The organism is Tessaracoccus terricola, from assembly GCF_054776555.1.
Map to the genome: position 1 here is coordinate 227,906 of NZ_BAAHBS010000004.1, position 56,109 is coordinate 284,014.

Here is a 56,109-nt window from a genome sequence, read left to right on the forward strand (position 1 = left end):
GCATCGCGCACCCGGAGAAGCGGATGGTCCCACCCGCCGGCTCGGACTTCCTCAACGACTTCGACTCCGTGTGCCTGTCCGACGAGGACTCGGTGAACTACATCCTCGCCTCCATGCGCCGCATCGCAGAACTGGGCTTCGACGGCTACACCCTCGAGGAGTCCGAGGAGGGGTTCTGGTTCTGCAACTGCGAACGCTGCACCGAGCGCTGGGGCAGGCACGCGTCGTCGCCCGGGGAGGCGAAGCACCAGGCCAACACCGAACTGCTGATGCGCATCCGCGAGGAGGTGCGCGCCGTCAACCCCGACGCCATCATCGGAATCCGCGCCTACCGCCAGCCGCCGCTGGAGAAGGACCCGGCCTGGCTGCAGGCCACCGCGGAGGCGCTGCCCGACGACGTCGTCCTGTTCTGGGCGCCGGCGCTCTACGTCCCGCCCACCGAGTTCGAGAAGTGGGTGGCCGCGTTCGGCAAGGAACGCATCTGGGGCCGGGACTCCGAGTCCAACTCCATCACCTCAACCATGGGCAGGCTCTACCGCACGTTCGAGTCCAACATGATCCGCTACGACGACGAGCCGAACGTGCAGGTGATCGAACGCGACATCGAACAGCACCTCACCAGCGTCGAGGCCGACGTGCACGGCATCAACGGCTACATCTTCGAATGGAACGGATTGTTCCTGCACCTGTTCGCCCACGGCAACTACGGCTGGGGCTCCCGGATGGAGCAGGACGAGTTTTTTCAACGAGTTTGCGCCATCACCTTCGGTGACGCGCTCGGGGGCCGGGTGCTGCGCGTGATGCGAGACATCCTCACCATCCACGAGTCCCAGATCCCGCTGTACAGCACGCCGTTCCCGTTCCAGTCCAACAGAATGACCGACGCCGACATCCCGCGCATCATGCAGGCGATCGAGGGCCACGACGCGCTCCTAGCCGAGATCCGTGACATCCGGGACGAACTCGACCAGCACCCGCGGTTCCGGGTCTGGTCCAAGCACTTCGACCGGCTCGAGAACGCCCAGCGGCGCAACCGCGTCATCTACGACCTCGTCCTGGCCGCCCTCGCCTACGAACGCGAGTCCGACCCGGTCCGCAGTGACGCCCTCCTCGACGAGGTGCTGCACCACAACGAACGTGACTTCGCCATCGCGAAGGAGATGTTCTTCGACGTCAACCCGGTGGGTTGGACGGGCGTGAGGAGCTGCATGATGCCCTACCACGAGCTGAAACGGCTCATCCACAACATCAGGCACCCGGAGTCCCCGGACGACGACATCATCTGCTCCGGCATCGAAGCCCTCGGCTGGCTGTGGCTGGCGGACAAGGAGTCCCGATGAGCATCGCCACCCCGGCCCGAGAAGAGGAGCGCAGCATGGCAACCGGAGACGACGCCGGAGCCACCCCGCTGGTGGAGGTGCGGGGCGCCATGATGGAGTTCCCCGGCGTCGTCGCGCTCGACGACGTCGCCTTCGACCTGCGCCCCGGCGAGTGCCACGCCCTGGTGGGGGAGAACGGCGCCGGCAAGTCGACGCTGGCCAAGGCCATCGCGGGGGAGAACACCCTCACCCGCGGCGAGATCCTGGTGGGCGGCAGGCCGATTCCCAAGGGGTACGACTCGCGGGCCTCGCAGCGGCTGGGCATCGCCGTCGTGCACCAGGAGTTCCAGCTCATGGACGAGCTCACCGCGCTCGAGAACATCTACATGGGCCACTACGAGAAGCGGGGACCGTTCATCGACCGTCGCGCCCAGCGGGCGCGGGCGCGGGAACTGCTCGACTACCTCGGCGTCGACATCCACCTCGACGTACCGGTCAAGTACCTGCGCACCGCCGAGAAGCAGCTGGTGCAGCTGGCACGGGCGCTCTCCCAGGACGCGCAGACCATCATCCTCGACGAGCTCACCGCGGTGCTGCCGGAGAACGACATCGAGAACATTTTCCGCATCGTCAACCTCCTGCGCGCCGACGGCAAGGGCATCATCTACGTCTCGCACCGGCTCGACGAGATCTTCCAGGTCTGCGACCGCTACACGGTCCTGCGTGACGGCCGCCACGTGAAGACCGGCGACGTCGCCACCCTGACCAAGCCCAAGCTGGTGGAGTACATCGCCGGCCGCGAACTGAGCCAGGTGTTCCCGGAGATCAGCGAGCCGCAGGACGAGGTCGTGCTGCAGGTGGAGGGACTAACCAGCGACGCCTTCACCGACGTCGACCTGACGGTCCGGCGCGGCGAGGTGGTGGGGATCGCGGGCCTCGTCGGCGCCGGCAAGACCGAACTGCTGCGCGCCATCTTCGGCGACTACAAGGTCACTTCGGGAACCATCAGCGTCAACGGCCGGGGCATCTCGATGTCCTCGCCGCGCAAGGCGATCGCCAACGGGCTCGGGTTCGTGCCCGACGAGCGCAAGCGGCTCGGCCTGAACAACGCCCTCGACGTCCGCAAGAACACCACGCTGCCGTCGATGCGCAAGTTCAAGAAGTGGGGCGTATTCATGGATGACCGCGCCGAGCTCGAGCAGGCCTACGAGACCCTCGACAAGCTGCACCTGCGCTACAACTCGCTGTGGCAGACCACCACCAAGCTCTCGGGCGGCAACCAGCAGAAGATCGTGATCGCCAAGTGGCTGATCGCGGACACCGACATCTTCCTGATGGACGAGCCCACCCGCGGCATCGACGTCGGGGCCAAGTCCGAGATCTACAAACTCATCACGGCGCTCACCGCGAGGGGCAAGTCCGTGGTCCTCGTTTCGCCGGAGATCGAGGAACTCCTCGGCCTGGCGAACCGAATCTACGTCCTCTACGAGGGCCGCATCCGCGACGAGTTCGCGGGTGATCGCAAGAACCAGTCCGAAATCATGACCAGCCTGTTGGGAGCCGAGAAGTGAGCACCGCAACCGCAACATCCAGCTACGCAGCCAAGGCCACGCGCTTCTCAGGCGGCTTCCGGGCCTTCGTGAACGAGTGGATGATCCTGTTCCTGTTCCTCGCCCTGTTCGCGATCTGCTCGATCACGATCGACCGCTTCCTGGACCTGGGCAACCTGATGAACATCGCCCGCCAGATCTCGTTCCTGGCGATCGTGGCACTCGGGCAGTTCTTCGTGATCCTCACCGCCGAACTGGACCTGTCCATCGGGTCCAGCATCGGCCTGCAGTCGGTGCTGCTGGCGGGATTCGTCGCCAACTCCGGATTCTCCATCTGGGCCTCGCTCGCGCTGGTCCTGGTGACCGCCGTCGTCATCGGGTTGGTGAACGGGCTGCTGGTGATCCACGGCAATGTGCCGTCGTTCATCGCCACCCTGGTCACCATGAACGTGCTCACGGGCATCGCGTTCCTGTACTCCCGAGGCCTGCCCATCAGCGGCCTGCCCAGCTGGCTGAACTACCTCGGGATGGGCTACTTCTACTCCATCCCCGTCCCCGTCTACCTGATGATCATCGTCACCGTGTTCTGCTACGTGTTCACCATGCACACGGAGCTGGGGCGCAGCTTCTTCGCCGTCGGCGGCAACAAGGAGGCCGCCCGGCTCTCCGGCATCAACGTGAAGTTCATCGGGGTGCTCGCCTTCGTGCTGTGCTCGCTGCTGGCCACCATCGGGTCCATCGGCCTGACCGCCCGCACCATGTCCGGCTCCGCCACGCTCGGCGACGCGATGCTGTTCGACGTGATGACCGTCGTCGTCCTGGGCGGCACGTCGCTGTTCGGGGGCAAGGGCAACGTGCTCGGCGTGGTGCTGGCGGCCTTCCTGACCGGTGTCATCTCCAACGCAATGGTGCTGATGGGCATCGACACGTACTTCCAGTGGATCGTCAAGGGCGCCATCCTGATCACGGTGGTCATCATCGACGTCAACTCGAAGCGGCGATGACCATGCGGTGTCGCTCACTCGCAGGGGAAGGGCCCTTGGCAGGCGGTACGGTCATTGCGTGGCCAGGGAGGTTGGATCCGTGACGACGCTGCGTGACATCGCCCAGGAACTGGGGATCGCGGAGTCGACGGTCTCTCGCGTCCTGAACAACAAGGGCCGCGTCGGCGAAGCCACCAAGAAGAAGGTCCTCGCCTACGCGGACAAGGTCCAGTACCACCCCAACCAGATGGCCAAGTCGTTGAAGATGCAGTCGGCCAATTCCCTGGGAGTGGTGGTCCCGGACATCAGCAACGAGTTCTACGCCCTGCTGTTCAAGGAGATCGACCGCCTCGTCAGCCTCGAGGGCTACACGCCGATCCTGTTCGACATAGGCGACGACGCCGAGCGCGAGGAGGCGTTCCTGTCCCAGCTGCGCTCCCACACGGTGGACGGTCTGGTGGTGGCGACTTCGGGAAGCGACGCCTACCGGGAGCTGCCGGAATCCACCATGCAGCGCATCGTGTTCGTCGACAACCTGCCCACCGGCAGCCCGGAGTGCAGCTACGTCGGCGCGGACAACGTGAAGTCATCCTACGAGCTGACCCAGCACCTGGTGGACCGCGGCCACACCCGGATCGCGACGGTGGTGGGGCCGGCGGGGGAGTCGTCGGCCCTGGAGCGGCTCGAGGGCATGGAACAGTGCCTCGCGGACAACGAGCTGTCACTGCCGCAGGACTGGATCGCGCGCACCAACTTCCAGTACGCCGATGGCTACGCGAAGGCCAAGGCGCTGCTCGAACGCGACGACCCGCCCACGGCGATCATCGCCCAGAACAACGTGCTCGCCTACGCCACCATCCGCGTGGCGAGGACCCGGGCGATGCGGGTGCCGCGGGACCTCGCCGTCGCCTGCTTCGACCACCTGGACACCTACGGCTTCATGCGGCCCGTGATCACCAGCATGGTGCAGCCGCTGGACCAGATCGCCGCCAAGGCGTGGGAGCTGCTGCAGGCCGGGATCGCAGGAGACTCACCCCACACGCTGCACCGCTTCGACGCCACCTTCCAACTCGGCGAAACCACCTGAGCCCACCCCGTTGGTTGAGCAGCGGGTGTCGAACCCCTTCCACCGTCGGTTGAGCAGCCCCGCGAGCGAAGCGAGCGGGGCGTGTCGAAACCACCCCCGAACATCAAGGAACACCAATGAACCAGAACCCGATCACAGTCATCATCGGCATCGACATGGAGACCGACGTCGGTAGCTTCACCCCGTACTACGAGGGCCTGCGCGGCGGCACCCCGCTGCTGCTGGACCTGTTCGACGAACTGGACGTGACCACCACGTTCCTGTTCACGGGCGAGGCGGCGCGGGACAACCCGGACGTGGCGAAGGAGTGCCTGGACCGGGGCCACGAGGTGGGCTCCCACTCGTACCAGCACGAGACCGTCGGCGACCCGCTGTTCGACCTGCCGGGCACCAAGCCGATCCTGCCGCACGAGGTGCTGCCCCGGATCGAATTGAACACGCAACTGGTGGAGCAGGCCACGGGAGTGCGGCCGGTCTCCTTCCGCTGCCCGCGGCTCTGGGGGTCCACCGAGGTGGTCAATGCGCTGGAGGAACTCGGCTACGTCGCGGACCTCACCTACCCCATGTACTACTACCGCGAGCAGTTCGGCCCCTACCACCCGGACCGGGAGGACTGGACCAAGCAGGGGGACTCCAAGGTGCTGGAGATCCCGAACTTCGCGGACATGGTGATGGAATCCAAGGACCCCGGTCTGGAGCGTGACCGGGACCAGTGGCCCCTGTTCCGTACCAAGGGCGGCCAGTACATGCTGGAGCGTTCCCTGGCGTTCCACGAGTTCTGTGGTGAGAAGGGCATCGACACATTCTTGTGCTTCTACATCCACCCGTGGGAGTTCTGGCCGATGGAGCCCAGCTACAACTTCGGCGAGGCCACGGTCATCCCTGAGGAGTTCATCACCAAGAACACCGGCCCCGCCGCCATCGACGAGATGCGCATCCTGATCCAGGGCCTCAAGGACGCCGGAGCGGTGTTCATGCAGTCGAAGGACGTGCCCGCCCTCCTCCAGGAGCGTGCGGCATGACCGGCAGCCCAGTTGCCCTGGGGTGTGAGCGGCAGCGAGCCTCGAAGGGCGCAAACTCATGACCGGCCGCAGGACGTGGTTCTTCCCCGACGCCGAACTCCCGCCCCCGGGCGACGGCGAACTCCAGGGCCACGAGTCAGTCATCATCCTCAACCCCAACCCCGAGCCGGCGACGGTGGAGGTCATCCTCTATTGGACCACCGGATCGCCGGACAGGTTCACCGTCGAGGTGGCTGCCGAGACCGTTCGCTGCCTGCGCACCAACGTGCTCTCGGACATGGGCGGGCACGAGATCCCGCTGGAGGTGCAGTACGCCATCGGGCTGTCCTCGGACGTGGGCGTCGTCGCGCAGTACGGTCGCCTCGACGTCCGCCAACCGAACATGGCGTTCTACTCGACCCCGGGCTACTGGGAGTAATCAGCGGCCAGGGGAGCCACGCGCGTCACGGCGTTGTCGCTCAGGTCGAGGACCGCCAGCTTGGAGAGTCCCGACAGTGGCGCCAGACGCGGGGTCACTCCAGTGCCAGCACCTGCTCGATCAGCTGCAGCCGGCGGGCGGCGTCCGCCTCGGACAGCAAGTCGATCTCGAAACTCATCTCGATGCTGCCCAGTCCGTCGATCTCGCGAACCATGCCGTCGCGCTCGGCGGCCAGGAATCCGCGGTGGTGGGCGGTGGAGGGCAGGCAGAAGCCGGCGGCCTGCTCGTCGCCGGTGTTGGAGACCCAGCGGATGGCATGGGTTAGGTGCTCCGTGTCGTAACTGACCGACGCGGCCCGACCGTCGGGGCGGACCTGCAGGAAGTGTGCCCAGCCGTCGTCGTCGGAGACGGGGGTCAGCACGGCGCAGTACTCGGGGACGATGGGTTGGGACTCGGACAAGACGTCGCCGGCGCCGAGGTCGGCGGCCATCCGGGCGGTGTACTCGGCGGTCTCGTCGTCCTGGTTCGGGTCGGGCGCCAGTTCGAAGTGCTCGGCGTCCAGGGGGACGGTCTGGGCCAGGCGTGCGCCGTCGAAGATGGGCCAGTTCACGTGGCACAGGTAGGAGTAGCGCAGAGGGTTGGTGCGCTGGTTGGTGATGCGGACGTCGAGGTCCAGCGCGGTGCCGCCCGGGCGGAGGGCGAGGAACGGCTTGAACACGACGTCGATGCCGTGGCTGACGCGGTGGCGGAAGCTGCCGGTGACGGCCACCCAGGTGCCATCGGGTCCCTCGCCGAGGAGGAGTTCGGCCTCATTGAACCGACCGTTCGGGAGCTCGCCGTGGTGCGCGTGGGTGTCCTCCGGGGACGGATGGCCGATGCCCGTCAGGCCGCAGTGGAGCAGGAACGCGCCGTAGGTCTCGCCGAAGGTGGTGGAGGCGGCCGGCTCCTCGAAGTGGGTGACCATGGTGAGGGGTTCGCCGTCGACGGTGTAGCGCCAGACCTGCTGTCCGCGGTACGGGAGCACCACCACCTCCGTCCGATCCGTCGTGATGCGCAGCGCCTCCACGCCCGACTCGTAGCGGAACGTGCTGACCAGGGTGTGGTCGGTGCTGACGAGCACGCGCTCGGCGTCGGAGAACATCGACGGGTGCAGGTGGACCGCAGAGGTAGGAACGTAGTCAGGGCGCATTTCGGGCTCCTTCGCCTCGGCCGGGATGACGGGGCCAATGCTACTGGTTGGCGGCCTGCTCGGGCCCGGGTTCAGCACCCCGGAATCTCGCCACCGCTCGGTCACTTTGCTTCCGCTGCAGCGGTGGCGAACTGACCCAGCGGTGGCAAACCGTACGCACCGGCCGGGTCAGGCCAGTGCCGCCAGCCACGGATGGCCCGGGTGCGCGACGGCGAGGGCGTCGGCCAGCCACGTCCGCCGTCGGGCATCGAGGTGGGGACGGTGGCGTCGAAGTCAGCCTGGTCCTTGGGGCGCAGGCCCTTGGCCTTGAGCAGCAGCTGCAACTCCGGCTGCAGGTACCGGATGCCGTCGCGCTCCCAGAGGGCGTCGTCGATGGGCATGCGGATGCTGGGGTCGCGTTTGTAGACCCACTCGGTGGTGGTGCTGGTGGACAGCAGGAGGTCGAACTCCCAGTCGTTCGAGGCATCCCGGCGCAACCACATCTGGCCGCAGCCGTCGGGGAGGACCGGCTCGTCGTCGGGCAGCAGCGGCTTGAGCGCGCCTGAGGAGGCCGTCCACATGTGGAACCGGCCCGCCAGGTGCGCCTGCAGGAGGGGGAGTTGTTCGCGCAGGGCTTCCGGGTCGATGTCGTCGTGGTGGCGCGAGATCCCGGTGAACGCCTCCAGCGCCCAGCCGCCCGCCACCCACCACAGTCCGTCGTAGCCGTCGAAGAGCCGGGCGACGTCGGCGGGGGTGCGCGGCGCCCAGCGTCCGTAGAGCGCCTGGAACTGGTCCTCGGAGAGATGGCTGATTCCCACGTGCCCAAGGTAGGGCTCTGGGTGTCCTTCGCCCTGTCTATGGCCGGTGAGTCTCCGGGCGTCTTCCCTGCGAATGGCGCAATGTGTGCCCATTGGGAGCGCTTGCAGGCACGACGACTGCGTCGAGTGCTCGGATATCAGGGCAGTGTGCCTGCTCGCCCCTCCCGGCGGGGATCCGTGGGCGGGCATGCGGTCGCTGCCGCCATCCGCGAACCTCTGCTGTCCTGTTGGGCAGTTTCGGTACGGGGCCCCGGCCGTGGTTACGGGAACACCGCAGTTCCCTGATATCAGAGCACTCGATGGGTTTGATCACCCAGAAACCGGTTCCAGCACGGGGACAGTGCGGCATATGCAGGGATTGGCCAGGTAGCCGCTGCTTGTCATGCCTCACCTGACCCTCGGTGCACGTACTGTTGAACCCTACGAGTCGAGAAGCTGGCTCACCCCTGCCGCGGTGCGCCCAAAGCCTCCACGGTCCGTCGGGACGCCAGCGCTGGTGTCCCCGTCCAGATGAGGTGACCATGCGTCGATTCGGCGTCGAAGAAGAATTCCTGGTGGTGGCTGCCGACAGTCTCGCCATCACCCCGCTCGGGGAGGAGATCGCGACGCGGCACCGTCGCCGCGGCCCCATCGACATCTCCGGGGCCGGCGTGGCCCGCGGCCTGCTTGACCGCTGGATGGCCCGCTCCCAGCACGAACTGGAGTCCGAACTCCACCAGGAGCAGCTCGAGGTGGCGGGGCCGCCAGTGCTGACATTCGAGCAGCAACTCGCCGCGATCCGGCAGGGTCGTGCGCTCGCGGACGCGGCGGCTCGTGAGCACGGGGCGAGGGTGGTGGCGCTGGGATCGTCGCTGTGGCCGGATGCGCCCCGCCTGACCCACGGCGACCGCGCCCGGGAGGTCGGCGCCGACTACGGCCTGCTCGCCGCCGAGCAGCTCAGCTGCGGCATGCACGTGCACGTGGAGGTGGACTCGCGGCAGGAGGGCGTGCAGGTGCTGGACCGGATCCGGCCGTGGCTGCACGTGCTGCTGGCGCTGAGCGCCAACTCGCCGTTCTGGTTCGGGCGCGACTCCGAGTTCGCCAGCTACCGGCACCTGTCCTGGAGCCGCTGGCCGACGGCGGGCCCCTCCGACGTGCTGGGCTCGGTGCTCGCCTACGACTGCCGCACCCGCGCCATGCTGCGCGCCGGCGCCGCCATCGACACGGGCATGCTCTACTTCGACGCCCGCCTCTCCGACCACTGCCCGACGGTGGAGGTCCGCATCGCCGACGTGTGCCTCGACGCGCAGCACGCCGCCGCCGTCGCGGCCCTGACCCGGGCGCTGGTCACGGCGGCTGCCCGGCAGTGGTCGATGGGGGAGTCACCGTCGCAGGCCAGCACCGCCCAGCTTCGGGCCTGGTCCTGGCACGCCGCCCGCCATGGCTTGGCGGAGACGCTCGGCACCCCGCACGGCGGCGCCCAGCTGCCGGCGCCCGAGGTGGTCGCGCAGCTCCTGGACTTCGTGACGCCCGAACTCGAGGAGGCCGGGGAGGCCGATCACGTGGCCACCGCCGTCGCCCGCATCGTCGACGGCGGCACCGGCAGCAGCACCCAGCGCGCGACATTCGCGCGGCGTGGCAGCCTGCACGACGTCGCCGCCGCCGCGGTCCGGCTCACCCACGGCGAGCAGCCGCCGGACACCCCGACTTCGTTGGGACGCCTGACCGCGTGACCGCTCAGGGGAGGCGACGCTCCAGCGGCAGCTGCCTGGTGGTGATGACCTCGTCGGCGATGTCCGAGATCCGCCGGTTGGCGGTCTGGCTGGCCAGCCGGAGCAGGGCGAAGGCGTCCTCCTTGTCGACGCCGTGGGCGCTCATCAGCACGCCCATGGCCATGGCGATCTCGCGGTTGGTGCGCAGCGCCTTCTCCAGTTGCTCGCTGCGGGCGCGGCTGACGGCGGTGGAGACGCCGAGCGCTGCGTAGGTGGCCAGCACCGTGGTCATCGGAGTGGTGGCCGAGTCGAACGCGCCCACCTCGTCGGAGTAGAGGTTCAGGCCGGCGGTGGAGCGGTCGTCGTCGAGCAGGTGCAGCGGGTGCGCGAACACGCTGCGCACACCCAGGTCCGCCGCCGGGCCCGAGTAGCCGGGCCAACGGTTGCCCGCGCGGAGGTCGTCGGCGACGATGACGCGCTCGGTGTCGATCGCCTCCAGACATGGGCCAGTGCCGGCGTCGTACTGGACGTGGTCGATGCGCAGCGCGTGCTCGTCCGAGGCCACCAGCGAGCGGTACCGGCCCTTCTCCCTGATGGTGATCGAGCACCACGTCGCGCCCGGGACCATCGCCATCGCCGCATCCGCGACGGCGTGGGCCATGGGCTTGTCACCCGCGGCCCGCAACCTGCCGGTGAGGACCTCCAGCTGGGCGGCGACGTCCTGGAGGCTGGGCTGGCTGGGGGAGTTGCTCTCAGTTGTGGTCATGGGCACTGACCTCTCATCCTGGGACGCTTGCACCACGCGATGCCGAGAAACTGATCCTACGCTGCCCGAGTTCGATGGTGCCATTCAGCACCCGCAGGCGGAGCCCAGCTCGCCAGCCAAGTGCGCACCCAAACAAGGTGGCGCATTGCGCAGCGGAGACGGAGCCAAGTGCGCCAGCCAGGTGGACCGCGGGGGTGGCGGACGTGGCCCGCGGGATAGGATTTGAAGATGCCCGGCAACCTCGGTGGTCTCCCGGCGGCCGCGCGCCGCTCACGAATGCGTTCTCTGGTGGACAAGCGCGGATTTGCGCTTGTCACCGACTTGGCCAAGCTCTTCGAGATCTCGGAGGTCACGGTCCGGGCGGACCTGGATGCCCTCGCGGAGGAGGAGTCTGTTCGCCGGGTCCATGGCGGTGCGATGAGCATCGGTTACGTCCACGGCCACCAGACCAGTTTCGACGAGGCCGCGCAGGAACGCGCACGGGAGAAGGAACTGATCGGGCATGCGGCCGCGGGGCTGGTGGAGAGCCACCAGGTGCTGGCCATCGACGCGGGCACGACCTCCATGGCGATCGCACGTGCGCTGGTCCAGAGGACCGAGCTGCGCGACATCACCGTCGTCACCAACGCCCTCAACATCGCGCTCGAACTGGAGGCAGCCATTCCGAGGGTCACCGTGATCGTGACCGGCGGGACCCTGCGCCCGGCGCTCCACTGCCTGGTCGACCCGCTCGCGGGTACGGTCCTGAACCGGATCCGCGCGGACATCGCGTTCGTCGGTTGCAACGGTGTGGACGTCACGGCGGGGGTCACGAACATCTCCCTGGGTGAGGCCGACGTCAAGCGCCAGATCATCCAGAACGCGACCCGTACCGTCCTGGTGGCCGACTCCTCGAAGCTGGGGCTGGTCCGGGCCAGCCGCATCTGCAAGCTGGACGAGGTCACGGTGCTGGTGACTGACAGCGCCGCCGATCCCGTGACGCTCCGTGCGGTGCGGGATGCCGGCGTGGAGGTCGTCCTCGCCTGAGATGGGACTGAGGGGCGGGGGCATGGCCCTTGCCGCCCGCCCCTCATCCTGCGGTGGGGGTCAACCCCTGCCGTTCTTCCCAATCGAGCCGAACTCACGCATCCGGAGCGCAACGATGGCCTGCATCGAGCGCATCGCCACCGCGATCGCCTCGCTAGGTTCCATCACGGCCGGCTCGTTGGCGAGGAACTCCCGGAGGGCGGCGGTCCAGGCGAGGTGGGAGTCCGTGCCCTGGTTGATCTTGCGGATCCCATGCGCGATCGCCGCCTGCTTCTGCGGGGCGGAAACCCCGTAGGAGTCGGGCAGCCGGCCCCCGTGGGCGTTGATCGTGCGAACGTGCTCCTCGGGGATCGACGAGCTGCCGTGGAGAACCAGGTACGTCTCGGGGAGCCGTTCCTTGATGGCCGAGATCAACGACATCCGCAGCGTCTGACCGCCCTCGGGAGTGGTGAACTTCACGGCCCCGTGGCTGGTGCCGACGGCCACCGCGAGAGCGTCCACCCCCGTGGCCTCGACGAAGTGGGCGGCCTCGTCTGGATCGGCGAAGACGATGTCCTCGGAACTGGCGCCCTGCCCCGCTTCGGCTCCGCCGACCGTTCCGAGTTCACCCTCGGTGCTGACCCCGTAGCGCTGGGCGATCTGGACCACTTCCGCTGTGCGCCGGATGTTGTCCTCGAGGGTGGCGGGTTCGTCGTCCTCGACGCGCCGGCTGGCGTCGATCATGACGCTGGTGAAGCCGGTGTCGATGGCCCTCCTGCAGTCTTCGAGGGTCCGACCATGGTCCAGGTGGAGTGCCACGGACACGTCCGGGTAGCTGTCGACCAAGGCCCTCAGCTGCTTCCACCACCGACTTTCGTCCTGATAGGGGTGCATGCCGGCGATTGCCTGCACGATCACGGGGGAGGACTCGGCTTGGGCAGCGTCGAGCACTGCGACGGCCTGGTTCAGGTCCGAGACGTTGAAGGCCCCGACGCCGTAGCCGCCGGTCTCCGCCTCGCCCAGAACCTGCCTGAGGGTCTTGGTCGTCATTGGTAGCTCCTCACAGGGCCGAGGTGATGCCCAGCTTGTCGTAGTCGAGGACGATGGGGTTGTCGGTGACCGATCGGGCGTAGAGCAGCACCTTCGCTGCGGACTCCACAGCCACGGAGGTCTTGAAGGCGTCACGAAGGTTGTCGCCGACGGTGAGCAGGCCGTGGTTGGCCCAGACCACCGCGTTCAGGTCACCCATGACGTCGCACATCGAGTCACCGAACTCGGTGTTGTTCGACAGCTCGAACGGCATGATCGGGACGGCGCCCTTGGTGTAGATGACCATGTTCACGAGCGTGCCCGTGATGGGTTCCCCGATGGAGCCCCAGACGTTGGCGAAGATCGGCTCGGTGTGGACGATGGCGTTGACGTCGGGGCGGCGACGGTAGACCGCCATGTGCACCGTGACCTCGGAGGACGGCTCGTGCTTGCCCTCGATGAGCTTGGAGTTCGAGTCGACGAGCACGATGTCGTCGGCCGTCATCCTGTCGTACTCCATGTCGGTGGGGGTGATGAGGAAGCGATCCTCCTGGTCGGGCACACGCATGCTGATGTTGCCCTGGGTGTTGAAGTTGAGTCCGTACTCCATGGAGCGCAGGCAGTAGTCGAGGATGTCCTGCTTGGCGGCATCGATGTCGAACGTGGTCATGGGGTTTCTCCTTGGTTGTGGTGTTGCGGGTGGGGTCAGAGGGAAAGGGGACGAACGGATGTGTAGAGGTCTTGGTAGGCGCGCCTGCGTTTCGTGAACCACTCCTGGTACTCGGGCGGACCCGTGTCGGGGCCGGTGACTGATGGCACTTCCTGCACTAGGCCGACGCCGATGCCTGCGAGCATCGCCGCCCCGCGCAGTGACGCATGCCCCGGATAGGGGGTGAGTGGCACCCCTGCCGCATTGGCCCGGGACCTCAGGGCGGAGACGTTGCCAGAGCCGCCACCGGTGGCGACGATGCGCCCGGTGGTCAGACCGCGCTCGTCCAGGGCGGACAGGATCTTGGCGAGTTCGAGCCCCGCCGCCTCCACGAGCGCTGAGGCCACTTCCCGGCGGCCGGCACCCAGCGTCAGGCCGGCGATCACCCCGGTGGCGGCCGGATCGTTGTCCAGCGTTCCGGAGCCGACGAGGTAGGGGAGCACCAGCAGCGGGGACGGGTGCTCCGGGAGGTCGGTGAACACTTCGGCAACCGGGGCTCCGACGAGCTTAGCGAACCACTCGAGGGCCCAGCCGCCCGCGGCCGTTCCCGCCAGGGTCACCCACTGGCCCGCCAGCAGGGGATAGGTGGCCAGTCCGGTGCCCTCGAGTCCTGCGGGTCTGCCGACGTTGCCGAAGGTGAGGCAGTCGGAGCTGCCCAGCGCGAACGCCGAGACCGAGCCCGGCGCACCTCCGACCCCCACCCAACTGGCGGCCTGGTCGTGCGCTCCCGCGACGATCGGCAATCCGACGGGGAGCCCGAGCCGCGCGGCCGCCGTCGCGTTCACCCCGCCGATGACCGTGCCGGCCTCCACCACTTCGGGAAGCTGTTCCGGGGCGATGCGCACTCCGCTCGAGTCGGCCACGGCGTCGAGGATCTCCCGGGACCATCGACGGTCCTCGACGTCGTAAGCGCCGGTCCGTGCCGCCATGGACAGGTCTGTCGCGAAGCGGGCACCGAAGCGGGCGGCGACGAACGCGTCGAACGTCGCGTGGCGGACGTGATCCCCAGCCCAGCTGCCGTCGAGGTCAGCGGCGATCTTGAAGATGGAGAACATGGGGTGGAGCGGCTGACCGGTGATCTCCTGGAAGCGAGCCTCGCCCAGGGATTCGCGGATGGCCTGTGCAACTCGCCGGCCGCGTGGGTCCATGCTCACTGGCCCGAGGGCGAGTGGGTGCAGGTCGGCATCCAGCGGCACGATCGCCTCGCCCAGGACGCTGAAGGACAGTCCCTGCGGCGGGTCGTGCTGCGAGGCGGCACTGGCCATGATGTTGCTGATGCAGTCTTCGACTGCGCCCAGCACGGCTCCGACGTCGTGCTCCACCAAGTCGCCGACGCGGATCAGTGCCACGTCGACGCTGTGGCTCGCCAGCTCCTCGCCCTCCAGCCCGTAGAGGCCGGCCCTGACACCACTGGTGCCCAGGTCAATTCCGATGAGGCTCATTTCACCGCCCCCGCAAGCCCGTGGACGAGGTAGCGCTGGACCGAGATGAACACGATCACGACGGGGATCGAAATCAGCACCAGCACCGCGAACAGGGCACCGGGCTGGCTCAGGAACACGCCTCGGTAGGCGAGCGGCACCAGCGTCAGCGGCTTCAGCTCGTTGTCACTGAGGGACACCAGCGGGAGCAGGAAGTCGTTCCAGCTCATCATGACCTGCCAGATGACCACCACCGACAGGGCTGGGCGGCCGAGCGGGAAGTACAGCCTCCAGAAGATCGTCCAAGAGCTGGCGCCGTCGATGCGTCCCGCCTCATAGGTCTCGTCCGGGATGGCGAGGTAGGCGGTGCGGAGGATGATGACCGCGAACGGCATGCCCAGAGCCGAGTAGACGAGGACGACGCCGAGGATGGAGTTGTAGAGGCCGATGGCCTGCAGGATCTTGAACGCAGCCACCACGATGCCCGGCATCGGGAGGACGAGGCCGAGGATCAGGAGGCTGAATACCAGCGCCTTGAACGGCACCCGGAGGCGGGCGAGGGCGAAGGCCGCCATGGAACCCGCCACTACCACGATCAGCACCGACGGGACGGTGATCATCAGGCTGTTGGCGAGGTGCCTCAGGATCGGGTTCTGCTCGAATACCAGTGAGTAGTTGGACAGCGCCGGCGTCTCGGGCAGCAGGCCGAAGAACGTTGTCTGGGGATTGTTCGACGGCATCAGCGAGAGGCCGACGACCATGATCACCGGGATCATCCAGATGGCTGCCAGCGGGATGAGCCCGAGGTGCAGCCAGCTCTGGGGGCGGCGTCGACGTCGGACCGACTGCTGGGTGGTGGCGGGGTCGATGCTCACTTCGCCTTCTCCTCTCCTGTGATGAAGCCCGCCCCGAACACACGCACCATGGACAGTGACGCGGCGACGGCGATGACGATGAGCACGACGCTGATGGCTGAGGCGTAGCCGACGCTCTGCAGTTGGAAGGCCTGCTGGAAGGCGAACGTCGGCAGCATCTCCGACGCGTGGTTGGGGCCACCCTCGGTCAGGACGTAGACCAGTTCGAACGTCTTGAGCGAGCCGATGATGCCCAGCATCAGCAGGGAGAGGTGGGTGTGCTTGAGGAGCGGGAAGACGATCCTCGTGACCGACTGCCACCAGTTGGCGCCGTCTACCTTCGCTGCCTCCAGCAGGGAGGCGTCGATCAGTTGGAGCCCGGCCAGGTAGAACAGCATCGAGAAGCCGGTCCACATCCACACGTTCACGAAGATCACGGCGAAGATTGCGGTGTCCGGGTTGGCCAGGAAATTGCCTCCCAACCACTCGATTCCGGTTGCGTTGCCCACCGAGACGAGCACCCCGTTGAACGGATCCATGATCCGCTGCCAGACGATGCCCACGACGATGGGGGACAGAATCGCAGGGATGAAGAACAGTGCGCGGTAGACGGTGGATCCTGCGATCTTCTGGTTGAGGGCCAGGGCCAGCAGGAGGCCGATGACCGCCTGCGGGATGATCGTGAGCGGGATCCAGAACGCGGAGTTGCGGATGGTGGTGTGGAACACCGGGTCGCCGAACAGGCGCGTGTAGTTCTCCAGGCCGACGAAGATGCCGGCGTTCACGCCGTCCCACTCGAGGAGGGAGGACTGCACGTTGTAGACGATCGGGTAGACGACGAAGAGGGCGAAGAGGATGATCGCCGGGGCCAGGAACAGCAGGCCCGGGAGCGACGCTCTGACTCGTGATTTCATGTTTGGTCGGTCCTGGGGGCGTGCCTCGGATCCGGTCCGGGGCACGCCTGCGGTCAGCTGTTGAGGGAGTCCGAGACGGACTGGACGGCGGCGGCAGCTTCTTCGGGGGTCTGCTGGCCTGTGGCGACAGCCGCGAGCGCGTCGGCGACGGCCTGGTCCAGCTGGGGATTGTCGAAGTAGCGTGAGTACTGGACCTCGGGGAGCCAGTCGTTCACGAACGTGTTCCAGATGGCTTCCTGCTTCTCGGAGGTGAACTCGCTCGGGTTCAGGCCCTTGACCGCCGGGATGTCGTTCATGGTGTCAATGAGCTTCTGCCCACCGTCACCGGCGATCCAGTCGGTCAGCACGGCACAGGCGAGGTCGGGGTTCTCGCTGTTGGCGGAGATGCCGAGCGAGACGTCGATGCCACCGACGAACTGCGACTCAGCGGCGCCGCCCGGGATCGTCGGGAAGAGGAAGGGCTCGTAGCCCTCCATGCCGACGGACAGGGCCGGGATGGTCGACTGGTCCTTGGTGGGGTCGGACTGCTGAATCCACCAGGCGCCCAGCGGGATCATGGCGGCGTTGCCCGCCTCGAACTGGTTGGCGGCTGACGGGTAGGCGTCCAGACCGATGGCGCCCTCTTGGGCGATGCCCTCGCTGAAGAGCCGTCCGAAGTAGTCGAAGGCCTCGACGATGGCGGGATCGGTCCACGCTGCTTCACCGTCCTCGGCCTGGTAGACGAGGCCGGGCTCGATGTTGTTGGCGATCTGGAGGAACACGACGTTGCGCAGCCAGCTGTCCTTGGCCGGCAGCATGAAGGGTGCGTAGCCGTTGCCCTCCATGGCTTCGACGACTGACTTCAGCTCGTCCCAGGTGGTCGGGATCTCCTGGCCGGCCTCCTCGAACAGTTGGGTGTTTGCCCACAGGTTCACGGTCTGGACCAGGATCGGGAGGGAGTAGAAGTTCTCGTCCCCCTCGGGGTTGCCGGCCCTAGCCTGCTCGATGCCGATGGGGTAGAACATGTCCTGCCAGTCCTCGCCCCAGGTGGATGCAGCACACTCCTGCAGCGGCATCAGGTTGCTCCGGTATTGCTGGGTCAGCGCACCGGGCTGGAGGCCGACGATGTCGGGGAACGTGTTTGAGCTCGCTCGGGTCTGGAGATCCACCAGGTACTCCGGGTAGTTGAAGATGGTGGCGTCGATCGTGGTGCCCGGGTTGGCGTCCTGGAAGGCGGCGACCATCTGTTCCGTGGTCTGCGCGATGGGGCTCCAGGATCGGAACGACACGGAGCCCGAGAGGTCGCCCGTTCCCTCGGTGGACGTCGCTTCGGTGTTCCCGTTCGTGGGGCTGGCGGGTTCCTCCGTCGTGGCTGCGCCAGCGCAGCCCGTCAGGGCGAGGCCCCCGAGTGCGAGGGCGACGATGGTAGTGCGTGCGTGGCGAGAAAACATCCTTGTTCTCCTCCGTTGGCTTCGATGGCATGGACGGCCGACCGGCTGTCAGATCAGGAGCCTAGGTATGGGAGATCCCGCTGGGGAAGGCATTCGGTGATAACCGTCGACACTTGTCAGGAGCTTGCGCAAACGAAAGCCAGGGGGTTTCTTTTGCCTCCGGGAGTTGCTGATTGCATCTCGCTCAGATCACGCTTCGGGCGCTCCGGAACCGTAGGATCTGCTCACCGGGCGACGAGGCGAAGGGGACACCGCATGAGGTTGGGGTTTGCTGCGGCACGACTGGTGGTGGCCGCACTCGGGATCGCCGCCGTGGCTGCGCAACTGGTGGTCAGCCTGGGGTTCTGGACGGACACGGGTGTGGAGCACATCGGGTTGTCGGTGCTGAACTTCTTCAGCTTCTTCACCATCTTGTCCAACGTCGGCGTCATCGTCGCGATGCTGCTGGGCGCGGTCCTGCTGCTGACACGTACGGGCGATGATCCGGTCTGGTTCACCCGCGCCCGCGCCGCCGTCACCACCTACGCCGTCGTCACCGGCATCGTCTACAACCTGCTGCTCCGGGGGATCGAGCTCCCACAGGGCAGCACGGTGGGCTGGTCCAACGAGGTGCTCCACGTCGTCGTCCCGTTGGCCGCCCTCTTGGACTGGTTGTTCGCGCCCGGGCGCCGTCGCCTGGGGTGGTCGGCCATCTGGGTGGTGCTCGCGTTCCCCGTCGTGTGGGTGGTCTACACCCTCGTCCGCGGCCCCTTCACGCCCAACGAGGTGACCGGCGACGACCACTGGTACCCGTACCCGTTCCTCAACCCGAACCTCGCCGAGAGCGGATACCTGTCCGTCGCGCTCTACGTGGTGGCCATTGCGGTGGTGATCACCGCAGTTGCGGCTGTTGTGGTGTGGGCGTCGCGTCTCGGTGGGCGCTCCGACGTTCCCGGTTTGCTGAAGACCGGAGGGTCTTGACCGCTCCGGCCGGGCGGTGCTAGATTCTCCTAATCGTTTAGCTGAGAACTGTATCGTTCGCCACCAACCCTAAACGTTTAGGATCAACGATGACGAAGCGTAGACCCACACTCAATGATGTTGTGGGGGCCACAGGGCTCTCCATCTACACAGTCTCGCGCGCCCTCAACGGAGCCGAAGGGGTCTCCAAGGCCAGCCGGGAGAAGGTGCTCGAGGCTGCCCGGCAGATCGGCTATGTCCCCAACACTGCAGCCCGGGCACTCAGGAACCAGACCCCAGGTCCCGTTCTGGTCATGACGGCATCAACAGCGAACGCCTACTACATCGACATGGTGCTCGGCATCCAGGCGGGACTACGCTCCGCCGGTCTTGGCATGCGGACCGTTGACCTCGCACCGAATGGTGTCTTCGACGCAGCCCTGGAGGATGCAGCTGTCAACGATGCCATGCAGTCGAGGGCCGCAGGGATCGTGTCTGCTCTCACGCTGAGCGCTTCGAACTACGAGAAGTTGACTGAGTGGGGCATCCCCGTCGTCTTCGTGGACTCCCACCCACCGGATTCCGCGCACGGCGCAGCCTCGGTCACGACCGACAACGTCTCTGCTGCTTCGCAGGTGGGCGCGCACCTGGCTCAACATGGTCAAGATGACTGGGTTCTTCTGATCTATCCGCATCTGTGGAGCACGCGCGCGAGCCGCGAGGCAGGCCTCAAGACTGCCGCAGAACGTCACGGGGCCACCTTGAGCGTCGTCGAGTGTGCCAACGATCCCGCCTCCGCCAAGGAAGCCACGAGGCGGATGTTGGAGGAGCGGACCTCCGGCAAACCCTTCGCGTTCATCGCCGGGGACAACCCGATCCTCTTGGGGGCCCTGACGGCCATCAGGGAGCAAGAACTGGCTGTTCCTCGTGACATCTGCCTTCTCTCGTTCGATGAGTTCGAGTGGGCCCCCCTCGTTGATCCGCCCATGACGGTGGTCGACGAGGATTCGAGGGCGATTGGTGAGCTCGCCGCCAAGACCCTCAGACAGGTCATCCACCGCAACAGTGGCCCGGAGGCACCGGCCGCTGGCATCCGCTACATCGACGAGGACGTGAAGGAGGTGGCAGCCAACCTCCTGGTCCGCAAGTCCTGCGGATGCGCCTGAGCGCCGCGCTCGACAACTCCAAACCCACCCCACCTCTACCCAGTGCGCCCGAAAACAGGGCGATGGGGCCAGAAACCGAAGAAGGGAAACCCATGAAACTCGTCAAGAAGCTCATCACCTGCTCGTTGTTCGCCTCCCTGGCGTTCGCCGTAGGAGCTTGCACAACCGGCGACCAAGAACCAGGGACCACCGGGGCCCCAGCTGAAATGCCCGACAAGATCGAGTCCATCGGGCTCATGGTCCAGGACATGTCCAACCCGTTCTTCGCAGCCATGTCCAAGGGAGCCGAGGACGCGGCCGCCGAGCTGGGAGCAACGCTGAACGTGCAAGATGCCCAGCTTGACCTGGCCAACCAGAGCGACCAGATCGATGCGTTCATCCAGCAGGGCGTGGACCTCGTGGTCATCTCAGCCGTGGACGAGGACGGCATCGCACCCTCCATTGAGCGTGCGCATGCCGCCGGGATGATCGTCATTGCCGTCGACACCCCCGCTGTCGGCGCTGATGCCGTCGTCATGACCGACGCGATCGAGGCTGGCGAGGTCGCTTGCAGCTACCTGTTCGAGGCCATGGGTGGATCGGGCAACATCCTCATCGTGGATGGCACTCCGATCCAGACCATCATCGACCGGATCACTGGCTGCGAGAACGTCCTGGAGAACTACCCGGACATCAACGTCGTCGGCCACCAGTCGTCCAACAACGACCGCGCCAGCGGACTCGACGTGACCACCGACATGCTGACCGCCAATGGCGACGTCCAAGGCATCTTCGGAATGAACGATCCCTCTGCGCTGGGTGCCGTTCTGGCCGTGATGCAGGCGGGGCGCGGCGATGAGATCCAGGTTGTGGGCATCGACGGCAGCCCTGAGGCTGTTGGGGAACTTCAGCAGGATGGTTCGCCGTTCATCGCGTCCGCCACGCAGAACCCGGCAGAGATGGTCCGGCAGGCCGTCGAGATCGCCCAGAAGATCGTCGATGGCGAGACACTCGACGAGACCACCGTGCTGATCCCCAGCGTCATCGTCACGCGCGACAACGTCGGCGAGTACCCGGGCTGGTGAACACTGTGAACACGAACACCACGATCACCATCACTGACCTTCACGGACCCAGAATCAGTGAACCGATCACCTTCTCCGTTCCGGGGGAGATCTCTGAGGACCTATGGTCCGCCACCACGACGGACGGGCAGGCCCTGGTCTGCCAGCGAATGAACGACCAGCCCGAACCGGGGCGCACGGCGTTCACCACTGTCGCAACGTTCGACGGCGGGCTCGAGTTCAACATGGTGGGGCCGCTCTCCGGCAGCGAAGTCGTCGGAATCAGGAAGCTGGAGCCTCGTGAGGCGGATGCGTTCGCCAGACTCGACACCGGCTACTTCGACCTCGAGCTCTGCACCGGCACCGCCCAAGGAGAGGGGTCCTCGAAGTGGGGAATCCGTCACTTCTCCGCCCTCCACGAGGGAGTGGATCTGCTGCCATCCGGCAACAACGCCATCGGCGGGTTCTACGGGCCCTTCTTCACTCCGGAGAACGGGTTGATCAACCCTCCCGAGCACACCACGGTGGAGATCGACGTCCTCGAGTGGGGGCCCGTCCTGGTGGCACTGCGCATGCGCGGGCAGGTACCCGACGGTCTCCTCGCTGAACTTCGGGGCAAGGAGTTCTCCATCGAATGGCGGTTCACGCACGGCACTCCATGGTTCTCTCGTCGCTACCTCGTCGATGACTTCCAGACGGTCATCAACGGCCGCTCCATCACGAACAAGATCACCGTGGGGGACGAGTTCGAGGGTGGTCGGGGTGAACTCGTCTTCGACCGCTTCGACTGCCCCGGCGGTGTCCGGTACAGGGCCGGTGATCCCTATGCAGGCAGGCTCGCGGACATGGTCGCGGAGACGCTGGCGTCCGAGGGCGACCGGCCGCAGAAGTTCGACGCGTTCAAGGCAGCCCTGGACGGAGACCTCGAGTCGGCCCACTGGGATCTCTACTGGCGACTGTTCTGCTCCTGGGAGGGAGCCCTGTCAGAGGATGAGATCCGAGCGAGGCTCGCGCGGGTGAGGGCAGAGTCCCACGTCGCCGCAGACCTTCCAGACCGGCCCTGGATCATCGCGGACGAAGCTGTCGACGTGCAGCAGGTGCCTCACGAGACGATCTTCACCGGGGCTGTCCAGAAGTCCGTCGAGTTCAACTCAACACTCGGCAGGGCAATGGTCTGGTGGACCTCCGAACCCTCAGGACAGTTCCAGATCGTCCAGCGCAGGCAGTCCGGGTGGGTGAACTGGGGGAGCAACGGCGAGAACGAGTGCCCCGAGCTTCCGGTGGGTGTACTGATCAAGACCGCCTATGGGCAGTTCGCGGACACCTGGGAGCAAGTGGCTGACCAACTTGAGACATCCCCCGGGGTGGTCGTCGATTGAACCCCGGTTGGGTGGCGCACTTGGCACCGGAGACGGAGCCGAGTGCGCCAGCCAAGTGCGCCAGTCAAACAAGGTGGCGCACTATGCTCCGTCTCCGGTGCCGAAGGTGACAGCTGCGTCGTGAGTGGGCCCCTGGCCGCCGTCAGCGGACGTCGACCATGAAGTCCTCGAAGTCGCGCACGGCCTTGGCGGTGAGGTCGTCGGTGAACAGGTCGTCGAGGACGCCGGGGGAGACGGTGAAGGTGCGGACGCCGATGTCGGTCAGCGTGACGAGGTGCTTGGCGGACTTGATGGAGGCGGCCATGATCATGGGGCCGGAGCCGTCCTGCGGGATGGCGCGCACCATGTGCTCGATCTCCTCGGTGCCGTCCAGGCCGGCGCGGAACATCCGGTTGAAGTACGGCGCGATGTACTTCACGCCGAGCGCCGAGCCGATCAGCGCCTGCTTGGCGGAGTAGACGGCGGTGAGCAGGACTGGGATGTCCTGGTCGCGCAGGCGGGAGATGGCCTGGGCGCCGCTGACGGTGCACGGCACCTTGATGGTGGCACCGGGAGCGATCTCGCGGATCTCCATCGCCGAGCGGTACTTCTCCTCCGGCGTCTCGCCCCACACCTGGAAGCACACCTCACGCGCACCCGCGGAGCGCGCCCACGTGTAGATGGCCTCGATGTCAGAGATCTTCTGCCCCGCCTCCCGCATCAGTTGCGGGTTGGTGGTGAGGCCCGAGAACATGCCGATCTGCAGCCACGGTTCGGCGGCCGCGCGGTCCGCCGAGTCGATGAAGAAGCGGATGTCGTTGCCCTGCGCGAGCCGAGCGTTGTCCCAAGGTGACGCGTTCATGAACTCGTTCTACCACCGGGTCCGCGTCGTTCGGGGCCAGTTCGGGCGATCGGAGCACCCGCCCAGATTGCGGCCCGGCGTGGCCCGCCGAGTGGGGAGCCACGCCGGAGCGTCGGCTACCGTCCCAACAGCTCCGCGACGTCGCGGTACCGGTCCACGTCGACGTCGGCACCGTACGGGGCCGGGGTGCCGGGCACGGGCTCGGGCCAGATGTCGACGTAGCAGCCGTCCTCGACGAGCGGTTGCAGCACCTGCAAGTCCGTCACGTCGTTGCCTTCGAGGAACAGCATCTCCAGGAACTTCAGGTTCTGCAGCCCGGCGACGCGGGTGATCTGATTGAAGCTGAGGTCCAGTGCGGTGAGGTTGGTGGCCGCGGCGACGTCGGTGACGCTGGTGAGCCGGTTGGAACCGAGGAACAGCACCTCCAGGGCGCCGGCGCCGGTGACGCGGGTCAGGGCGTTGTCGGAGAGGTCGGCGTACCAGACGTTCGCCGGCAGGCGCGACAGGTCGAACGTGCCCGAGAACCGGTTTGACCAGGCGTCGAAGGCCTCGAGTGCGGGCAACGTCGACAATCCGGTGAGGTTGGTGAGCGTGTTGGAGCTGATGTCGAGCCACAGCAGGGCGGGCAGCGCAGGCATGCCCTTCAAGCTGGTGATCGCATTGTCGTTGACCGTCAGGTACTCCAAGGCGGGCAACTGAGGCAGTCCCTGCAGGCTGGTGAGGTTGTTCTGCATCAGGCTGAGGTCGACCAACCGCGGCATCGCTGGGAAGCCCTTCAACGTCGTGATGTCCATGGCGTCGCAGTAGAGGACCTCGATCCGGGCGACGCTGCCGAACTCTGCGACGGCGTCGCGGACGCAAGCACGCAGGCGGGCGTCGGTGATCGCGGCGAGCGGGTCGGCCGGCTTGGGCGTGACCGGCTTCGGCGTCGTCGCAGCGGGTGCGGCGCTGAACCGGACGATGCCGTTGAACACGTTCTTGGTGACCGTGCGGTAGGCGGTGGCGCCGGAGGGGGTCTTGTCGGCCTCGATGACGTCGGCCGCAGTGTAGCTGCGGCAGCCGCCCCGGCCGGTGGTGGCCGTGTCGCACTCGGTGGTCCACGCCCTGCCGTCGGTCCCGGTCCAGGCGGCAGTGCCGCCGACCTTGCCGTAGCCGCCGAGGGGGTTGGTCTGCCACAGCGACCGCGGCGACGGTGCGTAGGTCAAGCTGTTGAACGTCCAGTCGTAGGTGCTGACGAACCGGCCGGACTGGTAGGTGACCACCGTGGCCTTGATGTCCGTGCGGCAGCGCCTCGTCTGCGAGTACGGCTCGCACGCCGTCCGCCACTCCCGGCCGTTGACGACGTGGGTGCCTTCTGTGGTGTACACGTCGTCGGCTGCAGCCTGTGTCGGCGTGACCGCCACAGGTACGAGTGTGAGTGCTGCGAGCGCAGCGATGATGGTGCGCGAGATGCGCATGTTTCCTCCCCCGGATGGGCTCTCTCGAGCATGAAGTGAGAGGAGACTACAGCCGCGTGACCGTCCTGCAAGCACCGGGGGTCGCAACGCGCCGAGTGGTGGTTTCAGCCACTGAAAGTTTGGCGGGCTGGCTCGCGGGGGCCCTTCGGGGCTCGCCATGGTCTCGACACGCGCCTGCTCGTTCCTCGCGGGCGCTACTCGACCGACGGGGAACTGGGCCCTTCGAGGCTCGCTGTCGCTCGCACCTCTGGGCGACTGGGGTGGGGCGAGCCCTTCGGGGCTCGCCATGGTCTCGACACGCGCCTGCTCGTTCCTCGCGGGCGCTACTCGACCGACGGGGAACTGGGCCCTTCGAGGCTCGCTGTCGCTCGCACCTCTGGGCGGCTGGGTCAGGGCCAGATGTCGATGGTGCAGCCGCGGTCGTGCAGCGGCTTCAGCACGCGGAGGTCCTGGACGTTGTTCTTCGCCAGGAAGAGTTCGTCCAGCACGGGGAGGTGCTGCAGGCCGTTGACGCTGGTGATCTGGTTCTCGTGCAGGTACAGGAACGCCAGCTTCGGCAGTTTCGTCAGGCCGGTGACCGAGGTGAGCTTGTTGGCGTGCAGGTTCAGGTACTGCAGCGAACCGAGCCTGGCCAGGGGCGACGCGTCGGCCACGAGGTTGCCGCCCAGGTCCAGGATGGTCAGCCGGGGAGCGGCCGCGACGATGCTCGCGGCGTCGCCGATGCGGTTGTGCTCCAGCAGCAGCCGGTCCAGCCCCGGGAGGGAGCCGGCGACGCGGGTGAGGGCGTTGCGGGAGAGGTTCAGTTCCTTCACACCGCGGGGGAGAGTGCTGAGGTCGAGGACGCCGGCCAAGCGGTTCCGCCACGCGTCGAGCGCCTCCAGCCGCGGGGCGGCGGCCAGTCCGGTGAGGCTGGTCAGCGAGTTGGCACTGGCGTCCAGCCAGGTGAGCGCGGGCAGTGACGGCATCCCGGTGAGGGTGGTGAGGCCGTTGTCGTTGACGCTCAGGGACTCCAGCCGCGGCAGGGTCGGCAGCCCGGAGAGGCTGGTGAGGGCGTTGTCGGCCAGGTCGAGGTCGGTGAGCCGCGGCATGGCTGGGAAGCCGCGCAGCGTCTTGATCCCGCGCGAGTCGCACCACAGCGCGGGGATGGCATCCAAGGACCCGTAGCTCACCATCGCCTCCGCGACGCAGCCGCGCAGCCCTGGGTCGACGATGCGGTCCAGCGGGTCGCCGACCTTCGGCGGAGCGGGCAGGAACCGCACCATCGAGTTGAACACCCACTTGCTCACGGTGTGGAACCGGGCGGCCGGGCCCGCGCCGTCGGCCTCCACGACGCTGGCGAACACGTAGCTGCGGCAGCCGTTCCCGCCGGTGGTGGCGGTGTCGCACTCGGTGCGCCACTGGCGCCCGTCGTCGGCGGTCCACTCGTGGGTGTCGCCCACCCGTCCGAACGCTGCCAGCGGGTTGTCCCTCCACAGCGAGCGCGGCGCCGCGGTGTAGGTGAGGTTGTTGAACGTCCAATCGGTGCTGCGGACGTAGCGGCCGTCGGTGTGGGTGACGGTGGTGGCGATGATCTCCGTCCAGCACCGTCGGGTGGCGGAGTACGGCTCGCAGCGGGTGCGCCAGTCGCGGCCGTTGACGTGGTGGGTGCCCTCGGTGGTGTAGACGTCGACGTCGGCCGCGGCGGGGGAGAGGGCCGCAAGGGGGAGCACCACGAGCGCTGCGAACAGCACGATCAGGAAGCGCATGATGCGCATTGGGCCTCCCCGGGAAGGGCTCTTGCGAGCGTCGGCGTGCCACGGACACTACTCCCGGTTCAACGCGTTTTGGGGAGGGTGCGGTTTACACGCCGGGGAAGGGGGTCGTACGCCTGTGACGAAAGGATGGGTGCATATCCTTTCCTTGAGATCCGGTGCGAAGGGTTGTGCCGCGTCCTCGCTCCGGCCGCTCCGGAAAAGGCCGACGCCCGCCCGAGCGGGGGATCTCGGACGAGCGCCGGGGCTCTGGGGATGTGCGTCAGGGCGTGGGTGTGCCGCCGTTGACGTTGAGGGTCTCGCCGAGGACGTAGCTCGATTCGGGCGAGGCCAGGAACACGTACGCGGGCGCCAACTCGGTGGGCTGCCCGGCGCGTCCGATGGCGGTGTCCTTGCCGAACTCCGGCAGCTTCTCCTTCGGCTGCCCGTCGCTGACCTGCAGCGGGGTCCAGAACGGGCCCGGCGCGACGGCGTTGACGCGGATCCCGCGCTCGGCCACCTGCTGGGCGAGGCCCTTGGTGAAGTTGTTGATGGCCGCCTTGGTGGCGGCGTAGTCCACCAGTGTGGGCGACGGGTTGTAGGCCTGGATGGAGGTGGTGTTGATGATGGTGGCCCCCGGCGGCAGGTGCTTCAGCGCGGCCTTGGTGACGCGGAACATGGCGATGATGTTGACGTCGAAGGTCTCGGTGACCTGCTCGTCGCTGATGTCCTCGAGCTTGCCGACGGCGATCTGCCTGCCAGCGTTGTTGACCAGGATGTCCAACCCGCCCAGCGCCTCGGCCGCCTCGTCGGGCAGCGAGGCGCAGAACGCGGCGTCGGCCAAGTCGCCGGGGATGAGGGCGCACTTGCGACCATCGGCCTCGATCACGCCCTTGACCCACTGCGCGTCCTCCTCCTCTTCAGGGAGGTAGTTGAGGGCCACGTCGGCACCCTCACGGGCATAGGCGATGGCGACGGCGGCGCCGATCCCCGAGTCGCCGCCGGTCACCAGTGCCTTGCGGCCCTCGAGGCGTCCGGTGCCGCGGTAGGAGTACTCGCCGCGGTCGGTCTGGGGGACGAGTTCGGCGTCGAGCCCCGGCTCCGGCTGGTCCTGCTTGGGTGGCTCGATCACGGGGTATCGCTTGGTGGGGTCCTGCATGACGAGCTGGTCCGTGGTCTCACGCGACGCGTCGTCGGAGTGCTCTGACTGGGTCACTGCTGCCTCCTCAGGTTGGCTGTCCACGCTACCCCGGTCCGGGGGCAGGACAAGGGGTCAGTTGTTGGGGTGCATGACGACCTTGATGCAGCCGTCGGTCTTCTTCTGGAACATCTCGTACGCGCCCGGCGCCTCGCTCAGCGGCAGGTGGTGGGTGACCAGGTCGTCGACACCGAACGGGTCGTGGTCGGTGAGGATCTCGAGCAGGTCGTCGGTCCAGCGCTTCACGTGGCACTGGCCCATGCGCAGGGTGATGCCCTTGTCGAACATGTCCATCATCGGCATCGGGTCCACGGCGCCGCCGTAGACCCCGGACAGGGACACGGTGCCGCCGCGCCGCACGGATGCGAGGGCGGTGTGGAGTGCGTGCAGCCTGTCGATGCCGGCGTGTTCGATGGCGGCCTTTGCGATGGGTTTCGGCAGCCGGGTCGCGGCCCCGATCACCGCTCCGGCGACGGGGCTGCCGTGCGCCTCCATGCCGACGGCGTCGACGACGCTGTCCGGGCCACGGCCCGAGGTGAGGTCGTGCAGGGCGGCGGCCACGTCGTCGGTGTCGTCGAGGTTGACGGTCTCGGCGCCCAGGCTGCGGGCGCGCTCGAGCCGCTCGGGGACCCTGTCGACGGCGAGCACCCGGCCCGCGCCCTGCCGCAGCGCCGACGTGACGGCGAGCTGCCCGACGGGGCCGAGGCCCAGGATGGCGATGGTGCCGCCGGGCTCGAGGTCTGCGAACTTCACGCCCTGCCAGGCGGTGGGCAGGATGTCGGACAGGAACAGGAACCGCTCGTCGGGCAGACCCTCGGGGACCTTCACCGGGCCGAAGTCTGCGTGGGGAACGCGCACGAACTCGGCCTGCCCGCCGGGCAGTTGCCCGTAGAGCTGGGTGTAGCCGAACAGGGTGGCGCCCTTGCCCTGCGACTTCACCTGCGTGGTCTCGCACTGCGCGAACAGCCCCCGCCCGCACATCCAGCAGCGGCCGCAGGAGACGGTGAACGGGACGACGACGCGGTCGCCCGGGGAGATCTGGGTCACGTTGGCCCCCACCTCGCGCACGATCCCCATGAACTCGTGCCCGATGATGTCGCCGGGGGTGAGGAACGGGGCGAGCACCTTGTACAGGTGCAGGTCAGAGCCGCAGATGGCCGTGGAGGTGACCTCGATGATCGCGTCGGTGGGTTCTTGGATGGTGGGCTCGGGCACGTCCTCGACGCTCACGGACTCGATGCCCTGCCAGGTCACAGCCTTCATGGTGTTACCTCCTGTGCCCACACAACCATGGCTTGGGTTCATCTCTGCGAATAGCTGCGTAGAAGCTTGTGGGGTGATGTTTGCAGGCTTGCCTGAATGCGGGCGGACGCGGGGTTAGGCTGAGGAATGGACTCCTTGTGGCAGGCCACCAATCCGCTGGACGCGTCCCCGGACGAACTCACCCCCGGAGACCACTTCGACACCGTCGTCGCCGGCGCCGGCATCACCGGAGTGGCGACGGCGGTGCTGCTCGCCCGCTCCGGCCAACGGGTGGCGGTGCTGGAGGCCCGACGCGTGGGCGCGGTGACCACCGGCGGCACCACCGGCAAGGTCTCGCTGTTGCAGGGCACGGTGCTGAGCCAGATCCGTCGCTTCCACTCCGACGACGTGCTGCGGGCCTACGTGCAGGCCAACCTCGAGGGCCAGGCGTGGCTGCGCCACCACCTCGAGCAGCACGGCGTCGAGGCGCAGGAGCGCACCGCCTACAGCTACGCCACCACACCCGAGGGCAGTGCCCGCCTCCGCGACGAGCTCACCGCCTGCCGCATCGCCGGCCTCGACGCGCGCTGGGCCGGCGAGACCGAGCTCCCGTTCGCCGTCCACAGCGCCCTCGAGCTGCCCGGCCAACTGCAGATCGACCCCATGACCGCCCTCGAAGCGCTGCTCCGCGAACTGCGGGAACGCGGGGGTGCGGTGTACGAGGGGGTCCGGCTCACCGACGCCTCCAGCGGGTTTCCCGTGCAGATCGAGACCACCGCCGGGAAGGTGTCCGCCGAGCACCTCGTCCTCGCCACTGGCACGCCCGTGCTGGACCGCGGCGCGTACTTCGCCAAGCTGCTGCCGCTGCGCTCCTACCTGCTGGCCTTCCGCGTCCCCGACGCCGACCTCCCGCAGGGCATGTACCTGTCCGTCGACAAGACCACGCGCAGCCTCCGCACCGCCGACGTGGGCGACGGTGAGCTCCTGCTGGTGGGCGGCAGCGGCCACGTCGTCGGCCGGGGCGGCTCCACCAAGCGCCGCGTCGACGACCTGGTGCACTGGACGCAGTTGAACTTCCCCGGTGCTCGCCGAACGCACGCGTGGTCCGCGCAGGACTACCGGACCCTGAACCGGGTGCCGTTCGTCGGGAAGCTGCCCCGCGGCGGCGGCCACATCTGGCTGGCCACCGGCTTCAACAAGTGGGGCCTGGCCAACGCCGTCGCCGCCGCCCTGAACCTGTCCGGCCAGATCCTCGGCGGCCACATGGAGTGGGCGGAGAAACTCGGCAGCCGCATCACCAAACCCGCCGGCGTCCTGGAGGCGCTGCGCACCAACGCCGGCGTGGCCGCCCACCTGGCCGGCGGCTGGACCAAGGGACTCGCCAACCCCGCCGACCCGCCCGTCGGCGGCGGCGACGTCGGCCGCGACGGCACCCGCCTCGTCGCGTCCACCACCTCCGGCGGCCGCACCTGCCACGTCTCCGGCGTCTGCACGCATCTCGGTGGCGTGGTGGAGTGGAACGACGCCGAGGAGAGCTGGGACTGCCCCCTGCACGGGTCCCGCTTCGCGCCCGACGGCACCGTCCTCGAAGGACCCGCTACGAAACCACTCCCATCCGTGGACTGACCCCTCCCCGGCGGTCAGTTTCGACACCCCACCCCGTCGGTTGAGCAGCCGGCGAGGGACGAGCCGGCGTGTCGAAACCCTCGGAAGCCGACCGCCCAGCCGACCCCAACGCAAGACCCTTGCAAACGGGTCGGTCTACCGACCCTTTCGTAGGACCCTTGCCAGACGGACAGCCCAACCGCCCCTATTCCTCGGGCAACAACCCTGAAACCAGCCGGTCCACGACGTCGTCCGCCGAGACGTCCGGGTCGATCGGCGTGGTGAGTTGGTCGAACAGCAGACCCTCGATGGCGTAGTGGAACACGGCGATCTCGGTCCGCCCCCCGGGCAATCCTGCGCGCTCGTTGAAGGCGACGTCGGCGTCGAAGCCGGCGCGCAGCCAGGGGGTGAGCACGGCGGCGAGTTCGGGGCGGCGGGCGGAGTCGAGGCGGAGCTCGAACAGCGCGCGGGTGACGTCGGGCTCGGCGGTGAGGCGGCGCACGATGTCCTTGACGTAGTCGGCGAACAGCGCACGACTGGGTGGCTGCTGGGCCCGGCGGGCGAGGTCCTCCGGCGTGGGGGCCAGGCGCTCACCGATCCGGTCGAACAGTCCGGTGACCAGTGCGTCGCGGCTGCGGAAGTAGTTCGACGTGGTGCCGGTGGGGACCTCGGCCTCGTCGTCGATGGCGCGGTGGGTGAGACCCCGCGAGCCCTCGCGGGCGAGGATTGAGATGCCCACGTCGGCGAGCGTCCGTCTGCGTGAATCGTTCCTGGCCATGCGGGAACACTAGCGCAACCACAACATCTGTTGTAGTTTCGAACCACTGCACCTGTTGTGATTGGAGTGAACCATGCGAGAACTCACCTACTACGCCGCCGTCAGTCTCGACGGTTACATCGCCGGCCCCGGCGGGGAGTTCGACAGCTTCCTCGCCGAGGGTGACCACATGGCTCCCATCTGGGAGCGCTACCGCGGCACGGCGCCCACGCGGCTGGCCGAGACGGTGGGGTTCGACGTGACCGGCGGGCCGTTCGACACAGTCCTCATGGGCTGGAACACCTACGCCGTCGGGAGGCCGGACCAGCACCTGGCCAGCCCGTACGAGCACCTGCGGCAGGTGGTCTTCACGCGCAACCACGAGCCGCCGGCCGGAAGCGACGGCGTCGAATTCACCGACGCGGACCCGGTGGAGACCGTCCGGAGGCTGAAGCAGGAGGAGGGCAGGGGCATCTGGCTGTGCGGCGGGGGAGCGCTGGCTGCCATCCTCGCCGACGAGATCGACCGCCTCGCGCTGAAGCTCAACCCCGTGCTGCTCGGCGACGGCATCCCCCTGTTCGGCCCCCGCGACTACGCCCCGACGACGTGGGAGCGCACCGGTACGCAAGCCTTCGGCTCCGGCGTCACCCTGGCCGAGTATCGGCGGAACCCGTCGGTTGAGTAGTCGGCGAGGAACGAGCCGGCGTATCGAAACCAGGTGGTGGCCCCACGGCGCCACTACGCTCTTGCCAACCAGTGGGAGGAACAGGCAATGAGCAGTCAGCGCATCGCGATCGTGTGGAATCCGTCGAAGGACACCAGCCAGGAAGAACTGGCGGAAGCCCTGCCGGATGCGGACCTGGAGGTCTCCTGGTTCGAGACCGCTGAAGACGATCCGGGACGCGGCGCCACGGAGCAGGCGCTGGCAACCGGAGCTGGCCTCGTACTCGCAGTGGGCGGCGACGGGACGGTCAGGGCGGTGGCCGAGCACCTGGCCCAAACGGGCGCCGACGTCGACCTGGGCATCATCCCGCTGGGCACCGGCAACCTGCTTGCCCGCAACCTTGAGATCCCGATCGACGACCTCAAGGGCGCGTTCAGGCGCGCCCTTGAGGGGGAGGCGCAGCCGGTGGACGTGGGCTGGGCCGAACTCACCGTCGAGGGGGAGGCCAAGCGGCACGCGTTCGCGGTGATGGCCGGCTTCGGCGTCGACGCACACATGATCTCGGAGACCAAGGACGAGCTGAAGGACAAGGCGGGCTGGCTCGCCTACGTCGAGTCCCTCGGCCGTGCCATCTCGGCCAGCGAGGTGATCGACGTCACGCTCACGGCCGGCGGAAAGGTCTCCCGCGACGAGGCCCACACCGTCCTCGTCGGCAACTGCGGCACCCTCACCGGCAGCGTCACGCTGCTACCGGACGCAAACCCCTCCGACGGTGAACTCGACCTGCTGGTCCTGAACGCCGACGGCCTGGGCGGCTGGCTGGAAACACTGCGGAACCTCGCTTGGGACAACGGCGTCAAGCGGCTGTTCGGCCGCGGGGAAGAGGCGGAGAGCAACTCCAGTTCCACCCACAGCCGCGTGACCGACCTGCGCATCGAGCTTTCCGAGCCGCGCCTGTTCGAGGTCGACGGCGACGAAGTGGGCGAGACCACCGAGATCAGCATCAGCATCCAGCCGGGAGCCATCCGCGTCCGCTGACGCCAACGCAACACTGTTGCGCCAAGGCCCGACTACGCACCCTTGCACAACACTGTTGCGCTGGGGTCAGGGCCAGTGGCGCCCCGGCCGCTGAGCCCAAGCAACAGTGTTGCGTCAGGGTCCGACTACGCACCCGCCCGCAACACTGTTGCACTGGGGTCACCCCGAACGCGGCATCAGCCCGGCCGGTTCGCCTTGCCGTCGAGCCAAAGCGTGTCCGACTCGTCACGGTGGCTGCCGTCGGACCCGACGTGCTTGGCGTCGATCCTGGGCCCTTTCTTGATGACGTGCACCAGCGCCATGCCGTGGCCGCGGCCGAGTCCGTAGTCGTCCTTCAGCCACTCCAGGATGGTGCCCGCCTTGACGTCGTCGGCGTCGAAGCCGCGTTCCTTGGCGGCGTCCACCAACTGGCGCGGTGTGAGTCCGGTCTTGTCCTCGATGGCGTCGAGGTAGGCCTGGAATGACATGGTTCCTCCGCTTCGTCGCGTTGTGGCACGCTCAGTGCCCGAGGAACAGTATCTGGCACGGGCGTGGGTCACGTAGGGGATATCTGCCGGTCGACGGGCCATTCAAGGGTTCGCCGAAGGCGTGACAAGGGACGAGTTCCCAGCCGACCGCACTGCCCGGACGTGGAGCAGCTAGGCTCCGACCCGAGTAGCTGTCCACCCGGGAGTCCGAGAATGCGCAAGCTGAGGTTGCTGGTCCCTGTCCTGCTGGCGATGGTGATCGCGCCACTGATGCTGGTGGCCCCGCAGGCCCGGGCGGACGTGGACATCTACACGACGCCCGGCTACCACGACGTCAACGGCCGCAGGTGGCACACGGCGTGCGAGCCGTACTCGCAGACCAAGCGCTGCACCACGCAGATCTGGGGCACCACGGTCAAGGACGTGGGTGGCCGGTTCGTGCAGAGCAACGAGTGGCTGTTCAACAACCTCACCTACGCCGCCTCGGACCGCTCCCTGTGGCGCACGAACCCGCTCGGCGCGAACGGCATCCAGAACGGCAGCGTCTCGTGGACCGCCGACGACGGCCGCAAGTGGCGCACGGAGTGCGACACGGCGACCACGGGCCGCAACGGCTGCCGCTCCTACGTCGAGGCCCGCGTGGTGGACTCCTACCTCAACCGCAACGGCACCCGCGGCTACCAGTGGGTGACGAAGTGGATCTTCAACAACATGGTGCGGTTCAACCCGGGCTCGGCGGTGCCGTTCCCGTCGGCCCCGCCTATGACGAAGGCGCCGGAGTTCCTGCAGGGGCGTCGCCACTTCACCCTCGGCACGCTGGTCACCCAGAACAACGCCGGCTCGCAGTCGAAGGGCATCGGCCGCATCTCCAACATCGAGCTGGACCCGGGCGGTGCGCTCGGCACGTTCAAGGAGAGCTACTGGGCCTACACCTTCGACATGGCGGTGGAGAGCGACTACGGCCAGTTCCGCACCTCCATCCCCAACCTTCCCACCGGCTGCGTCCAGGGCGCCAAGGACGTCTCCGACCGCAAGCTCCTCGGCCTGCCCCCGCTGCGCGCCGGTGCCTGCGACGTCCGCACCGCCCGCTCCTTCCTAGCAGCCCCCACCGTCCGAACCGGCACCTACGAGGCCCTCTCCGGCAACCGCATCAAGCTCTACTGGCGCGGCACCCACGTCACCGAGACCTTCGTCGACGCGACGGCGCCAGGCCAGTCCTACAGCGAGCTGCGCCTGTCCGCGCACACCCACCCGAGCGCTGTCGACGCCATCGGCTTCATGTTCGGCTCCATCAGGGCCACCGGCGCCGGCCGCTCGCTGGTGCCCGAGATCAGCCAGCCGGTGTGGCAGCCGCCGCGCTCGGTGAACCCGAACAACATCTCCCAGTCCCAGTTCCCGTACGCCGCCGGCGGCGCGGACAGGACGTTCTGGTACCAGAGCGTCGGCTCCGAGAACCTGAAATCGACCCGGCAGGCGTTCCAGTTCGAGCACTACCAGGCCGCCGCCGGCAACAGCGGCTGCATCGTGACGCCGCCGTCGACGCGCCGATCGTCCAGCAACCACTGGCACTCCTACATGTGCCCCCTCACCAGCAACGGCAAGATGGTGTGGCACCACATGGTGGGTGCGCTGGTGGCCGACGGCAACGGCCTGTGCCCCGAGTACGTGGGCGGCGATGCCCAGGAGCACTGGCAGCGCTGCCTCGCCCAGGCCCCAAACGCCGCCAACCACACCATCCCCGCCCGGGGCGGCGGCCACGTGTTCGAGGCGCTGCAGGCAGTCGATGACAACAACCGCCTCGTGGGCATCATCGGGCTGGAGACCAGCCTCTACTCCCACAAGGCCTCGTCCCAGTCCCAGCTGGCGCTGTTCGCGACGGTGCGGGGCAACTGACCGGGTTGGTCACCACTGTGCGCTCACGGCTGTCAGCGGGCCATGCACTGAAGTGATCTCAGACGTATCGTCTGGCAGCGGTGGCAGCCTGTGCCCCGTACCCGCCGCCGAACAGGTTGGCGTGCACCAACAGCGGCCACAGCTGGTGCAACGCGATTAGGTCCTCCCAGCCCGACGGCAGGCCGGCGGCCTCGGCGTAGGCGGCGTGGATGCGTTCCAGGTGCGGGCAGCCGAACAGGGCCAGCATCGCGAGGTCTGTGACGGGGTGACCGCCGTGGGCGGCGGGGTCGATGACGACGGCGCCGGCGTCGGTCCACATGACGTTGCCTGCCCACAGGTCGCCGTGCAGCCGGGCTGGTGGGAGGTCATCGTCGAAGTCCCCGCCGGCGAGCCGCTCGGCCAGCCGTGCCATCACCGCCGGTCCTCCCTCGGGCAGGGGAGCGCTCCGGGCGAACGGCTCCACCAGTTGCGCTGCGGCGTACTCGCCGAAGGTCTCGTGGGGCCGCATCGCCAGGGCCAGCGCCCCGATTGTCAGCCGCTCTCCGCAGCCCGGCGGCGGGGAGCCGAACGCCGGCGCCCCAGCGGCATGGGTCACAGCCAGTGCGCGTCCGAACTCCTCAGCCTCCTCGACGGTGGGGGAGCGCTCGTGGAGCCCTTCCAGCAGCAGCCGGTCGGGATGCTCCTCGAGGACGCGAACCACACGCACACCGCCGGCCTCGGTGAGCCACCGCAGCCCCGCGGCCTCTACACCGAGCGCCCACTCCCTGCCCGGATCGGCAGTCTTGGTGAAGGTATCCACGCAGCCACCGTATTGGAGGAGGTCCTGTCCGGGCGGTTGCTTCTGATCACCACCCCATCCGAGGACCCGGCCCCGCACCGGTCGCCGCCGTGGCGACGGCGGTGGTCATCTCGGGGGAGCGGACGGCTCCGTCTACGGTGCTGGGCGCTCCAGCGACGGGGTCCTGGCAATGGCTCGCCAACCCAGTGGGGTCGTGCTGCTCGTCGTCGCGCAGAACTGCCCCACCGAGCTGCGACGACGGCGGCGGCCGAGAGTGTTTGTGAGGGAGTCGAATTGGGAATCCCTGGCGAACGGGTGACCTTTGTGATCGCGCGGGTAGCCTTGGCGTCATCATTCGGGCGCAGGGAGGTGACTGATGACGGCGGACGGCGCAGTGGCTGTGGGGATCTCGGCGGAGGCGTTGGGGCGGTGGATCCGTTCCGAACTGGCGGGACGGGCCGACGAGGTCCATGCCGCACGGGTAGTCGTCACCGAGTTCAACCGTTGGAGGCGCGTCGACGACGCCAGTCTCTCAGATCTGTTCCGACAGGCAGTGGATACGGGAACCGAGCGCTGGGATGCACTCATTGAAGGTCTGGTGGCTCGCGTGCACCACCTGAGGCATCGCAATCCGCCAGCCTGGGCCAACCGCACGCGCCTGGACGAGGCATGGGCGCCTTATGGAGAGGTTGTCCGGTCGAACGCGTGGTACGCGCTCGACGTGATGACGACCCCGGCAGAGTTGCTCCACCGCGGCGTCGTGCTGCCTGCCCGTGACCTGGAGGTGCTGTGACCGGTCCCGAACTGGATCGTGCGCGGTTGATGTGGTTGCTGGAGGAGCTCGACAAGGAGCTTCTCCAACGGGGCCAGCGAGCCCGGCTCTACGTCGTGGGTGGAGCGAACATGGCTTTGGCCATAGATGAGACCCGCACGACGGCGGACGTGGACAGTGTCGTGAAGGAGGGCTGGGGCGTGGTCTTCGATGCTGCCGAGGCCGTGGCTTCCCGTGAATCTGGGGTCCCGCTGGACTGGCTCAACTCCGACTTCACCGGGGGTACCCCGGATGGGGGCATTGCTTGGTCCTGGATGGACGAAGCAGCGGCGGACACTCCGGCTGTTGGGTACGCGGGTGATGCCCTGACGCTGGAGTTGGCGTCGCCCGAGATGATGCTGGCGTTGAAGACCTTGGCGCAGCGTGACAAGGACCTAGCTGACATCTACGTGCTGATGCGGTTGACCGGGATACGTTCGGCCGAAGCCTTGGGGCGGAACCTCGCGAGGTTCACCGGGCGACGGATCTTCGACGACCAGGGACGCCCCGGGATGCCGTTCCACATCGATCCAGCGTTCTCGCGCATCCTGGACAACGCACCCGAAGACCTGCGTCCCGAGGAACCCGAGCGGCGAGGTTTCCTGACGCGCCTGCGAGCGCACTTGCCGTGGCGGGATCCACAGTGACGCTGCGCTGGTCCCCCAACAGGCGCCCCCACTGAACGAGGTCGGCACCTGGTGACTACCGCGGCCAGGAGGTCTGCAGCCAGGCCAAATCCTGCTCCGCGCGACGGCGGGCCTCCCGCGCCTGGGTGTGCAGCGCCTTGGTCTTGGTCAGGACCAACGCGTAGGGCCGCCCTTCGCGCCGGGTGGTGTGGGTGACTGGCAGCCCGGCGTCGTCGATCAGGTAGTGGATGCACCGACGGCGGGGTGCCGCGAGCGGCCACGCGAACGTTCGTCGGCTGGATGAGTTCAGGAACTCTGCCAGGTGGTCGGCGTCGTCCCCGCCCGGGCTGGTCCATGTGATGGACCAGTCGTCGGTGGCTCGTTGCGGTGTTGCGACGACGCGTTCCAGCTGTTCCCGCGCCACACGAGCGATCCTCTCCAGGACGGGAGCAGTGGATTCGGGGGCGGCGCTCCGGAGAACCGACAGCATCAGTGGCACCCCGCTCGCTCCGGCCGCAGAGACCGCGGTGCCCAAGTCCGAGGGGTCCTGCGTGTCCGCGGCGGCGAGCGTGGCGGCCACGGCGGGGCCGAGTTGGATCAGTTGCTCGTCGCGTCGGCTCACATTCTGCAGCTCGAGGACGCCGTGAACTGACTCCGTGAGCCAGTCCCGGGCCCACGACACGAGCCAGTCCGCAGCGGCATCCGTACCGGTGGCGCGGAGCCGGCGCGCCAGCGTATCGAGCGTGCTCGCGATCCAGTCCTCGCGCCCGGGTGCAGCTCGCCGAGGGGGCCCGTCCCAGCCGGCCCGGAGACTCGACCACCAGGACGCCGGGTAGGCGGACCAGAGGTTGGCGAGGGGTTTGGACGAGTCAGGGGTCAGCATCTCGGGCTGATAGGGGGCGAGGAGCGCCAGGGCGAGGGCGGCGTCGTCGAGTCCTGCTGCGACGATCAGCGCGGTGTTCAGCGAGTCCGCGGGCACCGGGCGCCACCACGACTCGACCAGCGCCGTCGCCCGCGCCCGGGCTCGTTCCAGAGCGCCCGCCCTGAGAGATTCGGCGACGGCCTGCAGCGCCCACGAGTTGCTGGCTGCAGCACGTGCCTCGAACGCGTACTCGCGGGGCAACATCACCACCGCCGCCCGCCGGTACCAGTGGCCGACGGTGTTGCCGTAGTTGCCCATGTAGCCCTCGTACTCCGAGGAGTACGGCTTCAGCAGCCGGGAGGGCTCACCGCGCACACGTCCTGCTCGGAGAGGCTGAGGGCTATGGCTCCCGGGAGTTCGGCGTCGTCCCACCAGGTCAGTTCGATGCTGCCGTCGAGCAGCGCACCGTCGTCCTCGAGGGCTTCGCCCCGGACGGGTGCCTCGATCTCCTCCTCGTCGTAGAAGTCTTCATGGGGGTAGTAGTCCGACGACGACTCCCGGGTCTCCTGCACCTCGGCCAGTGCCAGAACGCACTCGAAACCGGCGGCGTCGGCGGCGGCCCGCAGGAGTGAGGTGCGCTCGGCGTCGGCGCCCTTGAGGCGTCCTGCCCGCATCGACTTCTGGCTGTACTCGTGGTCCAGCAGGAAGGCCAGGGGCGACTCGAACCCACGTCCGGCGTCTGGGCCGGCACCTGCGAAGTGACTCCTCAGCAGCCCCGCCGCATGCTCGACAGGGCCGGTGGCTGGCTCGCTGGAACTCTGGTCCAGCAAGAGGTTGAACGTCAGCGTGACCCGCGTGCCGCTGCGGACGGGCAGGACCTCGTGGCGACGGTCCGAGTAGAAGGCCACGAGTTCCAGGTCCTCGTGTGAGCCCTTGTAGGACTTCAGTTCCCCTTGGTCGTCTACGACGAGTTCCCCGCCCGTGTGCGGGGAGGGGAGGGAAACGACGAGGGTGGCGAGCATGTCGCCATGCTTCTCCGAGTCCTGGTGTGGGGCGAAGAACTGTCCCTTGCCGTAGACGAGCATCGAGTGGAGTTCGGCGCGGAGCGTACCTGTGACCCCGAGCCGGGTGCTCAGATCCTCCAGGGCGATCGCCAGCGCCCCGTCCAGTGGTGGCCGCCGAGCGTCACCTGCGACGGCGCGAGTTCCCAAGTGTTGCGGACCGAGGAGTCCAGCACCGTCTCCTCACCGCGGCCGAACCGGGCCGGACGCGCCGCTGCGATGAGCTCTGTACGAGTGGTGGCGGCATCGAGCCTGGTCAGTCCGACGGTGCGGGCGCGCCGGGGTTCTCGGGGCTGGCGGGGGAGCGGGGGTTGCCCAACGGTTCGGGGCTGCGCTCCTCCTCCTGGGTGGCGGGCGATTGGGGACTGCTTGGGGTGGCTTGCTCGGCCATTGTCGTCTCCTAGGAGGCTGTCGTTGCTTCATTTTGGACCCTCGCGGCGTGACGTGGTGGCGATTTCGATGTGGGCTCACCAAGGTGTGCGGGGCGATTCCGGTGAGAGCTCGGAGGAAGGTGTGGCGGGGGAGGCGGGTGCGCCGGGATCTGCCTGCGTCATCGTCATCCTGACGGCGCCATGTCTCGGCCCCGCGACCCTGTGCTGGAGGAGGTCACGCACCTTGGCGAACGACGTGCCGAACTCCTTGCGGAAGTCGTCGTCGAGGGCTTCGGGGGAGACCTGCGTCCGCGCCGCCCAGTCCTCGAGCGTGGTTTCGTCGTCGGGGTTGATGGTTAGGGCGCGGGCCACCACCTGCGCGGGGTTCTGGATCTGGCCACCGGTGGTGGACGGGCTGGGGTCTGCGGGGGGAACGGTCAACTGAATCATGGCTGCATCCTTCGGATGGGTGGACCCCTCTGCGGCTCTGCTGCAGAGGGGTCGCTGGGGGGAGTTGTGTTGCGGGTCCAGTCGGATCGCTGCGGTGTCAGGCTGCGGCCTCCTCCATCCACTCGGTGGCGGTCACGCTGGCGGCGGCGGCCACCACCTGCTGGGGCGTGACCTCCTTGCGATTGCGGGCGGGCTTCTTCCCGGCGTTGTTCCGCGCGTCGCGGAGGTGCCGCTTCACAGTCGATACCGAGCAGTTGAGCCGGGCCGCGATGCTCGCGACAGGCGTGCTGGGGTTGTCCCGCCGGATCTGTGCCACTTGTTCGGCGTCCACGGCTCCGCCGGAGCGGGTGCCGGCCCAGAAGTCCAGGTTGTCCTTGACCGGCCCGATCCCCAGCAGCTTTCGGATCTGCCGTCGCTGGGTGGCGGTGGTGCCGGCGACGAAGCCGGAGACCTCGAACTTGACGACGGAATCGGTCAGGCACGCGACGAACAGGGGGCATTCGCCGCACAGGGTCCGAGCCTTGGTGCGCAGCAGGTCGCGCTCGCGGCGCTCGGCCAGTGTCACCACCTTCTCCCCGCCCTCCAGGAGCGGGTGCTGGAAGAGTTGGGGGAACTCTTCACACTTGGCGCGGGGCCTGAATCTTTGGGGCATCGCAGTTTCTCCTTCGACGCTGTTTCCTCAAGTTTGCTCGCTGTCGGAACGCCATATGCGGTTTCTGGCCCAGGATGAATTCAGGTACTCGGACGGGTTTGAGTACGAATACTCAGACGGTGGGCGATGGTTCGTCCAACACGAGTCCGGCGCCCGTGCCTGCCGGGTGAATCATCTGCGGGAATCCTTCAAACTGACCCTCCTGCGGGTGATGGTGGAAGTACCGGAGCAGAAACGATGAACCCATGACTGCGACGCGGGCGCCCTGCCCTCCGCACCGCGGTCAGCCCGCACACAAGGAGGTAGTGGAGATGAACGCAACACAGTGGGATCCGTGGAACTACCGCGAATCCGTCACCCGCGACATCAGCGGCGACGGCATGGTGGGCTACAAGGTCCACGCCAGCGACGGTGACATCGGCAAGGTGGACGAGGCCAACGAGGAGTTGGGCAACGCCCAGATCGTCGTCGACACCGGGCCCTGGATCTTCGGCAGGAAGGTGATCCTTCCAGCAGGTGTGATCGAACGGGTGGATGACCAGGCCCAGGAGATCCACGTGGCCCTCACCAAGGACCAGATCAAGGCCTCCCCGGAACTCGACGAGACCGCCGCCCCCGATGACCCGGACTACCGCGACAAGTTGGGCACCTACTACGGCGACGTCTACCGCGACCGCTTGGGAGGACCCGGCGTCCTCTGACCGGACCACCGAGAACAAGAGGGGCTCCCGACATGGGAGCCCCTCTTGTTGTCCGAATTGGGAGAGAGTTCTCGCAGAATGCCTTGAAACTGAGCCTCCCAAGAGGGACGCTGAGGTGACCGGAGCAGCAGGGAAGCACCCGGCATCACCTGATCCGCACCGAACAGTTGGTCCGAGAGTGGAGGAGGCAGAGGTGAACCCGACGGATTGGGACGCGTGGAACTACCGCAAGGACATCCCTCGCGAGGCGGGTGCCAGCCGCCTGGTGGGATTCGAGGTCCACGCCACCGACGGCCACATCGGCAAGGTGGACGCAGCCAACGACGACGTCGACAACTCGCAGATCGTCGTGGACACCGGCCCGTGGATCTTCGGCCGCACCGTGTTGCTCCCCGCCGGCTGCATCGAACGGATCGACTCGAAGGCGGAGGAGATCCACGTCTCCCTCACGAAGGAACAGATCAAGGCCTCCCCGGAGCTGGGCGACGCCATGCCCGACGACGCGGAGTACCGGGACGCGCTGGGTGCCTACTACGGGGACGTGTTCCTGGACCGCACAGGCAAGCACGAGCGGACCCTCGAATGAAAGCTGCCCACTTCCCCGAATGACGGCGAACGGGGTCTGCGGAATACAGAGCCCCTTCGCGGCCTTACAACTGAACAACCAATCCTCGTTGCTCGAGGCCGACATCCCCGTCGGCTCAAGGACCTCTCAACAGGAGAAGTGCCATGCGTGTGAGTGTCGCCGAATTCATCAGCGGAAACCCTGTCACCATCAGGGCGGCGCAGAGCGCCCGTGCCGCTGCGAAGCTGATGCGTGACAAGCAGACTGAGTTCCTTGTGGTGCTGGACGGCGAGAACGTGGTGGGGGTGGTCACGCCGCACGACCTTGCCACCCGCGTGCTCGCGCCCAGCGGCACCGGGGACATGCGGATAGACCAGGTGTGCACGCGGGAACCGGTGACGGCCAGCCCCTCGGACTCGCTCTTGGACGTGCTGGACGTGATGCGGGAGCGCCAAATCGGCACCGTCCCCATCGTCGAGGACGGACGGTTGCTGGGCGTGTTCTCCATCGACGATCTGGGCACCGAACGCGACCGTGGTCCCGTCGAAGCCACCCCGGAGCTCGGGCAGGCAGCCGAGGTCGTACTGCCCGGGAACGTCGTCTCACTCCCGACAGGACCGGCTCGGCCATCAGCGAAATCGACGGCGCACGCCCCATCGACGAATGCGTCGGCCTGAGGCACAGGTGCCTGCTCCCAATGCGCGTCTCACTGCGGCGTTCACCCAGTGTTTGTATTTTGGTGACTTTCCCCATTGGGGAAATCGCCCTTGTCAAGTCGGAGCAGTGCCCTCTTTCGGGTGGCGACGGCGCGTTATTTCGCAATATGGTTCGCCGTAGCAATTTGTATCAGAACTTAGCCTTTTCGGGGGCGGGAGGTTGGGCGCACGCCCAGTCAGGACGGACGGAGAGACGTTGGGTGTAGGGGCTCGGATCGCAACCGCGGCACTGCGGTTGCCCGCAATGGTTCGCAGGATCCTCCTCGTGGGGTGGGACTGCGCATCGTGGCTGGTGGCCATGGCCGCGTTCGTTCTGGTCCGGTACGGCCTGCGCCTCCAGAACGTCGCCTGGGACTGGGTGGCCATCTACCTCTTCGGCGCCATCGCCATCCAGGTGGGCCTCGGCTACCTGACCCACGTCTATCGGGGCCGCAGCCAGGTGGGCAGCTTCTCAGACGCCTTCATGATGGGCTCTCTGGTGTTCTTCGCCGCAGTGCCCTTCGGACTGGTCCTGGTGCTCAGCGCCAACAACTTCCCCAACTCCATGGCGTTCCTGCTGCCCCCGATGGCCCTCACCCTGATGGCCGCCGGCCGCTGGGTGTTCCGAGCCCTGGTGCTGTCCCAGTGGCAGCGCGTCGATGGCAAGGTCCGCACCCTGGTCTTCGGCGCCGGCTACGCCGGCCACGAGGTGGCCCGGCTCGTCTCCCTCGCCCAGGAGCCCCACTACGACATCGTCGGCTACCTCGACGACGACCGCGCCAAGCGGTTCCTCCGCGTCGGCGGCCACCGCGTCCTCGGAACCCGCTCCGACCTCGCCAAGGTGGCGCACGACCAGCAGGCCGAGACTCTCATCCTTGCCATGACCAACCCGGACCCGCAGCTCCTGCAGCAACTGGCCGACGCCTGCGCGGAGGCCGGGCTCGAGTTCGTCGTCGTCCCGCCCGTGCGGGAGATGATCGGCGGCCGCATCACCCTGGACACGCTGCGCGAGTTCAACGTCGAGGACCTCCTCGGCCGCCGCCCCATCAAGACCGACCTGGCCGCCATCGCCGACTACGTGGCCGGCAAGGTGGTCCTCGTCACGGGCGCCGGCGGCTCCATCGGCTCCGAACTGGCCCGACAGGTCCACGGCCTCGGACCCGCGAAGCTGGTGCTGCTCGACCGTGACGAGTCCGCCCTCCACTCGGTCCAGCTCTCCCTCTACGGTGTCGGCCTGCTGGACACCGACGACATGGTGCTGTGTGACATCCGCGACGAGGCGGCCCTGGCCAAAGTGTTCGAGACCCACCGCCCCGAGGTGGTCTTCCACGCCGCTGCCTTGAAGCACCTCCCGATGCTGGAGCGCTACCCGGAGGAGGGGTGGAAGACCAACGTCCTCGGCTCCCTCAACGTGCTCCGGTGCGCCAAGGCCGTGGGCGTGGCCAACTTCGTCAACGTCTCCACGGACAAGGCGGCCGACGCCTCCAGCGTGCTGGGCCGCACCAAGCGCGTGGCCGAGCGGCTGACCGCTTGGTATGCGGAGGAGCTGGTGCTGCCGTATGTGTCGGTCCGGTTCGGCAACGTCCTCGGGTCGCGTGGCTCGGTGCTGCACACGTTCCGCGCCCAGATCGAACGCGGCGGACCCATCACCGTCACCGACCCGGACGTCACCCGCTACTTCATGACCATCCCGGAGGCCTGCGAGCTGGTTCTCCAGGCCGGTGCCATCGGCCAGCCGGGTGCGGTTATGGTGTTGGACATGGGCGAGCCCATCAAGATTGTCGACGTCGCAGAGCGCCTGATCGCGGAGTCCGGGAAGGACATCGAGATCAAGTTCACGGGCCTGCGCCACGGTGAGAAGCTGCACGAGGTCCTCTTCAGCGGCCTCGAGGACGGTGCCCAGAGCGTCCACCCGCTGATCAGCCAAGTGAGGGTGGAACCTGTTGATCCGGCCGGAGTGCCCGTCGACCGTCCTGAGCTCGACAACGTGGAGGAGCTACTGGCCCAAGGGCAATCTGGGGAACCCGGGGGGATCTCGACGCCAGATGATGAGAGGATGACCGTATGACAGGTCGCATCTTCCTCTCGTCTCCCGACGTGACCCAATTGGAAGAGGATGCAGTCGTCCGCGCGATGCGGTCCGGCTGGATCGCGCCACTCGGACCGGAGGTAGACGCGTTCGAGGAGGAGCTCGCTGCCTACACAGGCCGCGCCCACGCCGTGGCGCTGTCCTCCGGTACTGCTGCCCTGCACTTGGCGCTCCTGACCCTTGGCGTTGGTCCGGGGGACCTGGTCCTCACCTCCACCATGACTTTTGCTGCCACGGCCAACGCCATCGTCTACACGGGTGCGGAACCAGTGTTCGTCGACGCTGACGAAACCGGAAACATGAACCCCGACCTGCTGGAGGAAGCCTTCCAGACCCTCGAACGCGAGGGCCACAAGGTCAAGGTGGTCGTCCCTGTGGACCTCTTGGGCAAGGTGGCCAATCAAGAACGCATCGGTGAGATTGTAGAGCGTCACGGCGCTGTGGTGCTCTCCGATGCCGCAGAGTCACTAGGCGCAACCCGAAATGGGAGATCCTCCGGATCCTTCGGTGTGGCTGCCGCGGTGTCCTTCAACGGCAACAAGATCATGACAACCTCAGGTGGAGGAGCACTCCTTACCGACGATGAAGCCATGGCCAAGCGTGTGCGGTACCTCGCCACTCAGGCACGTCAGCCGGTAAGCCATTACGAACACACGGACATCGGCTACAACTACCGGCTTTCCAACATTCTCGCTGGGCTGGGACGTGCGCAACTCTCGAGGCTTGAGGAGATGATCGAACGACGCCGACAGCACAGGCTCGCATACCGTGAGTTCTTTTCCCAGGTTCCCGGTGCAGTCGTCTTTGGCGAACCATCGGGTGTCGACGGCGGTGACACCCAAGACAATTTCTGGCTCACCTCAGTCCTTATCGAACCACAGCTTGCGGGATTCTCGGCCGACGCTCTTCGAATGGCGCTCGCGGCTGAGGACATTGAAGCGCGCCCGCTCTGGAAGCCCATGCACCTGCAACCGATCTTCGCGAAGGCTAAAGCGTTTGTGAATGGTACTAGCGAACGACTCTTCCGTGCCGGAATCTCGCTCCCAAGCGGTTCAGCCCTACAGCCTCCCGAGGTCGCCCGTGTGCACCGCGTAATGGCTGGTTTCCTAAATGGTGATTGCGTTGCCTCGTAGGGCGAGACCGTACGTTTACGTCAAGCGTGCCCTCGACATACTACTGAGTGCGGTTGGACTCGTCATCACTGCGCCGGTGCAAATAGTTGTAGCGCTGCTTGTCCTTGCCTGTCACGGGAGGCCCATCCTTTTTAAGCAGGATCGACCTGGAAAGGACGCGGCCATCTTCAAGCTGGCCAAGTTTCGATCCATGCGTCATCTTGATGCAACCCACCGGACCGACGAAGAACGGCTCACGCCGCTAGGAAGATTGCTACGGTCCAGCAGTCTTGATGAACTGCCGAGCCTCTGGAACGTGCTGAAGGGCGACATGAGTCTGGTGGGTCCACGTCCCCTTTTGGTCAAGTATTTGTCGCTGTACTCTGTCCAACAGGCGCGACGGCATGAAGTCAAGCCAGGAATTACCGGTCTCGCTCAAGTGAACGGTAGAAATGCCATCAGTTGGGAAGAAAAGCTCCGTCTCGATGTCCGCTACGTTGATGGAATGAGCCTAGTGATGGATGCAAAGATCTTGGTGGCAACGATCCGATCGGTGGTCCATCGCACAGGAATCAGCAGTGAAGGTCACTCGACAAGTCCCGAGTTCACCGGAACGCCGAACGATGGGGGCAGTCAGTGACTCTTGAGCCTCTTGTCATGGTAGGCGCTTCCGGGTTCGGAAGAGAAGCGCTTGATGTCGTCAATGCCATGCGCCATGCTGGTTCGCACGTCCGGGTGATCGGCGTCGTGGATGATCAGCCTTCCGAGCAGAGTTTGGAGCGGCTTCATCTGCGCGGTATCGAATATCTGGGCACGTCCGACGAGTGGTTGAGCGGGCCAAATTCTACTCGATATGTCCTTGGGATAGGCAGCCCACGAGTTCGTCGGCGACTAGTGGAGAGATTCCAACGTACTGGTCGCGCCGCCTTCACAGCAATTCACCCATCTGCGACCTATGGATCTCTGATTTCCGTAGGCGAAGGGTCGGTGATCTGTGCAGGAGCCACCATTTCAACCAACGTGACACTTGGCATGCATGTCCACATCAATCCGGCGGTAACAATTGGGCATGATTCCATCCTCGAAGACTTCGTCTCCGTCAACCCAGGCGCGGTTGTATCGGGTGAGGTTCGGGTCCAGTCCCAAGCCCTTATTGGGGCGGGGGCCATTGTCTTGCAGAATCTCGTTGTTGGGGTGGGAACCATCGTTGGAGCAGCGGCACTCCTAACTAAGGATGCACCCGCAGGGGTAACTGTCAAGGGCGTACCGGGTAGATGGGATATCGATAATGGCTAGAGCCGACGTCGATGGTCGTCGAATACTCATTATCGTAACGTCCGCTGTAACTGCAAATACTTTCGTCAAGGGGTTCGCCAACTATCTAGCATCCGCTGGGTGCCACGTAACGGTCGTTGCGGATGGCCTCCCCGCCTCATCAGATGCCGTTGGCAGTGGATTCCTGCAAGTCGTCTCTATACGAATGGAGCGCAATCCGCGCATCCTCAGAGATGCTCGATCATTAATCTCAATTGGAATCCTGATCAAGCGCTATCGTCCGGATGTAATAACCTATGCCACACCAAAGGCATCGCTCCTCGCGAGCGTTGCCTCTTGGGTATTGCGTGTCCCTGTAAGGGTGTATCAGCTCTGGGGCCTTCGGTTGGAGACCACGGTTGGTGTTCAGAGAATGATCCTAGCCTTCACGGAAAGGCTTACTAGCTTTGCCTCTACCCGTATCATAGCCAATAGTCCAAGCTTGGCCGAGTCTTATGTCGCGGCAAAGCTGAACTCTCGGCGTAAGGTGGAGGTGCTGGGGATGGGGTCTTCCCACGGTGTGGATCTCGAGAGATTCAAAGTTGGGGCGGACGTTCCTCCGCTGGACCCCAAGTCGGCGGGTTTCATGTCTAAGTCGCCTGACTTTGTTGTAGGGTTTGTGGGTCGACTGCATCCTGACAAGGGTATCGACACGCTCCTCGAAGCCTTGAGAATATGCCTCCGGGACGGGCTGAAGTTCTCTCTACTCCTAATCGGTGAAGATGAAGGCGCGCCGATCACGTTGGATCCCCCATTGGCGGCAGTAAGCCATTTGGTAGGGCACGTGGCTGATCCTCGAGCTTACTATCAGGTCATGGACGTCCTGGTTCTTCCTAGCCGGCGAGAGGGATTTCCCAATGTGGTGTTGGAAGCGGCGGCGATGGGCGTCCCTGCGGTGGTGTCTGACAGCACTGGTACGGTCGATTCTGTCGTTGACCGAGTCACTGGTGTCATAGTTCGGACGGGCTGCGCTCAGGCCCTGGCTGATTCGTTGCGGCGTATGTCCGAAGATCGTGCACGCACGCGAGAAATGGGGCGTGCTGCGCGCCGACACGTGGAGAATAACTTCCGGCAAGAGGATGTTTGGGCAGATGTTGCGAAGGTTCTAGATTGTGCTGACTAGCTACCGTTCGCCCGCGGCCGCCCTCGCGCGTCGGAACTTGCTCCTGAAACATTGGCAAAGCGTAGGATCGCGACAACCATGAGTGAACACGGTGCCAACAATCGGGTTCTACAATGGCTGCGGAATTTTGCAAAGTCGGACTCCTCCAAGGTAGTGATCGGAAACGTAGTTGGGCAGCTGGCGTTGCTGGCCTCATTACCGGTCATCACGCGGGCATACGGACCCGAGGCCTTCGGTGTATACGGAACCGCTATGGCGCTTGCGCTCATCCTGCAGCCGGTCCTTACTCTCCGCGTCGAGCACGTAATCCCGGCGTACGCGGATTTGGCGGAAGCTAAGAAGCGAACCAGGTTGGCTAACATCGTGACATCCGGCGTGTGCGGTGCCGTCCTTGCGGGCGCGCTGCTCATCCCACAGACGTGTGACGCCTTGCCGGAGCTGGCCCTGCTCCTTTGGGCCTATTCGTGGATCTCAGTTGACAACGCAATGTTGATACGTCAGGGGCGACTTCGTCTCCTGGCCTGGCGAAATGCTCTGGGTGGATTGATAGCCATGTTGCTGCAACTACTGGGCGCGGCTGTGGCACCTTCCAGCATTGTATTGGCCGGTGGGTTTGCGTTTGGGCGTCTCGCTTCGGTCTTGATAACGACCCGCCCGATAGGGCGGCCCGAGAGCGGGAGATCTATGCCGGAACATAGGGATCGGCGGAGGACCCTGCATGCTGTGATTTCCGGTGTTGTCTCGAACACGTCCACTCAGATGCTTGTGGTGGCCACAAACTTGACGTACGGGAGCGCTCCGGCAGGCCAAGCGGCTGCGGCGCAACGGGCCGCTGGGGCGCCGTCAACGTTCATGGGACAAGCGATGGCGCAGCTGGTCATGGCCCGGGTATCTGACTCGGTTCGGCAGGGTGCAGAGGTTACCCCAGTCCTTCGCTCCATGTTTCTAAAGTTGTCGGTTCTGGCCGCAGCAGTCGGAGTGGGACTACTGACACTTGGGCCCATCGTCATTCCAATATTCCTAGGGGACGGCTGGGAATTGGCTGGCTCGCTGACCGCGATCTTCGCGATACCGTTTGCCATGCAATTCGTTACCGTCCCGGCCCTGCCTGTATTCTCCGTGCTCCGCCAAGAGGGCTTGCTTCTACGAACCCAGTTGATTCGCGTGGCAGCCGTTGGTGCCGGTGCTGTCACTGGGTATCTCGTTGATGGCGGAGTCCTCTTCCTAGGCGTGCTGGTAGCTTTGGCGATGACCTTGACGTACCTTTATATGCTCATAGTCCTATGGCGTTGTGCCAAGAAGTTTGATGCTCGACGGGAAGGTGAAAGCGGTGGTTAATAAGCCTCGGCCGGTGTATCTATCTGCACTCGGAGACTTCGGAAACATCGGTGATCAGGTGATTCGGCGAATCATCATCCGATGGATGCGTGAAGTCGGGCCGCTGCGTGCTTATGTGGGCAGGGGGTCTGATGCTTGGGTCGCCCAATGTGGCCTCAGGGCGACCGACACCCTTTACAAGGCCCCTAGGCTTAAGGGATGGCTCTTCGAAGTCTGTTTGGGTCCACGCGGGCGCATTCTGGTCTTTGACCCTGGGGAGGTGTCTTTGACTACGCGGGACGTATTGAACGAGATTGCCTTTCTGGTGATGACTTTGTCCACGAGGATTGCTGGTGGCGCTGTAGTCCGTGCTCCGCGGGCGGTGCGTAGCCAACAGAGGGTCAACCCGATTGCGCTCTGGCTGCATCGCTTGTCGTGCCGCTTGAGTTCGATCGTCTTGTGGCGAAACCAAGAGAGCCGTGATCTCTTCCGGGTGGGGGTTGTCACGCCCGACCTAGGATTCTCCGAGAAGGTCGACCCTGGCATGCCGGGTCGACATCGGACTCAACTGGTGGTCAGTCTCCGGGGCGATCGGCCGTTCCCATCCGAAGCCTGGCAGGGCGGTGTTAGGGCCTACGCGCGCCAGAGTGGTCTTGAAATAGTCACGGTCGCTCAGGTTTTGGATGATGAGGCGCGGAGCATCGAAATGGCCGAGCGACTCGGTGGACGACATGTGGCGTGGGACGATTCAAGCCCAAGGGCGCAGGAGCTCTCGTGTACTGAGGAGTATGGACGGGCAAGGATGGTGCTATCAGATCGTCTACACGTGCTGGTTCTCGGCGTACTTGCTGGGGCAGTACCTGTCGAACTGGTGGCGGCCCCTACCGGAAAGCTCTCGAAGCACTTTGAAGCCATTGGATGGCGAGGGGTGTCTAAGGATGCGTCGGGTATGTCGGAGTCACAAATCTGTGAAGAGCTCAGTGACAGTGCACGACCGAGGGAAGGGGGCGAGGGCCACCTCGCGTCGGCCCAGGAAGATCTAGAGACGCTGCGGCGCGCGGTCATCGAGAGTTTGGGCTCAAGGCAGAAATTCGTGGAGGTCTTCCGGAGGTTCAGAGATGGCAGGTAGTTCGGGCGCAGCCTACGATAAGAAGCGCCAGCTGCTCTCGATCAGCACGGAGCCGCCGCGCCCTGGTTCAGCAGCAGAAATGCACCTCACGGCCATCGCGGAGGGCCTCTCCAAGCGTGGGTGGTCTGTCACACGCCGGTGGGCATCGCACGACGGCCCGAAGGGGATCGCGCGGTTAGTGCGATCGAACATTGCGGCCTTGAAGTCGATCAAGGGCTCGGACGTGGTCTACTTTCGTTGGCACGTACTTGACTCACTTCTTATAGTGTGGTGCCGGATCCTCAAGACTCCTTTCGTGCTGGAGGTCAATGGGCCGCCCTCCGATATTGTTGCGGCGCATAGGCTGCTACGACCGGCGCGGAGGATCTTCACGTGGATAGCGAAGCGGCATATGAGGGCAGCTTCGGGAATCATAGCGGTGGGGGATGGGCTGGCCGGATACCTTGAGGAATTGTCGGGCCGCACGGATGTCCGGGTGATACGAAATGGGGCGCCTGCCAGACTGTCAAGAAACGTCAGGCCAGCGAACGGTGATCGCTTTGTGCTCTACTTTGGGGACTTCTCTTCTTGGCAAGGAATCGATGTGCTCCTACGTGCCAGAGCGCTAGAAAGTTGGCCTTCTGAGTACGATCTGGTGGTCGTAGGAGATGGGAGAATGACCCCAGAGGTTGAAGCAGCAGCGGCTAAGGGGCTCCTGACCTACAAGGGGAGATTGGAACGGGAAAGCCTGCATTCTCTACTGGCCGAAGCGTCGGTCACAGTGAGTGCGCAGAGCAGCCTTTTGGAGCGCAACCGATACGCCGGTTTGCCGTTCAAGGTCACTGAGAGCCTCATGCTGGGGGTGCCTGTAGTAGCATCGGACACCGCCGGGCAGCGTCGGACGGTTCGGGAATGTCCGGCAGGGTGGGTGTACTCTGACGACGATCCTGAGCAGTTGAATGATTGCCTGAAGCGCTCGGTCACGGTGCCTCTTGAGAAGCGTGTGGAACTGTCCAGCTGGGCCGCAGAGCATCTGTCTTGGGGGCGTGTGGTGGAGGAGACGGAAGGCGTTTTGCTGCCTCTCGTGTCTCGTCGAAGGCAGCGCAACGACGAACTGGGCCAGTAGGGAGGGTCTGATGGTTGGCATCTTCGCCATCGTCGCGATCGCGTTTGCCGTGATTGTCGCAGCGCGACTGTTGGTGAAGTATTCAATTGCCAACCCAGCGGGATGGTTCCTGTTGATCAGTGTGGCCTTTCTGAATCTCGGGTACTTGTTGTTCTACCACCGGGATGGATGGCGTGATGGCACTCCCGCGAGTGAAGGACTGTTGGTTACCTCGCTTGGGCTATTCGTTGCTACTTCTGTGGCCTTTCTTGGTCATCTCGTGATGAACCAAGGGCTCAGGGTGTGGAAAGCGGGCACCCGTCGGACCCCCTCTTCGCGCTTGGCTGCCCCTGCGGAGATCGAAGAAGAGGTGGGTGGGGATGCCTCTGGTCCAACTTTCCGAATAGCGATCTTGTGTGTTTGCGTTTTGGGACCTGCATGGATCTACTTCGCTCTGCTGGGTAGCATCCCACTTTTTCAAGCAGTTCGAGATGTGGCGTCTGGGGGCCTCGAGGGCTTGGGGTCCTTGCAGGCCGCACGCTTGGCTCGGGATCCATATGTCACGGCGGGGGCCTCATATATCCCCCTCCAGGGCCTATGGGAAACATTCAGGAATTTCGGTGCACCACTCGTTTTTGCGTACGCGCTCCTCCAGCGGTTAGTCAATGGGCGATCGAGGGCAACTGACGTAGCGATGGTTGCTGCGATCGTGACCTCGCTTGCGGCCGGCCAACGGTGGCCTCTGATGTACGTTCTGTTGGCTGGGATAGTCGCATTGGGGCAGGCAGGGAAGGAAGTGCCAAGGAAGCTCGTCTTTCGTTTTGTGTGGGTTGGAGTAGCAGCCGGTGCAGTGCTGAGCGCTCTACAAGCACGTAGCCAAGAGGACGTTTCGTCCTTTGTCTCGGCGGTGTGGTTTGGTTTCCTCAACCTTATCGAGCGTATTGTCCTCGGGCAGGTGGAGGTCCCAGCCGCTAGTTATGGACCAGCGGGCGAAGTGTTTAGGGGCATGGGTGGTTATAGCTATTGGGTTTCCTTTCAGGCTTACCTGCCGGGTAGTGGAGCGAGTTTTCCGGTTGAGTTTCATCGAGTGATCACAGGTCAGAGCCGCGGATTCACTGCGTCACCCGACCTCTATACCGAGGCGTACCTGAACTTTGGCCTAGTGGCGGCGATGATAATTCCTGCTGTGTTAATGATGGGACTTGTCGTGTTGCACTATGTGCCAGCAGTCTCGTTGGAGGGGCGTGCGATCAAGGTGGCGCTGATCACTGTATTCGCGTTTATGTCTTATCGGAGTCCCATCGCTCAGGCAAGCATTATATTCCCTGTCATCGCGGCAGCAGCAGCTTTCTGGGTTTCTAGACCGCGGAAGGCGCCACGCGAGCGAAAGTCAACTCGGACAAGGGAAGCTTCGGTCACTCTCATGCGGTCCTAATAGGAGGAACCAGTATGGTCGTCCACCTCGACCGAGGGACACCTCCTCGTTGCGTTTTGATACCCACCGTGCACTCGGGGTTCAGGTGGGACAGAGTGGGGTGTCTTGGCCTTCTCTCAGCGGCCCCCCGTCACAATGAGGGTCAGTTCCGATGTATCCCACTTCGGGCAGCAGACCTTTGATCTGTCTGTGGAGGTGGCAGTTGTCAGGGACAATGAACCGTCAGGCACCGCCGGTACGGTCAACCGGAGGGTCTATCCACTGTCGACGGCAGTCTTGTTTTGGGTCAGCACTAGGAACTGGAGTCTTTGATGAAGATCGTCGTGGTTGGTACTGGGTACGTGGGGTTGTCGAATGCGGTGATCCTGGCGCAGCACAATCAGGTGACGGCCGTGGACATCAATGCGGCGAAGGTGGCGCAGATCAATGACCGGGTCTCGCCGATCATCGATGTGGAGTTGCAGGACTACCTGACGAACAAGGACCTGGACCTGAGGGCGACCACTGATGGTGCTTCGGCGTATGCGGAGGCCGACTTCGTGGTGGTGGCGACGCCGACCGATTATGACCCGCAGCACAATTACTTCGACACGTCGTCGGTGGAGTCGGTGGTGGCTGCGGTGTTGGCGGTGAATCCGGCGGCTGTGGTGGTGGTGAAGTCGACGGTGCCGGTGGGGTTCACGGCCGAGCTGAAGCAGCGGCACGAGGGTGCGTCGATCATTTTCTCGCCGGAGTTCCTGCGTGAGGGTCGGGCGTTGTATGACAACTTGTACCCGTCGCGGATCGTGGTGGGGGAGCGCTCGGAGGCGGGTCGTGGGTTTGCGGACCTGTTGGTTGAGGGTGCCGAGGCCAGGGATGTGCCGGTGTTGTTGACTGATGCGACGGAGGCCGAGGCGATCAAGTTGTTCGCGAACACGTATCTGGCGTTGCGGGTGGCGTACTTCAACGAGTTGGACACCTATGCGGCCTCGCGTGGGTTGGACACGGCTCAGATCATTGAGGGTGTTGGTTTGGATCCGCGGATCGGTTCGCACTACAACAACCCGTCGTTCGGGTACGGGGGCTACTGCTTGCCGAAGGACACCAAGCAGTTGTTGGCGAACTACTCCGACGTGCCGCAGAACCTCATTGCGGCGGTGGTGGATGCGAACCACACGCGCAAGGACTTCATCGCTTTTGACATCATCAAGCGTCAGCCGCGGGTGGTTGGGGTGTACCGGTTGGTGATGAAGTCGGGTTCGGACAACTTCAGGGCCTCAGCGATCCAGGGGATCATGAAGCGGATCAAGGCGAAGGGGATCCCGGTGATCGTGTATGAGCCGGAGCTGGCCGAGGACACGTTCTACAACTCTGAGGTGGTGCGTGATCTGGAGGAGTTCAAGGCTCGCGCTGATGTGATCATCGCCAACCGGCGTATCGAGGTGCTCGACGACGTGGCGGAGAAGATCTACACCCGAGACATCTACGGACGAGACTGAGGTCAAGCTCAGGGGTGGGTAACCCGGTGTGAGACGCAGCCCTTGTCCACCGCATCCCAGTCAACCTCGACCCCTATCCCCGGGGCCTCGGACGGAGAGATGAAACCGTCCTCAGTCACTGGCAGAGGATGCTTGGCAGGGAACTGGAAGGCCTTCTCGGGGACGAAGTACTCGAACCAGTCGCAGTTGCCGATGGCGCAGGACACGTGGACGTTGACCATGTCCATCAGCCCCATGGTGGTGGTGTGGATCTCACAGTTCAGGCCGAAGGCTTCTGCGAGGTGGGCGATCTTCATCGTGCCCGTGATCCCGGCTTTCCAGCTGACGTCTGCGCGCACGATGTCTGCGGCCCGCTGGGCGATCACCTGGGCAACGCCCCAGTGTGCGCCAGCAGTGGTCTCGGTGGCCGCGATCGGGATGTCCAGCTGCCGGCACAGCTCGGTGTACTTGTAGGTCTCGACGTCCCGGAAGGGCTCCTCGAGCCACCGGTAGTTGAGCTTTTCAAGGTGCCGGCCAACCCTTAGCGCATCATCCAGCGTGTACTCGCCCACGGGGTCGCTCATCAGGACCATGTCCGGTCCAACGGCGTCACGAAGGGCCTCGTGCACCTCCATGTCAGTCTCCCAGGGGCCAGGGGGGTGTGCCTTGTAGGCGCGAATGCCCCGGGACTGATAGTGCAGGGCCTCGGTGACGTACTCGTCGACAGAGGTGTGGAACAGACCGCTGGCATATACCGGCAACCGGTCACGCCTGGCTCCGAGGTAGCGGTACAGCGGCAGCCCGGCATCGATGGCCGCCATTTCCCACAGGGCGACGTCGATGGGTCCCGGCAGGTACAGCGGGAAGAAGACGA

Annotated in this window: 53 protein-coding genes (2 of these 53 only partly in view); 30 read left to right on the forward strand and 23 right to left on the reverse strand. The window is 65.9% G+C overall.

The window, feature by feature from the left end; genetic code table 11:
* The 6 genes from ACYU7G_RS06795 to ACYU7G_RS06820 all read left to right on the forward strand — a co-directional run.
* A protein-coding gene (locus ACYU7G_RS06795; RefSeq protein ID WP_461106098.1) for a glycoside hydrolase family 20 zincin-like fold domain-containing protein crosses the window boundary here: on the forward strand, positions 1–1,340 show its 3' portion. The gene continues 799 nt to the left of window position 1, outside the view; 1,340 of the gene's 2,139 nt are visible here — the last part of the coding sequence; the start codon falls outside the window, past its left edge; the stop codon is at positions 1,338–1,340.
* A complete protein-coding gene (locus tag ACYU7G_RS06800; protein ID WP_461106100.1) occupies positions 1,337–2,890 on the forward strand; it encodes a sugar ABC transporter ATP-binding protein in 1,554 nt (517 codons plus the stop codon). The genes ACYU7G_RS06795 and ACYU7G_RS06800 overlap by 4 nt, the downstream gene beginning before the upstream one ends.
* Positions 2,887–3,873 (forward strand): ABC transporter permease, encoded by a 987-nt coding sequence (locus tag ACYU7G_RS06805; protein WP_461106102.1) that lies wholly within the window; start codon positions 2,887–2,889, stop codon positions 3,871–3,873. Before ACYU7G_RS06800 ends, ACYU7G_RS06805 begins: the two co-directional genes overlap by 4 nt.
* A 58-nt stretch (positions 3,874–3,931) precedes the next feature.
* The gene (locus ACYU7G_RS06810) at positions 3,932–4,939 is read left to right on the forward strand and encodes a LacI family DNA-binding transcriptional regulator (RefSeq protein WP_461106104.1); all 1,008 of its coding nucleotides are present in this window, start codon (positions 3,932–3,934) and stop codon (positions 4,937–4,939) included.
* Between the two features lie 116 nt (positions 4,940–5,055).
* A complete protein-coding gene (locus tag ACYU7G_RS06815) occupies positions 5,056–5,961 on the forward strand; it encodes a polysaccharide deacetylase family protein (protein WP_461106106.1) in 906 nt (301 codons plus the stop codon).
* 58 nt (positions 5,962–6,019) lie between these two features.
* A complete protein-coding gene (locus tag ACYU7G_RS06820) occupies positions 6,020–6,379 on the forward strand; it encodes a sensory rhodopsin transducer (protein ID WP_461106108.1) in 360 nt (119 codons plus the stop codon).
* A gap of 94 nt (positions 6,380–6,473) precedes the next feature.
* Here the strand turns inward: ACYU7G_RS06820 and ACYU7G_RS06825 are convergent, their stop codons facing one another.
* Positions 6,474–7,568: a DUF4432 family protein gene (locus ACYU7G_RS06825; protein ID WP_461106110.1), complete on the reverse strand. Its 1,095-nt coding sequence runs from the start codon at positions 7,566–7,568 to the stop codon at positions 6,474–6,476.
* 101 nt (positions 7,569–7,669) lie between these two features.
* Positions 7,670–8,365, reverse strand: a complete 696-nt coding sequence (locus ACYU7G_RS06830) for a hypothetical protein (RefSeq protein ID WP_461106112.1) — start codon at positions 8,363–8,365, stop codon at positions 7,670–7,672.
* Between the two features lie 521 nt (positions 8,366–8,886).
* Between ACYU7G_RS06830 and ACYU7G_RS06835 the strand changes: the two genes are divergently transcribed.
* Positions 8,887–10,077: a carboxylate-amine ligase gene (locus ACYU7G_RS06835; RefSeq protein ID WP_461106114.1), complete on the forward strand. Its 1,191-nt coding sequence runs from the start codon at positions 8,887–8,889 to the stop codon at positions 10,075–10,077.
* A 4-nt stretch (positions 10,078–10,081) separates the two neighbouring features.
* Here ACYU7G_RS06835 and ACYU7G_RS06840 read toward each other — a convergent pair whose 3' ends face one another.
* Positions 10,082–10,822, reverse strand: coding sequence for a GAF and ANTAR domain-containing protein (locus ACYU7G_RS06840; RefSeq protein ID WP_461106116.1), 741 nt, complete (start codon positions 10,820–10,822; stop codon positions 10,082–10,084).
* 228 nt (positions 10,823–11,050) lie between these two features.
* Here ACYU7G_RS06840 and ACYU7G_RS06845 point away from each other — a divergent pair, with 228 nt between their 5' ends.
* Positions 11,051–11,848, forward strand: coding sequence for a DeoR/GlpR family DNA-binding transcription regulator (locus tag ACYU7G_RS06845; RefSeq protein WP_461106118.1), 798 nt, complete (start codon positions 11,051–11,053; stop codon positions 11,846–11,848).
* A gap of 60 nt (positions 11,849–11,908) precedes the next feature.
* Here ACYU7G_RS06845 and ACYU7G_RS06850 read toward each other — a convergent pair whose 3' ends face one another.
* From ACYU7G_RS06850 to ACYU7G_RS06875, 6 genes are read right to left on the reverse strand one after another with little or no spacing between them, the layout of a single operon-like run.
* A complete protein-coding gene (locus ACYU7G_RS06850) occupies positions 11,909–12,877 on the reverse strand; it encodes a ketose-bisphosphate aldolase (protein WP_461106120.1) in 969 nt (322 codons plus the stop codon).
* Between the two features lie 10 nt (positions 12,878–12,887).
* Positions 12,888–13,526: a class II aldolase/adducin family protein gene (locus ACYU7G_RS06855; protein ID WP_461106122.1), complete on the reverse strand. Its 639-nt coding sequence runs from the start codon at positions 13,524–13,526 to the stop codon at positions 12,888–12,890.
* Between the two features lie 35 nt (positions 13,527–13,561).
* On the reverse strand, positions 13,562–15,007 hold the full coding sequence (locus tag ACYU7G_RS06860; RefSeq protein ID WP_461106124.1) for an FGGY-family carbohydrate kinase: 1,446 nt from the start codon (positions 15,005–15,007) through the stop codon (positions 13,562–13,564).
* Positions 15,004–15,861, reverse strand: a complete 858-nt coding sequence (locus tag ACYU7G_RS06865; RefSeq protein WP_461106126.1) for a carbohydrate ABC transporter permease — start codon at positions 15,859–15,861, stop codon at positions 15,004–15,006. The genes ACYU7G_RS06860 and ACYU7G_RS06865 overlap by 4 nt, the downstream gene beginning before the upstream one ends.
* Complete coding sequence (locus ACYU7G_RS06870; protein WP_461106128.1) at positions 15,858–16,754, reverse strand: carbohydrate ABC transporter permease; 897 nt, start codon at positions 16,752–16,754, stop codon at positions 15,858–15,860. Before ACYU7G_RS06870 ends, ACYU7G_RS06865 begins: the two co-directional genes overlap by 4 nt.
* Before the next feature lie 53 nt (positions 16,755–16,807).
* On the reverse strand, positions 16,808–18,184 hold the full coding sequence (locus ACYU7G_RS06875) for an ABC transporter substrate-binding protein (RefSeq protein WP_461106130.1): 1,377 nt from the start codon (positions 18,182–18,184) through the stop codon (positions 16,808–16,810).
* 255 nt (positions 18,185–18,439) lie between these two features.
* Here ACYU7G_RS06875 and ACYU7G_RS06880 point away from each other — a divergent pair, with 255 nt between their 5' ends.
* The 4 genes from ACYU7G_RS06880 (at position 18,440) to ACYU7G_RS06895 (ending at position 22,711) form a co-directional block, all read left to right on the forward strand.
* Positions 18,440–19,144, forward strand: coding sequence for a Pr6Pr family membrane protein (locus tag ACYU7G_RS06880; protein WP_461106132.1), 705 nt, complete (start codon positions 18,440–18,442; stop codon positions 19,142–19,144).
* 89 nt (positions 19,145–19,233) lie between these two features.
* A complete protein-coding gene (locus tag ACYU7G_RS06885) occupies positions 19,234–20,289 on the forward strand; it encodes a LacI family DNA-binding transcriptional regulator (RefSeq protein WP_461106134.1) in 1,056 nt (351 codons plus the stop codon).
* Positions 20,290–20,495: 206 nt separating this feature from the next.
* A complete protein-coding gene (locus tag ACYU7G_RS06890) occupies positions 20,496–21,353 on the forward strand; it encodes an ABC transporter substrate-binding protein (RefSeq protein WP_461106136.1) in 858 nt (285 codons plus the stop codon).
* A gap of 5 nt (positions 21,354–21,358) precedes the next feature.
* Positions 21,359–22,711: a hypothetical protein gene (locus ACYU7G_RS06895; RefSeq protein ID WP_461106138.1), complete on the forward strand. Its 1,353-nt coding sequence runs from the start codon at positions 21,359–21,361 to the stop codon at positions 22,709–22,711.
* Between the two features lie 142 nt (positions 22,712–22,853).
* On the opposite strand, the gene ACYU7G_RS06900 is transcribed toward ACYU7G_RS06895, so the two are convergent.
* The 5 genes from ACYU7G_RS06900 to ACYU7G_RS06920 form a co-directional block, all read right to left on the reverse strand.
* Entirely contained in the window at positions 22,854–23,552 is a 699-nt protein-coding gene (locus ACYU7G_RS06900; RefSeq protein ID WP_461106140.1) for a transaldolase family protein, read from the reverse strand.
* A 116-nt stretch (positions 23,553–23,668) separates the two neighbouring features.
* On the reverse strand, positions 23,669–25,009 hold the full coding sequence (locus ACYU7G_RS06905; protein ID WP_461106142.1) for a leucine-rich repeat domain-containing protein: 1,341 nt from the start codon (positions 25,007–25,009) through the stop codon (positions 23,669–23,671).
* Between the two features lie 389 nt (positions 25,010–25,398).
* The gene (locus tag ACYU7G_RS06910) at positions 25,399–26,763 is read right to left on the reverse strand and encodes a leucine-rich repeat domain-containing protein (protein WP_461106144.1); all 1,365 of its coding nucleotides are present in this window, start codon (positions 26,761–26,763) and stop codon (positions 25,399–25,401) included.
* Positions 26,764–27,022: 259 nt separating this feature from the next.
* Positions 27,023–27,955 carry an SDR family oxidoreductase gene (locus ACYU7G_RS06915; protein ID WP_461106146.1) on the reverse strand — a complete coding sequence of 311 codons (933 nt, stop codon included), beginning with the start codon at positions 27,953–27,955 and terminating at the stop codon, positions 27,023–27,025.
* 57 nt (positions 27,956–28,012) lie between these two features.
* Complete coding sequence (locus ACYU7G_RS06920; protein ID WP_461106148.1) at positions 28,013–29,200, reverse strand: zinc-dependent alcohol dehydrogenase; 1,188 nt, start codon at positions 29,198–29,200, stop codon at positions 28,013–28,015.
* A 126-nt stretch (positions 29,201–29,326) separates the two neighbouring features.
* On the opposite strand from ACYU7G_RS06920, the gene ACYU7G_RS06925 reads away from it, so the two are divergent.
* A complete protein-coding gene (locus ACYU7G_RS06925; protein ID WP_461106150.1) occupies positions 29,327–30,805 on the forward strand; it encodes an FAD-dependent oxidoreductase in 1,479 nt (492 codons plus the stop codon).
* A 184-nt stretch (positions 30,806–30,989) separates the two neighbouring features.
* Here ACYU7G_RS06925 and ACYU7G_RS06930 read toward each other — a convergent pair whose 3' ends face one another.
* Entirely contained in the window at positions 30,990–31,562 is a 573-nt protein-coding gene (locus ACYU7G_RS06930; RefSeq protein WP_461106152.1) for a TetR/AcrR family transcriptional regulator, read from the reverse strand.
* Positions 31,563–31,635: 73 nt separating this feature from the next.
* Here ACYU7G_RS06930 and ACYU7G_RS06935 point away from each other — a divergent pair, with 73 nt between their 5' ends.
* Both ACYU7G_RS06935 and ACYU7G_RS06940 read left to right on the forward strand, forming a co-directional pair.
* Positions 31,636–32,226, forward strand: a complete 591-nt coding sequence (locus ACYU7G_RS06935; RefSeq protein ID WP_461106154.1) for a dihydrofolate reductase family protein — start codon at positions 31,636–31,638, stop codon at positions 32,224–32,226.
* 87 nt (positions 32,227–32,313) lie between these two features.
* The gene (locus ACYU7G_RS06940; protein ID WP_461106156.1) at positions 32,314–33,243 is read left to right on the forward strand and encodes a diacylglycerol/lipid kinase family protein; all 930 of its coding nucleotides are present in this window, start codon (positions 32,314–32,316) and stop codon (positions 33,241–33,243) included.
* Between the two features lie 176 nt (positions 33,244–33,419).
* Here ACYU7G_RS06940 and ACYU7G_RS06945 read toward each other — a convergent pair whose 3' ends face one another.
* Positions 33,420–33,710, reverse strand: coding sequence for a DUF4287 domain-containing protein (locus ACYU7G_RS06945; RefSeq protein WP_461106158.1), 291 nt, complete (start codon positions 33,708–33,710; stop codon positions 33,420–33,422).
* A 213-nt stretch (positions 33,711–33,923) separates the two neighbouring features.
* Here ACYU7G_RS06945 and ACYU7G_RS06950 point away from each other — a divergent pair, with 213 nt between their 5' ends.
* On the forward strand, positions 33,924–35,603 hold the full coding sequence (locus ACYU7G_RS06950; protein WP_461106160.1) for a hypothetical protein: 1,680 nt from the start codon (positions 33,924–33,926) through the stop codon (positions 35,601–35,603).
* 58 nt (positions 35,604–35,661) lie between these two features.
* On the opposite strand, the gene ACYU7G_RS06955 is transcribed toward ACYU7G_RS06950, so the two are convergent.
* Complete coding sequence (locus ACYU7G_RS06955; protein ID WP_461106162.1) at positions 35,662–36,402, reverse strand: fructosamine kinase family protein; 741 nt, start codon at positions 36,400–36,402, stop codon at positions 35,662–35,664.
* 355 nt (positions 36,403–36,757) lie between these two features.
* On the opposite strand from ACYU7G_RS06955, the gene ACYU7G_RS06960 reads away from it, so the two are divergent.
* On the forward strand, positions 36,758–37,174 hold the full coding sequence (locus ACYU7G_RS06960) for a hypothetical protein (protein WP_461106164.1): 417 nt from the start codon (positions 36,758–36,760) through the stop codon (positions 37,172–37,174).
* Positions 37,171–37,839 carry a hypothetical protein gene (locus ACYU7G_RS06965; RefSeq protein WP_461106166.1) on the forward strand — a complete coding sequence of 223 codons (669 nt, stop codon included), beginning with the start codon at positions 37,171–37,173 and terminating at the stop codon, positions 37,837–37,839. Before ACYU7G_RS06960 ends, ACYU7G_RS06965 begins: the two co-directional genes overlap by 4 nt.
* Positions 37,840–37,894: 55 nt before the next feature.
* Here ACYU7G_RS06965 and ACYU7G_RS06970 read toward each other — a convergent pair whose 3' ends face one another.
* The 5 genes from ACYU7G_RS06970 to ACYU7G_RS06990 all read right to left on the reverse strand — a co-directional run bounded on the left by ACYU7G_RS06970 (position 37,895) and on the right by ACYU7G_RS06990 (position 41,214).
* A complete protein-coding gene (locus tag ACYU7G_RS06970; protein WP_461106168.1) occupies positions 37,895–39,055 on the reverse strand; it encodes a hypothetical protein in 1,161 nt (386 codons plus the stop codon).
* Positions 39,028–39,891: a 2OG-Fe(II) oxygenase gene (locus tag ACYU7G_RS06975; RefSeq protein ID WP_461106170.1), complete on the reverse strand. Its 864-nt coding sequence runs from the start codon at positions 39,889–39,891 to the stop codon at positions 39,028–39,030. Before ACYU7G_RS06975 ends, ACYU7G_RS06970 begins: the two co-directional genes overlap by 28 nt.
* Positions 39,892–39,997: 106 nt before the next feature.
* The gene (locus tag ACYU7G_RS06980) at positions 39,998–40,132 is read right to left on the reverse strand and encodes a hypothetical protein (protein WP_461106172.1); all 135 of its coding nucleotides are present in this window, start codon (positions 40,130–40,132) and stop codon (positions 39,998–40,000) included.
* Between the two features lie 76 nt (positions 40,133–40,208).
* The gene (locus ACYU7G_RS06985; protein WP_461106174.1) at positions 40,209–40,562 is read right to left on the reverse strand and encodes a hypothetical protein; all 354 of its coding nucleotides are present in this window, start codon (positions 40,560–40,562) and stop codon (positions 40,209–40,211) included.
* Positions 40,563–40,659: 97 nt separating this feature from the next.
* Positions 40,660–41,214 carry a WhiB family transcriptional regulator gene (locus ACYU7G_RS06990; RefSeq protein WP_461106176.1) on the reverse strand — a complete coding sequence of 185 codons (555 nt, stop codon included), beginning with the start codon at positions 41,212–41,214 and terminating at the stop codon, positions 40,660–40,662.
* A gap of 311 nt (positions 41,215–41,525) precedes the next feature.
* On the opposite strand from ACYU7G_RS06990, the gene ACYU7G_RS06995 reads away from it, so the two are divergent.
* The 12 genes from ACYU7G_RS06995 (at position 41,526) to ACYU7G_RS07050 (ending at position 55,256) form a co-directional block, all read left to right on the forward strand.
* Positions 41,526–41,915, forward strand: coding sequence for a PRC-barrel domain containing protein (locus ACYU7G_RS06995; RefSeq protein ID WP_461106178.1), 390 nt, complete (start codon positions 41,526–41,528; stop codon positions 41,913–41,915).
* A 193-nt stretch (positions 41,916–42,108) separates the two neighbouring features.
* Positions 42,109–42,501 carry a PRC-barrel domain-containing protein gene (locus ACYU7G_RS07000; RefSeq protein ID WP_461106180.1) on the forward strand — a complete coding sequence of 131 codons (393 nt, stop codon included), beginning with the start codon at positions 42,109–42,111 and terminating at the stop codon, positions 42,499–42,501.
* A 143-nt stretch (positions 42,502–42,644) separates the two neighbouring features.
* Entirely contained in the window at positions 42,645–43,157 is a 513-nt protein-coding gene (locus ACYU7G_RS07005) for a CBS domain-containing protein (protein WP_461106182.1), read from the forward strand.
* 283 nt (positions 43,158–43,440) lie between these two features.
* Positions 43,441–45,243 (forward strand): polysaccharide biosynthesis protein, encoded by a 1,803-nt coding sequence (locus ACYU7G_RS07010; protein ID WP_461106184.1) that lies wholly within the window; start codon positions 43,441–43,443, stop codon positions 45,241–45,243.
* The gene (locus tag ACYU7G_RS07015) at positions 45,240–46,397 is read left to right on the forward strand and encodes a DegT/DnrJ/EryC1/StrS family aminotransferase (protein ID WP_461106186.1); all 1,158 of its coding nucleotides are present in this window, start codon (positions 45,240–45,242) and stop codon (positions 46,395–46,397) included. Before ACYU7G_RS07010 ends, ACYU7G_RS07015 begins: the two co-directional genes overlap by 4 nt.
* Entirely contained in the window at positions 46,375–47,016 is a 642-nt protein-coding gene (locus tag ACYU7G_RS07020; protein ID WP_461106188.1) for a sugar transferase, read from the forward strand. Before ACYU7G_RS07015 ends, ACYU7G_RS07020 begins: the two co-directional genes overlap by 23 nt.
* The gene (locus ACYU7G_RS07025) at positions 47,013–47,672 is read left to right on the forward strand and encodes an acetyltransferase (protein WP_461106190.1); all 660 of its coding nucleotides are present in this window, start codon (positions 47,013–47,015) and stop codon (positions 47,670–47,672) included. Before ACYU7G_RS07020 ends, ACYU7G_RS07025 begins: the two co-directional genes overlap by 4 nt.
* Positions 47,665–48,813, forward strand: coding sequence for a glycosyltransferase family 4 protein (locus tag ACYU7G_RS07030; RefSeq protein ID WP_461106192.1), 1,149 nt, complete (start codon positions 47,665–47,667; stop codon positions 48,811–48,813). Before ACYU7G_RS07025 ends, ACYU7G_RS07030 begins: the two co-directional genes overlap by 8 nt.
* A 78-nt stretch (positions 48,814–48,891) precedes the next feature.
* The gene (locus tag ACYU7G_RS07035; RefSeq protein ID WP_461106194.1) at positions 48,892–50,151 is read left to right on the forward strand and encodes a lipopolysaccharide biosynthesis protein; all 1,260 of its coding nucleotides are present in this window, start codon (positions 48,892–48,894) and stop codon (positions 50,149–50,151) included.
* A complete protein-coding gene (locus ACYU7G_RS07040) occupies positions 50,120–51,259 on the forward strand; it encodes a hypothetical protein (RefSeq protein ID WP_461106196.1) in 1,140 nt (379 codons plus the stop codon). Before ACYU7G_RS07035 ends, ACYU7G_RS07040 begins: the two co-directional genes overlap by 32 nt.
* A gap of 79 nt (positions 51,260–51,338) precedes the next feature.
* The gene (locus tag ACYU7G_RS07045) at positions 51,339–52,364 is read left to right on the forward strand and encodes a glycosyltransferase (RefSeq protein WP_461107254.1); all 1,026 of its coding nucleotides are present in this window, start codon (positions 51,339–51,341) and stop codon (positions 52,362–52,364) included.
* 1,725 nt (positions 52,365–54,089) lie between these two features.
* Positions 54,090–55,256: a nucleotide sugar dehydrogenase gene (locus tag ACYU7G_RS07050; protein ID WP_461106198.1), complete on the forward strand. Its 1,167-nt coding sequence runs from the start codon at positions 54,090–54,092 to the stop codon at positions 55,254–55,256.
* 8 nt (positions 55,257–55,264) lie between these two features.
* On the opposite strand, the gene ACYU7G_RS07055 is transcribed toward ACYU7G_RS07050, so the two are convergent.
* A protein-coding gene (locus ACYU7G_RS07055) for an enolase C-terminal domain-like protein (RefSeq protein ID WP_461106200.1) crosses the window boundary here: on the reverse strand, positions 55,265–56,109 show its 3' portion. 274 nt of this gene lie beyond the right edge of the window; only the last 845 of its 1,119 coding nucleotides appear in the window; its start codon lies beyond the right edge, outside the window; its stop codon occupies positions 55,265–55,267.

Excerpts from the sequence above, each read along its gene's own strand:
- ACYU7G_RS06800 (WP_461106100.1), top strand. The coding sequence starts at position 1,337 with ATGAGCATCGCCACCCCGGCCCGAGAAGAGGAGCGCAGCATGGCAACC.
- ACYU7G_RS06815 (WP_461106106.1), top strand. The coding sequence starts at position 5,056 with ATGAACCAGAACCCGATCACAGTCATCATCGGCATCGACATGGAGACC.
- ACYU7G_RS06820 (WP_461106108.1), top strand. The coding sequence starts at position 6,020 with ATGACCGGCCGCAGGACGTGGTTCTTCCCCGACGCCGAACTCCCGCCC.
- ACYU7G_RS06825 (WP_461106110.1), bottom strand. The coding sequence starts at position 7,568 with ATGCGCCCTGACTACGTTCCTACCTCTGCGGTCCACCTGCACCCGTCG.
- ACYU7G_RS06835 (WP_461106114.1), top strand. The coding sequence starts at position 8,887 with ATGCGTCGATTCGGCGTCGAAGAAGAATTCCTGGTGGTGGCTGCCGAC.
- ACYU7G_RS06840 (WP_461106116.1), bottom strand. The coding sequence starts at position 10,822 with ATGACCACAACTGAGAGCAACTCCCCCAGCCAGCCCAGCCTCCAGGAC.
- ACYU7G_RS06845 (WP_461106118.1), top strand. The coding sequence starts at position 11,051 with ATGCCCGGCAACCTCGGTGGTCTCCCGGCGGCCGCGCGCCGCTCACGA.
- ACYU7G_RS06850 (WP_461106120.1), bottom strand. The coding sequence starts at position 12,877 with ATGACGACCAAGACCCTCAGGCAGGTTCTGGGCGAGGCGGAGACCGGC.
- ACYU7G_RS06855 (WP_461106122.1), bottom strand. The coding sequence starts at position 13,526 with ATGACCACGTTCGACATCGATGCCGCCAAGCAGGACATCCTCGACTAC.
- ACYU7G_RS06860 (WP_461106124.1), bottom strand. The coding sequence starts at position 15,007 with ATGAGCCTCATCGGAATTGACCTGGGCACCAGTGGTGTCAGGGCCGGC.
- ACYU7G_RS06870 (WP_461106128.1), bottom strand. The coding sequence starts at position 16,754 with ATGAAATCACGAGTCAGAGCGTCGCTCCCGGGCCTGCTGTTCCTGGCC.
- ACYU7G_RS06875 (WP_461106130.1), bottom strand. The coding sequence starts at position 18,184 with ATGTTTTCTCGCCACGCACGCACTACCATCGTCGCCCTCGCACTCGGG.
- ACYU7G_RS06880 (WP_461106132.1), top strand. The coding sequence starts at position 18,440 with ATGAGGTTGGGGTTTGCTGCGGCACGACTGGTGGTGGCCGCACTCGGG.
- ACYU7G_RS06885 (WP_461106134.1), top strand. The coding sequence starts at position 19,234 with ATGACGAAGCGTAGACCCACACTCAATGATGTTGTGGGGGCCACAGGG.
- ACYU7G_RS06890 (WP_461106136.1), top strand. The coding sequence starts at position 20,496 with ATGCCCGACAAGATCGAGTCCATCGGGCTCATGGTCCAGGACATGTCC.
- ACYU7G_RS06900 (WP_461106140.1), bottom strand. The coding sequence starts at position 23,552 with ATGAACGCGTCACCTTGGGACAACGCTCGGCTCGCGCAGGGCAACGAC.
- ACYU7G_RS06905 (WP_461106142.1), bottom strand. The coding sequence starts at position 25,009 with ATGCGCATCTCGCGCACCATCATCGCTGCGCTCGCAGCACTCACACTC.
- ACYU7G_RS06910 (WP_461106144.1), bottom strand. The coding sequence starts at position 26,763 with ATGCGCATCATGCGCTTCCTGATCGTGCTGTTCGCAGCGCTCGTGGTG.
- ACYU7G_RS06920 (WP_461106148.1), bottom strand. The coding sequence starts at position 29,200 with ATGAAGGCTGTGACCTGGCAGGGCATCGAGTCCGTGAGCGTCGAGGAC.
- ACYU7G_RS06925 (WP_461106150.1), top strand. The coding sequence starts at position 29,327 with ATGGACTCCTTGTGGCAGGCCACCAATCCGCTGGACGCGTCCCCGGAC.
- ACYU7G_RS06930 (WP_461106152.1), bottom strand. The coding sequence starts at position 31,562 with ATGGCCAGGAACGATTCACGCAGACGGACGCTCGCCGACGTGGGCATC.
- ACYU7G_RS06935 (WP_461106154.1), top strand. The coding sequence starts at position 31,636 with ATGCGAGAACTCACCTACTACGCCGCCGTCAGTCTCGACGGTTACATC.
- ACYU7G_RS06940 (WP_461106156.1), top strand. The coding sequence starts at position 32,314 with ATGAGCAGTCAGCGCATCGCGATCGTGTGGAATCCGTCGAAGGACACC.
- ACYU7G_RS06945 (WP_461106158.1), bottom strand. The coding sequence starts at position 33,710 with ATGTCATTCCAGGCCTACCTCGACGCCATCGAGGACAAGACCGGACTC.
- ACYU7G_RS06950 (WP_461106160.1), top strand. The coding sequence starts at position 33,924 with ATGCGCAAGCTGAGGTTGCTGGTCCCTGTCCTGCTGGCGATGGTGATC.
- ACYU7G_RS06960 (WP_461106164.1), top strand. The coding sequence starts at position 36,758 with ATGACGGCGGACGGCGCAGTGGCTGTGGGGATCTCGGCGGAGGCGTTG.
- ACYU7G_RS06980 (WP_461106172.1), bottom strand. The coding sequence starts at position 40,132 with ATGGCCGAGCAAGCCACCCCAAGCAGTCCCCAATCGCCCGCCACCCAG.
- ACYU7G_RS06985 (WP_461106174.1), bottom strand. The coding sequence starts at position 40,562 with ATGATTCAGTTGACCGTTCCCCCCGCAGACCCCAGCCCGTCCACCACC.
- ACYU7G_RS06990 (WP_461106176.1), bottom strand. The coding sequence starts at position 41,214 with ATGCCCCAAAGATTCAGGCCCCGCGCCAAGTGTGAAGAGTTCCCCCAA.
- ACYU7G_RS06995 (WP_461106178.1), top strand. The coding sequence starts at position 41,526 with ATGAACGCAACACAGTGGGATCCGTGGAACTACCGCGAATCCGTCACC.
- ACYU7G_RS07005 (WP_461106182.1), top strand. The coding sequence starts at position 42,645 with ATGCGTGTGAGTGTCGCCGAATTCATCAGCGGAAACCCTGTCACCATC.
- ACYU7G_RS07010 (WP_461106184.1), top strand. The coding sequence starts at position 43,441 with ATGGTTCGCAGGATCCTCCTCGTGGGGTGGGACTGCGCATCGTGGCTG.
- ACYU7G_RS07015 (WP_461106186.1), top strand. The coding sequence starts at position 45,240 with ATGACAGGTCGCATCTTCCTCTCGTCTCCCGACGTGACCCAATTGGAA.
- ACYU7G_RS07020 (WP_461106188.1), top strand. The coding sequence starts at position 46,375 with ATGGTGATTGCGTTGCCTCGTAGGGCGAGACCGTACGTTTACGTCAAG.
- ACYU7G_RS07030 (WP_461106192.1), top strand. The coding sequence starts at position 47,665 with ATGGCTAGAGCCGACGTCGATGGTCGTCGAATACTCATTATCGTAACG.
- ACYU7G_RS07035 (WP_461106194.1), top strand. The coding sequence starts at position 48,892 with ATGAGTGAACACGGTGCCAACAATCGGGTTCTACAATGGCTGCGGAAT.
- ACYU7G_RS07040 (WP_461106196.1), top strand. The coding sequence starts at position 50,120 with ATGCTCGACGGGAAGGTGAAAGCGGTGGTTAATAAGCCTCGGCCGGTG.
- ACYU7G_RS07045 (WP_461107254.1), top strand. The coding sequence starts at position 51,339 with ATGCACCTCACGGCCATCGCGGAGGGCCTCTCCAAGCGTGGGTGGTCT.
- ACYU7G_RS07050 (WP_461106198.1), top strand. The coding sequence starts at position 54,090 with ATGAAGATCGTCGTGGTTGGTACTGGGTACGTGGGGTTGTCGAATGCG.